General features: G+C 72.0%; 51 protein-coding genes (1 of these 51 cut by a window edge). 30 read left to right on the top strand and 21 right to left on the bottom strand.

Annotated elements, in window-relative coordinates:
* Positions 1-1,068 (top strand): DUF2264 domain-containing protein (locus tag ABZW11_RS22140; RefSeq protein WP_355419896.1); only part of this gene is annotated, 1,068 nt, incomplete at its 5' end.
* A 6-nt stretch (positions 1,069-1,074) separates the two neighbouring features.
* On the opposite strand, the gene ABZW11_RS22145 is transcribed toward ABZW11_RS22140, so the two are convergent.
* The 6 genes from ABZW11_RS22145 to ABZW11_RS22170 are packed head-to-tail and all read right to left on the bottom strand — an operon-like array spanning position 1,075 to position 6,193.
* Positions 1,075-1,269, bottom strand: a complete 195-nt coding sequence (locus ABZW11_RS22145; RefSeq protein ID WP_355419899.1) for a CsbD family protein — start codon at positions 1,267-1,269, stop codon at positions 1,075-1,077.
* A gap of 39 nt (positions 1,270-1,308) precedes the next feature.
* The gene (locus ABZW11_RS22150) at positions 1,309-2,397 is read right to left on the bottom strand and encodes a Gfo/Idh/MocA family oxidoreductase (RefSeq protein WP_355419902.1); all 1,089 of its coding nucleotides are present in this window, start codon (positions 2,395-2,397) and stop codon (positions 1,309-1,311) included.
* A complete protein-coding gene (locus ABZW11_RS22155; RefSeq protein ID WP_355419905.1) occupies positions 2,394-3,179 on the bottom strand; it encodes a ThuA domain-containing protein in 786 nt (261 codons plus the stop codon). Before ABZW11_RS22155 ends, ABZW11_RS22150 begins: the two co-directional genes overlap by 4 nt.
* A gap of 20 nt (positions 3,180-3,199) precedes the next feature.
* Positions 3,200-4,006 (bottom strand): carbohydrate ABC transporter permease, encoded by an 807-nt coding sequence (locus ABZW11_RS22160; protein ID WP_355419907.1) that lies wholly within the window; start codon positions 4,004-4,006, stop codon positions 3,200-3,202.
* A 52-nt stretch (positions 4,007-4,058) separates the two neighbouring features.
* Positions 4,059-5,000, bottom strand: a complete 942-nt coding sequence (locus ABZW11_RS22165; protein ID WP_355419910.1) for a sugar ABC transporter permease — start codon at positions 4,998-5,000, stop codon at positions 4,059-4,061.
* A 14-nt stretch (positions 5,001-5,014) separates the two neighbouring features.
* Positions 5,015-6,193: an extracellular solute-binding protein gene (locus ABZW11_RS22170; protein ID WP_355419913.1), complete on the bottom strand. Its 1,179-nt coding sequence runs from the start codon at positions 6,191-6,193 to the stop codon at positions 5,015-5,017.
* A gap of 298 nt (positions 6,194-6,491) precedes the next feature.
* Here ABZW11_RS22170 and ABZW11_RS22175 point away from each other — a divergent pair, with 298 nt between their 5' ends.
* From ABZW11_RS22175 to ABZW11_RS22185, 3 genes are all read left to right on the top strand, one after another.
* Entirely contained in the window at positions 6,492-7,499 is a 1,008-nt protein-coding gene (locus tag ABZW11_RS22175; RefSeq protein ID WP_355419916.1) for a LacI family DNA-binding transcriptional regulator, read from the top strand.
* Between the two features lie 125 nt (positions 7,500-7,624).
* Positions 7,625-8,992 carry a HAMP domain-containing sensor histidine kinase gene (locus ABZW11_RS22180; RefSeq protein ID WP_355419919.1) on the top strand — a complete coding sequence of 456 codons (1,368 nt, stop codon included), beginning with the start codon at positions 7,625-7,627 and terminating at the stop codon, positions 8,990-8,992.
* 101 nt (positions 8,993-9,093) lie between these two features.
* Entirely contained in the window at positions 9,094-9,375 is a 282-nt protein-coding gene (locus ABZW11_RS22185) for a hypothetical protein (RefSeq protein WP_355419922.1), read from the top strand.
* An 11-nt stretch (positions 9,376-9,386) separates the two neighbouring features.
* Here ABZW11_RS22185 and ABZW11_RS22190 read toward each other — a convergent pair whose 3' ends face one another.
* A complete protein-coding gene (locus ABZW11_RS22190; protein ID WP_355419925.1) occupies positions 9,387-9,743 on the bottom strand; it encodes an STAS domain-containing protein in 357 nt (118 codons plus the stop codon).
* Positions 9,744-9,904: 161 nt separating this feature from the next.
* Complete coding sequence (locus ABZW11_RS22195) at positions 9,905-10,807, bottom strand: hypothetical protein (RefSeq protein ID WP_355419928.1); 903 nt, start codon at positions 10,805-10,807, stop codon at positions 9,905-9,907.
* Positions 10,808-10,891: 84 nt separating this feature from the next.
* Here ABZW11_RS22195 and ABZW11_RS22200 point away from each other — a divergent pair, with 84 nt between their 5' ends.
* From ABZW11_RS22200 to ABZW11_RS22210, 3 genes are read left to right on the top strand one after another with little or no spacing between them, the layout of a single operon-like run.
* Positions 10,892-11,260 carry a MerR family transcriptional regulator gene (locus ABZW11_RS22200; RefSeq protein WP_355419931.1) on the top strand — a complete coding sequence of 123 codons (369 nt, stop codon included), beginning with the start codon at positions 10,892-10,894 and terminating at the stop codon, positions 11,258-11,260.
* The gene (locus tag ABZW11_RS22205) at positions 11,257-12,159 is read left to right on the top strand and encodes a patatin-like phospholipase family protein (RefSeq protein WP_355419934.1); all 903 of its coding nucleotides are present in this window, start codon (positions 11,257-11,259) and stop codon (positions 12,157-12,159) included. The genes ABZW11_RS22200 and ABZW11_RS22205 overlap by 4 nt, the downstream gene beginning before the upstream one ends.
* A 24-nt stretch (positions 12,160-12,183) precedes the next feature.
* A complete protein-coding gene (locus tag ABZW11_RS22210; protein ID WP_355419937.1) occupies positions 12,184-13,260 on the top strand; it encodes a 1-acyl-sn-glycerol-3-phosphate acyltransferase in 1,077 nt (358 codons plus the stop codon).
* 366 nt (positions 13,261-13,626) lie between these two features.
* Here the strand turns inward: ABZW11_RS22210 and ABZW11_RS22215 are convergent, their stop codons facing one another.
* A complete protein-coding gene (locus tag ABZW11_RS22215) occupies positions 13,627-15,111 on the bottom strand; it encodes a cobyric acid synthase (RefSeq protein ID WP_355419940.1) in 1,485 nt (494 codons plus the stop codon).
* 136 nt (positions 15,112-15,247) lie between these two features.
* Here ABZW11_RS22215 and ABZW11_RS22220 point away from each other — a divergent pair, with 136 nt between their 5' ends.
* Positions 15,248-16,624, top strand: a complete 1,377-nt coding sequence (locus ABZW11_RS22220) for an MFS transporter (protein ID WP_355419943.1) — start codon at positions 15,248-15,250, stop codon at positions 16,622-16,624.
* Between the two features lie 59 nt (positions 16,625-16,683).
* Here ABZW11_RS22220 and ABZW11_RS22225 read toward each other — a convergent pair whose 3' ends face one another.
* The gene (locus tag ABZW11_RS22225; RefSeq protein WP_355419946.1) at positions 16,684-17,013 is read right to left on the bottom strand and encodes an antitoxin; all 330 of its coding nucleotides are present in this window, start codon (positions 17,011-17,013) and stop codon (positions 16,684-16,686) included.
* 148 nt (positions 17,014-17,161) lie between these two features.
* Between ABZW11_RS22225 and ABZW11_RS22230 the strand changes: the two genes are divergently transcribed.
* The 3 genes from ABZW11_RS22230 to ABZW11_RS22240 are packed head-to-tail and all read left to right on the top strand — an operon-like array spanning position 17,162 to position 19,892.
* Positions 17,162-18,055, top strand: coding sequence for an ABC transporter ATP-binding protein (locus tag ABZW11_RS22230; RefSeq protein WP_355419949.1), 894 nt, complete (start codon positions 17,162-17,164; stop codon positions 18,053-18,055).
* The gene (locus ABZW11_RS22235) at positions 18,052-18,843 is read left to right on the top strand and encodes an ABC transporter permease subunit (RefSeq protein ID WP_355419952.1); all 792 of its coding nucleotides are present in this window, start codon (positions 18,052-18,054) and stop codon (positions 18,841-18,843) included. The genes ABZW11_RS22230 and ABZW11_RS22235 overlap by 4 nt, the downstream gene beginning before the upstream one ends.
* The gene (locus tag ABZW11_RS22240) at positions 18,843-19,892 is read left to right on the top strand and encodes a helix-turn-helix domain-containing protein (protein WP_355419955.1); all 1,050 of its coding nucleotides are present in this window, start codon (positions 18,843-18,845) and stop codon (positions 19,890-19,892) included. The genes ABZW11_RS22235 and ABZW11_RS22240 overlap by 1 nt, the downstream gene beginning before the upstream one ends.
* A gap of 110 nt (positions 19,893-20,002) precedes the next feature.
* On the opposite strand, the gene ABZW11_RS22245 is transcribed toward ABZW11_RS22240, so the two are convergent.
* The 4 genes from ABZW11_RS22245 to ABZW11_RS22260 form a co-directional block, all read right to left on the bottom strand.
* A complete protein-coding gene (locus tag ABZW11_RS22245; RefSeq protein WP_355419958.1) occupies positions 20,003-20,620 on the bottom strand; it encodes a LysE family translocator in 618 nt (205 codons plus the stop codon).
* A gap of 5 nt (positions 20,621-20,625) precedes the next feature.
* Entirely contained in the window at positions 20,626-21,573 is a 948-nt protein-coding gene (locus ABZW11_RS22250; protein ID WP_355419961.1) for a quinone oxidoreductase, read from the bottom strand.
* A 170-nt stretch (positions 21,574-21,743) separates the two neighbouring features.
* The gene (locus tag ABZW11_RS22255; RefSeq protein ID WP_355419963.1) at positions 21,744-22,700 is read right to left on the bottom strand and encodes a virginiamycin B lyase; all 957 of its coding nucleotides are present in this window, start codon (positions 22,698-22,700) and stop codon (positions 21,744-21,746) included.
* Positions 22,701-22,803: 103 nt separating this feature from the next.
* On the bottom strand, positions 22,804-24,564 hold the full coding sequence (locus ABZW11_RS22260) for an ABC-F family ATP-binding cassette domain-containing protein (protein ID WP_355420248.1): 1,761 nt from the start codon (positions 24,562-24,564) through the stop codon (positions 22,804-22,806).
* 49 nt (positions 24,565-24,613) lie between these two features.
* Between ABZW11_RS22260 and ABZW11_RS22265 the strand changes: the two genes are divergently transcribed.
* Entirely contained in the window at positions 24,614-25,210 is a 597-nt protein-coding gene (locus ABZW11_RS22265) for a TetR/AcrR family transcriptional regulator (RefSeq protein ID WP_355419966.1), read from the top strand.
* Positions 25,211-25,259: 49 nt separating this feature from the next.
* Here ABZW11_RS22265 and ABZW11_RS22270 read toward each other — a convergent pair whose 3' ends face one another.
* Entirely contained in the window at positions 25,260-26,891 is a 1,632-nt protein-coding gene (locus tag ABZW11_RS22270) for a serine/threonine-protein kinase (protein ID WP_355419969.1), read from the bottom strand.
* Positions 26,892-27,158: 267 nt separating this feature from the next.
* Here ABZW11_RS22270 and ABZW11_RS22275 point away from each other — a divergent pair, with 267 nt between their 5' ends.
* Complete coding sequence (locus ABZW11_RS22275) at positions 27,159-27,425, top strand: DUF6504 family protein (protein WP_355419972.1); 267 nt, start codon at positions 27,159-27,161, stop codon at positions 27,423-27,425.
* The gene (gene dnaE, locus ABZW11_RS22280; RefSeq protein WP_355419975.1) at positions 27,425-31,087 is read left to right on the top strand and encodes a DNA polymerase III subunit alpha; all 3,663 of its coding nucleotides are present in this window, start codon (positions 27,425-27,427) and stop codon (positions 31,085-31,087) included. Before ABZW11_RS22275 ends, dnaE begins: the two co-directional genes overlap by 1 nt.
* Before the next feature lie 14 nt (positions 31,088-31,101).
* On the opposite strand, the gene ABZW11_RS22285 is transcribed toward dnaE, so the two are convergent.
* Both ABZW11_RS22285 and ABZW11_RS22290 read right to left on the bottom strand, forming a co-directional pair.
* A complete protein-coding gene (locus tag ABZW11_RS22285) occupies positions 31,102-31,836 on the bottom strand; it encodes a DUF4328 domain-containing protein (protein ID WP_355419978.1) in 735 nt (244 codons plus the stop codon).
* 46 nt (positions 31,837-31,882) lie between these two features.
* Complete coding sequence (locus ABZW11_RS22290) at positions 31,883-32,533, bottom strand: response regulator transcription factor (RefSeq protein WP_345388176.1); 651 nt, start codon at positions 32,531-32,533, stop codon at positions 31,883-31,885.
* A gap of 107 nt (positions 32,534-32,640) precedes the next feature.
* Between ABZW11_RS22290 and ABZW11_RS22295 the strand changes: the two genes are divergently transcribed.
* Together ABZW11_RS22295 and ABZW11_RS22300 are read left to right on the top strand one after the other, a co-directional pair.
* The gene (locus tag ABZW11_RS22295) at positions 32,641-33,318 is read left to right on the top strand and encodes an ABC transporter ATP-binding protein (RefSeq protein ID WP_355419982.1); all 678 of its coding nucleotides are present in this window, start codon (positions 32,641-32,643) and stop codon (positions 33,316-33,318) included.
* Positions 33,315-35,252, top strand: coding sequence for an FtsX-like permease family protein (locus tag ABZW11_RS22300; protein WP_355419985.1), 1,938 nt, complete (start codon positions 33,315-33,317; stop codon positions 35,250-35,252). Before ABZW11_RS22295 ends, ABZW11_RS22300 begins: the two co-directional genes overlap by 4 nt.
* 3 nt (positions 35,253-35,255) lie before the next feature.
* Here the strand turns inward: ABZW11_RS22300 and ABZW11_RS22305 are convergent, their stop codons facing one another.
* A complete protein-coding gene (locus ABZW11_RS22305; RefSeq protein WP_355419988.1) occupies positions 35,256-36,257 on the bottom strand; it encodes an LLM class F420-dependent oxidoreductase in 1,002 nt (333 codons plus the stop codon).
* 88 nt (positions 36,258-36,345) lie between these two features.
* Between ABZW11_RS22305 and ABZW11_RS22310 the strand changes: the two genes are divergently transcribed.
* Positions 36,346-37,773 (top strand): sulfatase, encoded by a 1,428-nt coding sequence (locus ABZW11_RS22310; protein ID WP_355419991.1) that lies wholly within the window; start codon positions 36,346-36,348, stop codon positions 37,771-37,773.
* 5 nt (positions 37,774-37,778) lie between these two features.
* Here ABZW11_RS22310 and ABZW11_RS22315 read toward each other — a convergent pair whose 3' ends face one another.
* A complete protein-coding gene (locus tag ABZW11_RS22315) occupies positions 37,779-38,501 on the bottom strand; it encodes an FCD domain-containing protein (protein ID WP_355419993.1) in 723 nt (240 codons plus the stop codon).
* Between the two features lie 82 nt (positions 38,502-38,583).
* Between ABZW11_RS22315 and ABZW11_RS22320 the strand changes: the two genes are divergently transcribed.
* From ABZW11_RS22320 to ABZW11_RS22330, 3 genes are read left to right on the top strand one after another with little or no spacing between them, the layout of a single operon-like run.
* On the top strand, positions 38,584-39,315 hold the full coding sequence (locus ABZW11_RS22320; protein ID WP_355419996.1) for a (Fe-S)-binding protein: 732 nt from the start codon (positions 38,584-38,586) through the stop codon (positions 39,313-39,315).
* Positions 39,312-40,721 (top strand): lactate utilization protein B, encoded by a 1,410-nt coding sequence (locus ABZW11_RS22325; protein WP_355419999.1) that lies wholly within the window; start codon positions 39,312-39,314, stop codon positions 40,719-40,721. Before ABZW11_RS22320 ends, ABZW11_RS22325 begins: the two co-directional genes overlap by 4 nt.
* Positions 40,718-41,281, top strand: coding sequence for an LUD domain-containing protein (locus ABZW11_RS22330; RefSeq protein ID WP_355420002.1), 564 nt, complete (start codon positions 40,718-40,720; stop codon positions 41,279-41,281). The genes ABZW11_RS22325 and ABZW11_RS22330 overlap by 4 nt, the downstream gene beginning before the upstream one ends.
* A gap of 122 nt (positions 41,282-41,403) precedes the next feature.
* Here ABZW11_RS22330 and ABZW11_RS22335 read toward each other — a convergent pair whose 3' ends face one another.
* Positions 41,404-42,417 (bottom strand): Vms1/Ankzf1 family peptidyl-tRNA hydrolase, encoded by a 1,014-nt coding sequence (locus tag ABZW11_RS22335; RefSeq protein WP_355420005.1) that lies wholly within the window; start codon positions 42,415-42,417, stop codon positions 41,404-41,406.
* 3 nt (positions 42,418-42,420) lie between these two features.
* The gene (locus ABZW11_RS22340) at positions 42,421-42,825 is read right to left on the bottom strand and encodes a DUF2795 domain-containing protein (protein ID WP_355420008.1); all 405 of its coding nucleotides are present in this window, start codon (positions 42,823-42,825) and stop codon (positions 42,421-42,423) included.
* A 77-nt stretch (positions 42,826-42,902) separates the two neighbouring features.
* Between ABZW11_RS22340 and ABZW11_RS22345 the strand changes: the two genes are divergently transcribed.
* The 10 genes from ABZW11_RS22345 to ettA all read left to right on the top strand — a co-directional run.
* Positions 42,903-43,982 (top strand): GNAT family N-acetyltransferase, encoded by a 1,080-nt coding sequence (locus tag ABZW11_RS22345; RefSeq protein WP_355420011.1) that lies wholly within the window; start codon positions 42,903-42,905, stop codon positions 43,980-43,982.
* 79 nt (positions 43,983-44,061) lie between these two features.
* Positions 44,062-45,240 (top strand): precorrin-6y C5,15-methyltransferase (decarboxylating) subunit CbiE, encoded by a 1,179-nt coding sequence (cbiE, locus tag ABZW11_RS22350; RefSeq protein ID WP_355420251.1) that lies wholly within the window; start codon positions 44,062-44,064, stop codon positions 45,238-45,240.
* Positions 45,241-45,308: 68 nt separating this feature from the next.
* Positions 45,309-46,154, top strand: coding sequence for a sirohydrochlorin chelatase (locus tag ABZW11_RS22355; protein WP_355420014.1), 846 nt, complete (start codon positions 45,309-45,311; stop codon positions 46,152-46,154).
* A gap of 12 nt (positions 46,155-46,166) precedes the next feature.
* Positions 46,167-47,237: a nicotinate-nucleotide--dimethylbenzimidazole phosphoribosyltransferase gene (gene cobT / locus ABZW11_RS22360; protein ID WP_355420017.1), complete on the top strand. Its 1,071-nt coding sequence runs from the start codon at positions 46,167-46,169 to the stop codon at positions 47,235-47,237.
* A 246-nt stretch (positions 47,238-47,483) separates the two neighbouring features.
* Positions 47,484-48,716: a uroporphyrinogen-III C-methyltransferase gene (gene cobA / locus ABZW11_RS22365; RefSeq protein ID WP_355420020.1), complete on the top strand. Its 1,233-nt coding sequence runs from the start codon at positions 47,484-47,486 to the stop codon at positions 48,714-48,716.
* A 47-nt stretch (positions 48,717-48,763) separates the two neighbouring features.
* Positions 48,764-51,778, top strand: coding sequence for a dynamin family protein (locus ABZW11_RS22370; RefSeq protein ID WP_355420022.1), 3,015 nt, complete (start codon positions 48,764-48,766; stop codon positions 51,776-51,778).
* On the top strand, positions 51,775-53,397 hold the full coding sequence (locus ABZW11_RS22375) for a GTP-binding protein (RefSeq protein WP_355420025.1): 1,623 nt from the start codon (positions 51,775-51,777) through the stop codon (positions 53,395-53,397). Before ABZW11_RS22370 ends, ABZW11_RS22375 begins: the two co-directional genes overlap by 4 nt.
* Positions 53,398-53,741: 344 nt before the next feature.
* Positions 53,742-54,401, top strand: a complete 660-nt coding sequence (locus ABZW11_RS22380) for a single-stranded DNA-binding protein (RefSeq protein WP_355420028.1) — start codon at positions 53,742-53,744, stop codon at positions 54,399-54,401.
* Between the two features lie 654 nt (positions 54,402-55,055).
* A complete protein-coding gene (locus ABZW11_RS22385) occupies positions 55,056-56,405 on the top strand; it encodes a diguanylate cyclase (RefSeq protein ID WP_355420030.1) in 1,350 nt (449 codons plus the stop codon).
* Positions 56,406-56,614: 209 nt separating this feature from the next.
* Positions 56,615-57,112 carry the start of an energy-dependent translational throttle protein EttA gene (gene ettA, locus ABZW11_RS22390; RefSeq protein ID WP_355420033.1) on the top strand. It continues 1,167 nt past the right edge of the window, so the window shows 498 of its 1,665 coding nt (coding positions 1-498); the start codon lies at positions 56,615-56,617; its stop codon lies beyond the right edge, outside the window.

The raw sequence follows: 57,112 nt of genomic DNA on the forward strand, positions 1-57,112 counted from the left end.
CGCCGCGCATGGTGGCGATCCTGCGCAAGTACGGCCTGGAACGCGTTCTGGTCAACTCGGCCGCCGACTGGGGCGCCGCTGCCGCCGGGACGCACCCGCCGCGTGGCGAGCGGCGTGCTGCGGCACTTCGCCGAGCGCGGCGTGCCCGACGAGCGCGGCCTGCTCACCCTCGGCTGGTACGACCCCTTCAGACCGGTCGTGCAGCCCTACTCGGGCCCCGCGTCACCGTACTGGGCCAGCAAGGCGTTCATCGGCCTGCTGCTGCCGCCCGAGCACCCGGCGTGGACCGACCCGGAGGAGCCGGCCCCGATCGACCTGGCCGACCAGAGCGTGGCCATGCGGGGGCCAGGCTGGCTGCTGCGCGCGACGCGGGCGGACGGCGTGGTGCGCCTGCTCAACCACGGCAGCGACCGCGACCGCGTGCAGAGCGGGGACGGCGTCCCCGACCCCCACTACCTCCGCCTCGCCTACACCAGCCACACCGGGCCCGAGGCGAGCGGCGTGGACAACAACCTGGCCGTCATCGCACCCGGTGGCGCCACCTACCTGCGGCGGTCCATCGAGCCCCTCGCCGTCTCCGACGGCTTCGCCGCCTCGGCCCACCAGGACGGCGACGTCCGCGTGGTGACGGCCGTCGTGGCCGCGGGGGCGTCCGAGATCAGGATCCACCAGGTCACCGCGCCCGCCGGGCACCACGTACGTGACGGCGGCCACGCGCTGGCCGCCGAGACGCCGCCCGAGCTGCGGCAGGGCGACAGCGTGGCGTCGGCCAGGCGCGCGGACGGCCTGACCAGCGCCCTCCGCGCGCTGCACGGCTTCACCGGCACCGGCCTGGCCACGGCCGAGCACGCCAGCGCCTTCGGCCGGCACTCCGCCACGCCGTACGCGGTCACGACCGGCCACCCCGGCGGCACCGCCGTCTACGTCAGCCTCGTCCATCTGTCGGGCACCGGCGAGGAGCCGCCCGCGCCGTCGGTCGAGGTGACGGACGGCGCGGTCGTCCTGGGCCTGCAGGACGGCGAGACGGTCACCGTCCGACTCGGCCCCGTCCCCGCCCTCGCCCGGTGAGCCGCGTCACTTCTTGAAGGTGTCCTTCACCTTCTTGCCCGCGTCCTTGATCTTCTCGCCGGCCTGCTTCAGGCCGCCCTCGGTCTGGTCGGCGCGCCCCTCGGCGCGCAGCTCCTCGTCGTCGGTGACGTCGCCGACGTTCTCCTTCGCCCGTCCCTTGAGCTCCTGAGCCTTGTTGCGGAACTTGTCGTCGGTGCCCATGTCCGTGCCTTCCTGCTCGATTTCCGCGGGCCCTTGTCCTTACCGAGCGGGAAGGGCGGAAACGTGATCCCAGGACGCGAGCCGCGCGTGGATCTCCTCCCGCACCGGAAGGGTGAGCGCCTCGGCGTGGGCGCGGGCGAGCAGTTCCTCGATCGAGACCCGCTCGCCCGTCTCGGCCGCCCGCACCGCCGCCTCCACCATGGCCAGGCTGCCGATGTTGCGGGCGATCGCCCCGGAGGGCACCGTGCCGTCCCGCACCGCCGCGACGAACTCCACCAGCGCCCCCGCGATCTGCTCGTGCTCGCCGGGCGGCACGAGCAGGTCGGCGGCGGCCCCGTCGAGGCTGGAGCCGACCCGCTGCTCGCCGTCCCAGGTGGCGCTGCCGCCCGGACCGACGGCCCGCCACTCGCCGTTCCACGAGGTCTCCAGCCCGTCGGCGCACCAGCTTCCGTTGTAGAGGTAGCGGACGCCGCCCTCGAAGCAGAAGGTCGCGGTTGCGGAGGCGTCGCCGCGGTACCAGCTCCATGGCGGGTTCCAGCTCTCGCACGTCACCGACACGGGATCCGCGCCGAGCAGGTAGCGGGCCGCGTCGAAGGCGTGGATGGCCATGTCGACCAGCAGCGGCTGGTCCATCTCGTCGCGGAACCCGCCGAAGCGCGGCCCGCGGAAGAACGACGTGGTGAGCAGACCGGGCGGGCCGAGCCGGCCGATCAGCCGCCGGTACTCGGCCAGCGCCGCGTAGTAGCGGCGCGACTGACTGATCATCAGCAGCCGCCCCGACGCCTCGGACGCGGCGGCCTGCACCAGGGCCTCGGCCAGCGTCGGCGCGGCCGGTTTCTCGCACAGCACCGGCACCCCGGCGAACAGCGCCTCGACGCTGACCGCGGTGTGCGCGGCCGGGACGGTGACGTTGACGACCGCGTCCGGCTCGACCGCCGCGAGCAGCTCGCCGAGCGCGCCCGCGACCGGGGCCGCGCAGCCCGTCTCGCGCAGGGCCGCCCGCGCCCGCTCGACGTCGAGGTCGGCCACCCCGGCCAGCTCGACGTCGCCGGAGGCCGCCAGCGTGCGCAGCCAGGCCAGCCCCATGGCCCCCGCGCCCACCTGGACGACGCGCAGCGGCCGGCTCATCCGGCGTCCTTGTTGTGCATGGCCCCCCGGTAGCCGTGGCCGTTGAAGAAGTCGTCCCTGTCGTAGCGCAGCAGCGTCGGCAGCGCGCGACGGCCGGGGTCGCCGGCCGCCCACTCGACGCTGTTCGCGATGACCTGCAGCACGTCGGGATGGTGGTAGACGGGGTAGTCCTGGTCGCCGGGGCTGAAGTAGAAGATCTTGCCGTTGCCGCGCCGGAAGGTGCAGCCGCTGCGGAACACCTCGCCGCCGCTGAACGAGCTGATGAAGATGAGCTCGTCCGGGGTGGGGATGTCGAACTGCTCGCCGTACATCTCCTGGGCGGGGATCTCGATCGGGTGTGGCACGCCGCGCGCGATGGGGTGCGTCGGGTTCACCGTCCAGACCAGCTCGCGGTCGTTGTCGCTGCGCCAGCGCAGCGTGCAGGTGGTGCCCATCAGCTTGGTGAAGATCTTCGACCAGTGGCCGGAGTGCAGCACCACCAGGCCCATGCCGGACAGCACGTGCCGGTGCACCCGCTCGACCACCTCGTCGGCCACCTCGCCGTGCGCGGCGTGCCCCCACCAGGTGAGCACGTCGGTGCCGGCCAGCACCTCCTCGGTCAGTCCGTGCTCGGGGTCGTCGAGGGTGGCGGTGGCGACCTTCGCCCGCTCGCCCAGCCGGGCCTCGACGCCCCGCCTGATCGCGTTGTGCATGCCGTCGGGGTAGATCTCGGCCACGTGGGGTTCGGCCTGCTCGTGCCGGTTCTCGCCCCACACCAGGACGTTGAGGGTTCGAGCGGTCAAGGGGACGTCCTTTCCATAGGTCACTTGACGGCGCCGCTGACGGCGCCGGCCGCGATGTAGCGCTGAGCGAAGATCAGCAGCAACCCCGCCGGGACGGACGCCAGCACGGCCGTGGCCATGACGGCGGCCCAGTCCTGCGAGTTCGCGCTGATGTAGTCGTAGATGCCGAGCGTGATGGGCTTGACCTCGGGCGTGCTGGTCAGGGTGAGGGCGAACAGGAAGTCGCTCCACGCCGACAGGAAGGTGAACAGGGCCGCCGTGACGATCGCGTTCCTGCTGATCGGTACGACGATCGCGAGGAACGCCCGCAGGTTGCCCGCCCCGTCCACCATCGCCGCCTCCACGAGCGCCGGCGGGATCGACCCCATGAACGCCCTGATGAGCAGCACCGCGAAGGGGATGCCCGCCGCCGAGTTGGCCAGGATGAGGCCGAAGACGTTGTTGATCAGGAACAGCGAGTTGAACAGCGGATAGAGCGCGTTGGCGATGACCATCGCCGGGATCATCTGCGTGATCAGCAGCACGAGCAGGAACACCGTGCCCGCCTTGGTGCGGAAGCGGTACAGCCCGTACGCGGCGGGCGTCGCGATCGCCAGCGTCAGCACCACGGTCCCGAGCGCGATGACCAGGCTGGTGACGAAGTTGCGGCCCTGCTCGGTCACGGCGGTGGCGTAACCGGACAGATCGGGGTTGACGGGGAAGAAGTCGGCAGCGGCGGCGCCCGAGGCGGCCTGGAGGCTGGTGTTGACCATCCAGTAGACCGGGAAGATCATCACGGCGAGGAAGACGACGCCGAGCACCGTCATGGGCAGTTTCCGTGCGGTCACGTTTCGTGCGGTCAAGCTTCGTGCGGCGAAGGTGTGGTTCACGTGCGGCGCCTCACTCGTGCGGCTCGCGGCGCGAGATGAACAGGTAGATGAGGGCGAAGACCAGCGAGACCACGATGAGGACGTTGCTGATGGCGGCGCCCTGGCCGAAGTCGAACTCGACGAACGACTTGTTGTAGGCGTTCGTGGCCAGCGTCTGGGTGGAGTTGGCGGGGCCGCCGCCGGTCAGGCCGAGGATGATGTCCACGACCTTGAGCGTGTAGACCACGCCGAGCACGATGACGACGCTCACCACCGACCGGATGCTGGGCCAGGTGATGTGCCGGAAGGCGGTCCAGCCGGTGGCGCCGTCGAGCGCGCCCGCCTCGTACAGGTCCTTCGGGACCGCCTGCAGGCCGCTGTAGAGGATGGCGACGTTGAACGGGATGCCCAGCCAGATGTTCACCCCGATCACGCCGGCCAGCGCGAGCGTCGGATCGACCAGCCACGGCACGGCCGGGATCCCGAACAGGCCGAGGAACTGGTTGAGCGCGCCGCTCTCCTGGTCGAGCAGCCACTTCCAGACCGCGCTGGAGGCGATGAGCGGCAGCAGCCACGGCAGCAGCAGCAACGCGCGCAGGAAGCCGCTCAGCGGGAAGTTGCGCTTGAAGAACAGCGCCAGCGCCAGCCCGATCACGAACTGGAAGGTGATCGAGCCGACCGTGAACAGCGCGGTGTTCACCAGCGTGGTCGTGAACAGGTAGCTGGACAGGATCGTCACGTAGTTGGTGAGCCCGACCCAGGGCGCGTGCCCGCTGTAGAAGGTCGAGGTCGTGTACTCCTGGAAGCTCATGACGACGTTCTGGACGATCGGATAACCGAAGAACATCGCCACGAACGCCATCGCGGGCAGCGTGAACAACCACGGCGTGGCCCGCTTGAGCAGGCGCGCCCACAGCAGGTCGCGCCGGCCGCGCGCGGCGGCCGCGGAAAGGCTGAGATCGGCTGAGGTCACCACGCGACTCCTTGTCACTCGCCCTGCGCCTGGCGCAGGGCCTCGGCGGGCGCGGCCTTGCCGGTCAGCGCGATCTGCACGGCGTTGTAGATCTTGGTGGCCGCCTTCGGCCAGTCGGGGCCGAGGACCGCGGTACGCGAGCGCGCGGTCCGCACGGTGGTGACGAAGGTCGCGATCGCCGGGTCCTCGGCCGCGGCGCGATCGGCGACCCCAGGGTTCGTCGGGACGGTCTGCTTGACCTTCGCGGTCTCGCGCTGCAGCTCCGGCGAGACCAGACATTTCACGAACCGCCCCGCCCTGGCCATCCTCGCCTTGTCGCCGGTACGCGGAACCGTGAACAGCTCGCCGCCGAGCGGGGCGACCGTGGGCTGCGTGGCCAGCCGGGTCGGGATGGTGAACGTGCCCCAGTCGACCTCGTGCTGCTCCCTGAGCGTGGGGATCTGCCAGGGCCCGTTGACCACCATCGCGGCCTTGCCGGCCATGAACTGGTCGATGACGTCGTCCTGGCTCCAGATGATCGAGCTCCTCGACATCGAGCCGTCGTTCTGCAGATCGACGAGCAACCGCAGGGCCTGCACCGTCGGGGGAGTGGTGATGTCCTGCTCGGTGCCGCCGTTGCCCCACATGAACGGCAGGAACTGCCAGGAGCCCTCGTAGGTGTTGACGTTGCTCATCGCGAAGCCGTACCGGCCGGGGGCGGTCAGCCTTTTCGCGGTGGCGCGGAGTTCGTCCCAGGTTCTGGGCACTTTCGTGATGCCGGCCGCCCGGAACATCGCTTTGTTGTAGAAGATGCTGAGCGTGTTGACCGAGGGGGCCAGGCCGTACACTTTGCCGGCGTACGTGCCGGCCTTCACCACGGCCGGCGTCATTCCCTCGCCGTGCAGGCCGTAGTCGGACAGCGGGGTGAGCGCGCCCGACTCGGCGATCTGCTGCACGTCGGGGTTGTCGAGCATGAGCACGTCGGGCAGGGTGCGCGAGGAGCTCTGCTGGAGCACCTTCGGGATCAGTCCCGGGCCCGCGACGTGGTCGATCCTGATGTCGAGGCCGGTCTGACGCGCGCACGAGCGGTAGAGCGGGTCGTGCAGCTCGTCGTAGTAGTCCTGGATGACGAGGGGGCCGGTGGCTTGCGCGCCGGCGGCGGTCCCGCCGCACGCCGACAGGGTGAGAGGGATGAGAACCGCCGCGACAGTCACCTTGGGCGCCTTCCCGTGACGCTTTTGTGCTGTCTCCATGTGAGCTACTCCTAGGGGGTCGCCACGGAGTCGATGAAGGGTCGTTTACCGGGAGAAAGGGGCTGCGGGAAGTGATGCCGCCACTCGCGGGCGGCCAGGGCAATGATCGAAATAAAGCGCTTAACCGCGCTGGCTTGACCGATATGTTGCGCCTGTCCGACGGCGATGTCAACAACAAGTTAAGCGTTTTACGAAACGCGGGCGGGCGATATAGTCGCAGATGCTTCGCGCGGCCCTGACGAGTCGGGAGGCGGCATCCATGGTCACGATGCGCGACGTCGCCGAGCGGGCGAACGTCTCCATCGCCACGGTCTCGTTCGTCATCAACGGCACCAAGCGGGTCGCGCCCGAGACCCGCGCCCGCATCGAGGCGGCCATCCAGGAGCTCAACTACCGGCGCAACGTCGTCGCCCGCGCCCTGGCCAGCTCGCGCACCCGCATACTCGCGCTGCTCCACCCCGACCTCGAGTCCAAGCCCAACGCCACGGTGATCCAGTTCGTCATGGGCGCGGCGCACGGCGCCCGCGAGCGCGGCTACGACCTCGTGCTGTGGCCGGTCAACGACGACGAGCAGATGTCCCACCTGCTGGCCGGCGGGCTCGTGGACGGCGTGCTGCTGATGGAGGTGCAGATCCGCGACGCGCGGGTGGCGCGGCTGCTGGCCTCACGGGTGCCCTTCGCGCTGATCGGCCGCACCGAGGACGACGACCTCCCGTACGTCGACATCGACTTCGCCACCACCATCCATCAGGCCGTCGAGCACCTGCGCGGCCATGGCCACGAGCGCGTCGCGCTGGTCGCCCAGCAGACCGACGCCACCACAGAGCCCGGCCGCATCATGCGGGTCGAGTCCGCCTACCTCGACGCGATCGCGCCGCTCGGCCACCCGCCCGCCGTCATCAGGGTCGAGAGCACCTCCGCCGGAGGCCGGGCCGCCGCGCGCCGGCTGTACGACGACTTCCCCGAGGTCACCGCCGTCGTCCTGGTCAACGAGGGCGCCGCGGCGGGACTCGCCAAGGGCACGCGGGCGCTCGGCCGTCAGGTGCCAGGCGACCTGTCGATCATCTCGGCGGCGACCACGCGTGAGCTGGGCGAGATGATCGAGCCGTCGCTGACGGTCATGGCGGCGCCGGCCGCCGAGCTCGGCCGGATGGCCGCCGACGCGCTGATCGACCGGCTCGAAGGGACCGAGGAGGCGCCGCCGCGGGTGCTCATCCCGTGTGCTCTGGTGCCGGGGGAGTCGGTGGGGCCGCCGCCGGTCCGCTGACGTCGAGGCCCGCCTGCGGGCCGACCTCGAGTAGGGCGTTGCACCTTAAGCGCCTTTGTCAGGGAATCTCCCGAAGATCGCGGTCAAGGTCCTCCCTGTGATGGTGTGGCCTTCGGGGGAGACGCGTGGGCAGACTGTGGGGCCGGTCGTTGCGGACGCGGCTGGCGTTGTTCGCCAGTGTCACGATGTTGCTGCTGGACATCATCGTGAGCGCTTTCGTGCTGTTCGGAATCAGGGACCAGGTCGCCGAGGTCCGCGCCCACGAGCTGTCCACCAAGGCCGTCCGCGTGCTGATCCTGATCAAACGGAGGAGCCTGCCCCAGGTGCTCGACCAGGACGGCACCGACGGCATGCAGGTCCTCGACCACACCGGCCGGCCGGTCGCCTGGACGCCCAACCTGGCCGGCCAGCCACGCCTGACCACCGCGCTGCCACACCGCTCCCTGATCAACGACACGGAGACCGTGTGCGGCATTCCGGCCTTCGAGGGCGAATGCAAGATCACGATCACCGTGATCGCGTACCAGCCGGAGGGGGAGTGGCTGGTCTACGCCTTCGGCCCCGACGTGCCCTGGTACGTCAGCCCGGTCATCCTGATCTTCCAGATCGCCGTGTCGGCGGCGCTGGTCGCGCTGACCTGGTTCGGCGTGTCCCGCATCGTGGCCAAGACGCTGGCGCCCGTCGGCAGCATCACCAGGAAGCTCGCCGAGATCAGCGCGGGGGGCGGCGGCCTGCGGGTGCCCGTGCCGGAGAACGACGACGAGATAAGGGCGCTGGCCGAGACCAGCAACCAGACCCTGGAGCGCCTGGAGTCCGCGCTCGCGGGGCTTCACGATGCCATGGAGCGGCAGCGCAGGTTCGCCACCGACGCCTCCCACGACCTGCGCAGCCCGATCACGGCGATGCGGGCCCAGATGGAGGACGCCATGCTCCATCCCGAGGAGGCCGACTGGGAGGAGACCGGCACGAAGGTGCTGGCCAGCCTCGACCGGCTGCAGGCCATCGTAAGCGACCTGCTCACGCTCACCAAGCTCGACGCCGGAGCGCCCGACCAGCGCGAGCCGGTCGACCTCGCGGAGCTGGTCGCCACCGAGACCGCGCGGCCGCGCGCCAAGGAGTTCGTCACGACCCTGGAGACCGGCGTCGTCGTCATGGGCGACCGGCTGCAGCTGGCCCGCCTGCTGACCAACCTGCTCGACAACGCCGAGCGGCACGCCGAGCGGCGGGTCATCGTCACCGTGCGGCGGCAGGGCGACGACGCGGTGGTGGAGGTCGTGGACGACGGGGCCGGCGTCCCTCGCGAGCACCGCGAGTTCGTCTTCCAGCGCTTCGCCCGCCTCGACGCCGCCCGTAACCGCGACGCCGGCGGCACCGGACTCGGGCTGCCCATCGCCAGGGAGATCGCGACCGCCCACCTCGGCACGCTGTCCATCGAGGACTCCGACAGCGGCGCCCGTTTCGTGCTGCGCCTGCCGATCCTGGAGGAGGACTGAGCCCGCCGTGACGGGTGCGCAACCAGCGACATGACTGACTTGAGGAGGAACGGGGCACATGCAGTTCCGGACCAGGTTTGTGCCACCGGAGGGAGAGCCACATGGATCAGCCGGGTACCGGCAGCCGGAACGTCCACGACGGCGCGGATGCGGAGACCGGCCGCGTACGCTGCACGCCTCCTCCCGCAGCCGAGCTGTTCGAGATCGTGGTCCTGGACACCACCGGCGGCGATCCGCACTGGCACACCATCGGCTGGGGCGTGAACCGGGGGGACGCCGACACCATCGCGCAGTCGTACGTCACCCGTCCGGTGTGCCCGTACGAGGAGGCCCGGATCCGGCAGAACGGGCACCTGGTGGGGGTGCACCGCCGGCAGCCCTGACCCCCGTGCGGTCAGGGCCTGGCGTGGCCGGCGGCCAGGACGGCCGTCAGCGCCTGCTCCACGTCGTCGTGGAAGGTCACCGCCCGATCGGCGCCCGTGATCTCCAGCAGCCTGGCCGGCATCGGCTGCACCCCGGCCAGGTGCAGGCCGGCGCCATGGGCGCGGGCCAGCGCGCCGGCGGCGAGCAGCACCGCGAGGCCGGAGCTGTCGATGAAGGTCAGCTCGCGCATGTCCACGATCACGTGGTCGTCGAACCGGCGGCGCTGCCTGCCGATGAACTCCTCCAGCTCGGCGGAGGTGCGGATGTCGACCTGGCCGGCCACGGTGAACAGCGTGGCCCCTGAATAGTGGCGACAGGTGAGTTTCACGGGCTCTCCTGGCGTTGGTCGGCCGGTGGCTGGTTGTGCGCGGCAGGTTGTGCGGGCTGGTCGTGAGGGCTGGTGGCACGGGCTATCGCGGGGACGCCAACCGATGCTGCAACTTTATGCCCGCCGATCAGACACCTGAAAGATGATTCGTCAAAGGATCTTCAGGAAGGATCCTGGGCGGACCGGTCGTCCATCACGCCGTACGCCGTCGCGCGGAAGAGGAACGACGCCCACGACCGGTAGGGCCGCCAGGCGTCGGCCAGCCGCCGGTACGCGGACGGCGGCGCGTCCTCCGCCAGCCCGTACGCCTCCCGCAGGATCGCGAACAGCCGCGGCTCGTCACCGGGGAACGCGTCCGGCGCCCCCGCGCCCCTGATGAGGATCAGCCCCGCAGAGAACGGCCCCACGCCGGGCAGCGACCGCAGCTCCGCCAGCGCCTCCTCCGGGGCCGCCGAGCGCAGGTGCTCGGCGGTCAGCAGGCCGTCGAGCGCCGCCCTGGCCAGGCCGCGCAGCCACTCCTCCTTCTGCGCCGGCAGGCCGAGCCCGCCCGCGTCCAGCAGCGAGACCGGCGGCGGGAACGCGGCGAACGGCTCACCGCCCACCACCACCTCCGCGCCGTACCGTTGCGCGATGCGCTGCTTGATCGCCGACGCCACGACCATCGACGAGCGCTGCACGATCACCGCCCAGCAGGCCGCCTCCCACGGGCTCCAGAAGCACACGGGACGCAGACCGGGGCGCAGCCGGAGCAGGTCGCCCAGCACCGGGTCGGCCTCGCCGAGCTTGGCGAAGCCGGTGCCGTCGACGTCGAGCGAGAAGATCCGCGCCACCTCGCCCCTGATCGCCGGGCCCGCCGGGCGCGTGGTGGTGACCGACACGCCGCCGGGGACGCCCGTCACGCTCACGCCGATGGGCCGCCAGTCGGCCTCCGCGCAGTACGCGAAGCGCAGCGTCCGCCCGTCGGAGGGCAGCCTGCTCGTGGCCGGCCAGTCCTCCACGAAGCGCAGGGAGTCGGCGAACTCGAACGGGCCCTCGGCGGTCAGCGTGAATCCGTGCGTGGTCATGCCGCTGATGTTAGGCGGCGTCCGGCGCCTGGCGTACGGTGACATCCTGACGCTGACGTCAGCAGCACCTGAGGGGGAGATCGGATGCGGATCGGCGAGCTCGCCGCCCAGGCCGGGGTGAGCGTGCGCGCGCTGCGCTACTACGAGGAGCAGGGCCTGCTCTTCTCCGAGCGCACGCCCAGCGGGCAGCGCGTCTATCCGGACAGCGCGGTGGAGCGCGTCAGGCTGATCCGGCAGCTCTACGCGGCCGGGCTGGCCAGCAAGGCCATCGAGCCGATCATGCCGTGCGTGATGTCGGGCGAGGTCGTGCCGGAGCTGATCGAGCGGCTGCGGGCCGAGCGGGAGCGCATGGACGCCAAGATCAACGAGCTGGTCGAAGCTCGCGCCAAGCTCGACTCCATCCTCGCCGTCGCCGACGCCGTCGCCCACGAGGGCGGGAACTGCCCCCGATGACCCAGGAGGGCGCGGACGCTCCCGGCAGGGACGTTCCCGGCAGGGACGTTCCCGGCAGGGACGTTCCCGGCAGGGACGGGCGCGCGCCTGAGACCGCTTTCGTGCTCGGGGGCGGGGGTGTGCTCGGAGCCCACGAGGTGGGGATGCTGCGGGCGCTCGACGAGGCGGGCGTCCGCCCCGGACTGGTGGTGGGCACGTCCGTCGGCGCGCTCAACGGCGCGGTCATCGCCGCCGACCCGGCTCAGGCGGTCGCCAGGCTGACGGGTCTGTGGCGTTCCGACATCGTCCGTACGGCCTTCGCCGGCTCCTGGGCGGCCCGGCTGTCCACGCTCGCCAAGACGCGCACCCACCTGCACCCCAACGAGCCGCTGCGCGGCGTGCTGCGCGAGACCGTGCCGGCCGCCCGCATCGAGGAGCTGGCCGTGCCGTTCCAGTGCGTGGCCGCCTCGGTCGAGCGCGCCGCGGCCCACTGGTTCAGCTCGGGCCCGCTGGTGGACGCGGTGCTGGCCTCGTGCGCCGTACCGGGGCTGCTGCCGCCGGTGGTGATCGGCGGCGAGCACTTCTACGACGGCGGGCTCGTGCACAGCATCCCCATCGGCCGGGCCGTGCAGCTCGGCGCCAAGCGCGTCTACGTCCTGCACGTCGGCAGGATCGAGCGCCCGCTCAGCCCGCCGCGCAGGTTCTGGGAGGTGGGCATGGTGGCGTTCGAGATCGCCCGCAGGCACCGCTTCGCCGAGGACCTCGCCACGCTGCCGCCCGGCGTGGAGGTGCACGTGATGCCGTCGGGGGTGACCACGCCCGCCTCGCCGCTGCGCTACCGCGACGGCTCCCAGGTGGCGGCCTGCATCGACCGCGCCTACCAGGCGTCTTCCCGCTACCTGCGCGAAAGAGGAGGATGAGAGTACGCCCTTGAGGAGGCCGTCGTGCTTCCACCTCGCATCCTGCGCAGGGTCGTCCTGGCGCCCCTGGTCATCGTGGTCACCGTGTTCATGCTGGTGACGCTGCCGTTCTGGCTGGTCGTCACGGCCGCCGCCTCGCTGCGCCTGCCGCCGCCGCAGCGCAGGGGCGCGCGGTTCGTCTGGTTCGCGGTGGCGTGGCTGACGCTGGAGTCGGCGGTGCTCATCGCCTGCCTGTGGCTGTGGGTGGCGGGCGGCGCGAAACGGCAGGAGCGGCATTACGCGCTGATCGGCTGGTTCCTGACCCGCGTGTACGGCGCCGCCGAGCGCGTCTTCCTGCTCACCACCGACATCGAGGAGCCAGAGCCGACCCCCGAGGAGCAGGAGGCCCGGCTCTCCCGGCCGGTCATCGTCCTGTCCAGGCACGCGGGCCCCGGCGACTCCTTCCTGCTGATCCACCACCTGCTGGCCCGCTACCACCGCCGGCCCCGCATCGTCATGAAGGCCGCGCTCCAGTACGACCCGTCGCTCGACGTCGTCGTCAACCGGCTGCCGAACGCGTTCGTGCCCCGCAGCATCGACCAGAGCGGCGTCACCGCCGAGATCCACCGCCTCGCCGCCACGATGGGCGCCAGGGACGCGCTGGTGATCTTCCCCGAGGGCGGGAACTTCACGCCGCGCCGCCGCCGCCTCGCCATCCGGCGCCTTGAGGAGAAGGGCCTGACCGGCGAGGCCGGCCGGGCCCGCGACATGGATCACCTGCTCCCGCCCCGCCCGAACGGCGCCATCGCCGCCATCGAGGCCTGCCCGGCCGCCGACGTCATCTTCGTCGCGCACACCGGGCTCGATCAGCTCGTCACCGTGGGGGACGTCTGGCGCAAGCTTCCCGTCAGCGCGCACATCACCGCGAAGTGGTGGCGCGTACCGGCCGCCGACATTCCCCGGACCCGCGAGGAGCGCGTCCGCTGGCTGTACGACCACTGGGCGCTCATCGACGCCTGGATCACCGAGCAGCGCGGAAGCCGTCCAGGAGCCGGGCCACCGTCCGGCGGCGGAGGTCGTCCGGCCAGCCGCCCGCCGGCGCGCCGTGGGTGGCGGCGGTGAGCAGGGAATCCCATGCCCGAGCGGACCCCGCGAGACCACTGCGCCCGCTTCCAGCGCAACGTCCTGTCAGGAGCCGCGGCCCTGGACGCTGGGGTGCGTCACCGAGTACCAGCTGGTGGGCACCTTGCGGGGGAGCGACGTGCGCGCCCGGGCCGCGTTCGTGGTGGTGCTGCGCGCGAGGGACGGGCGGATCGTGCACTGGCGCGAATACCAGGACCGGGCCGCCATCGCCGAAGCCCTCACGTGACCCACCACCTCGCCGCCCTTGGGCATCGCTCGCCTCTGGCTGCTCCTCCCCGGGACTGCGCCTTTCAGCGGGCTGTGGCTCTGCCCGCAGGCCCGCCCCCACGTCCCGCGCCTCCCCCTCTAGGGGGCGCCGGGCGGGAGGGTGGGGAGTGTGGGGGAGGGGCCCTGCTCGATCAGGTGGAGGAGGGCGTCCGTGTCCAGGTGGTGGTCGATGAGGTCGCCGAGGGCGTCCAGGCGGGCCTCGCGGAGGCGGGCGAAGTCGGTGTCAGGGGCGGGGGTGAAGGCGCGGCCGGCGCGGTGGGCGACGTCGGTCAGGAAGGCGCGGCGGAAGCCGTCGTTCTCCAGGGCGCCGTGCCAGGTGGTGCCGAAGACGTTCGCCGAGCGGCAGCCGTCCAGGAAGGGCTCGCCGCCCTCGACGGTCGCGACGCCGTGGTGGATCTCGTACGCGCTCACCGCCTCCCCGTACGCGGACCCGACGGGCCTGCCGAGCCGCTTGTCCGCCCCGAACATGACCCGCACCGGCAGCAGCCCGAGCCCCTCGACCCGGCCCGCCCCCGACTCGACGTCGTCCACGATCTCCCGTCCGAGCATCTGGTACCCGCCGCAGATCCCCAGCACGGGCCCCGTCCGCGCGCGCAGGGCCGCAGCGAGCCCGCTCTCCCGCAGCCAGGCCAGGTCGGCGACGGTGGCACGGGAGCCGGGCAGTACGACGAGGTCGGCGTCGTCCAGCTCGCCGGCGGAGGTGGCGAAGCGCACCACCACGCCGGGCTCGGCGGCCAGCGCGTCCACGTCGGTGAAGTTGGAGATGCGCGGCAGCCGTACGACGGCGACCCGCAGCGTCTGCCGCCCGTACGCAGGCCGCACCGCCACCTGCCGCCCGTCGAGGGCGAGTGAGTCCTCGACGTCCAGCCAGAGCCCGTCCAGCCAGGGCAGCACCCCGTAGACCTCGCGGCCGGTGAGCCGCCTGATCATGTCGAGCCCGGGTTCGAGCAACTCCTTCGCGCCGCGGAACTTGTTGACCACGAACCCGGCCACGTGCGCCTGATCGGCGGCGTCCAGCAGGCCGACGGTGCCGTAGAAGGCGGCGAACACCCCGCCCCTGTCGATGTCGCCGACCACGATCACGGGCAGGTTCGCGGCCCTGGCCAGGCCCATGTTGGCGATGTCGCCGCGGCGCAGGTTGATCTCGGCCGGGCTGCCCGCGCCCTCGCACACCACCACGTCGTACTGCTTCCTGAGCCGCTCAAGCGCCTCCAGCGCGGTCGTGCGCAGCAGGCCCTTCAGCGCGCCGTACTCCATGGCGTCCACGTCCGCGACCGGGCGGCCCATGAGCACGACCTGGCTGCGGCGGTCGCTGCCCGGTTTGAGGAGGATCGGGTTCATGTCGGCGGCCGGTTCGAGGCCGGCGGCCTGCGCCTGCACGGCCTGCGCGCGGCCGATCTCGGCGCCGTCGGCGGTGACGTACGAGTTGAGCGACATGTTCTGCGCCTTGAAGGGCGCGACGCGCACGCCATGGCGGGCCAGCCAGCGGCAGATCCCGGCCGTGACCACGCTCTTGCCCGCGTCCGATGTGGTGCCCGCCACCAGGAGTGCGCCGTTGACCATGGCCACACCGTATCGAAGCCGCAGATCACGAAATTTCCCGGAAACCGACCATTTACGAATGCTGTGACTTCTGTCACTCTGGCTAGAACGTCGCACTAGAACTGGATTCTAGAGTCACCTACGCGAAAGGGTGGGCATGGTCGGGACGTTCGGCTCGCCACGGACGGGCACCATCGACGCGCGATCCCGCGCGCCATTCGGCTGGGCACCCCTGGTGGTGCTGTTCATCGTCGGACTAGTGGACAGGATGGAGGCCAACCTGCTGTCGGGCGTGCTCCCGGTCATCCAGCGGGAATGGCACTTCAGCGACACCGCGGCCGGCTCCATCCCGACCGCCGCCGCCCTGGCCGCCGCCGTGGTGGCCCTGCCCGCCGGCTACCTCGCCGACCGGTTCAGCCGGACCCGGATCATCGCGGTCGTCGTCTTCTGCTGGGCGCTCGCCACGCTGGGCTCCGGCATCGCGACCGGGTTCGCCATGTTCTACCTGATGCGGGTACTGCTGGCCGCGGCCGAGAACATCGACAACCCGGCCGCCGGCAGCCTGCTCGCCGACTACTACCCGCCCGCCAGCCGGGCCAAGGCGTACGGGCTGACCCGCGTCACCACGTACCTCGGCGGTGTCGGCACCCTGGTCGGCGCCCAGCTCGCCGCCGCGTTCTCGTGGCGTACGGCGTTCCTCATCATGGTCGTGCCAGGCGTGCTCACGGCGCTGCTGGTCTGGTTCCTGCGCGAGCCGCGCCGCGGCGAGCTGGACCGGATGGTCGCGAGCGGTGCGATCCCCCCGCAGCCGTCCATGGCCGGTGCCGGTGGTGAGGCCGTCCCGCCCGGCCCGCCCGCGCCTGCCGCGCCCGCCGGGGCGGAGGTCAAGCCGCCGTTCCTCACACAGGTGCGCGGCGTCATGGTCATCCCGACGCTGCTGTTCGTCTGCGTCGGGCTCGCGCTGCTCAGCCTCGGGCTGGCCGGGATCTTCTTCTGGCTGCCCACGTTCATGGTGCGCACCCTCGGCGCGGACGTCGCCACCGCCGGCTCGCTCAGCGGCCTGCTCACCATCGCCGGCACGCTGACCGGCACGCTGGTCGGCTCCTGGCTGGGCAGGAAGTGGCACGGCACGATCAAGGGCGGGCGCCTGCTCGCGGGCGGCGGCGGCATCACGGCCGGCTCGGTGGTCCTGGCCGGCGCGCTGTCCATGGACTCGGTCGGCGCGCTGGCCGGCCTGATGCTGGTGGCCAGCTCGCTCATGTCGATCGCGATCCCCAACATGACCGCCTGCCTGGCCGACGTGGTGCCGGCCGCCGCGCGCGGGCTCGGCTTCGCCGTCCTGCAACTCTTCCTGACCGTCGGTACGGCCTTCGGCTCGCTGGTCGTCGGCATCGTCTCCGACGGGACAGGGTCGCTGCTGACCGGCATGTACGTCCTGATCGCCCCCATGGTCGTGGGCGGCCTGCTCACGCTGGGCGCCAGGGCGTCGTTCGAACGGGACGCGGCGAAGGTCCTGGAGGACGCCCGCCGCTGACCCGTCCGCCTCGCGGGATGCGGCGGGGGCCTTTGGGCGCCCGCCGCCGGCCCGTCCGGTCAGCCCTGAGGCGGCATGCGCCGCTCCTGCTCCTCCTGGGTCGGGGGCGGCTGCTGCCCGGCCTGCTGACCCGGCTGTCCTGGCTGCTGTCCTGTCGGCTGGCCGGTCGGCTGTCCTGTCGGCTGGCCGGTCGGCTGGCCGGTCTGGTCCTGCCCGCCGCCGTAACGGCGCTGGACGGTGTCTGCGCCTCTGCTGATGTGCTCGTCGTACTTGTGGCCGGTGCGCTCCTTGGCGTACCGCTCGGCGCGGTCGATGATCTGGTCGGCCTGCTTGGAGTGTCCCCTGGCCAGGTTCTCTGCCTTCTTCAGCCACTCTCCGATGCGGCTCATGACCTTTTCCCCGTTTCTTCCGGTTACGCTCGCCCCCTACCCCGCCAACCTGGGATGATGTCTTTGCCGGAATCCGGCAGCTAATTCGTCCCCAGACTGCCGGACCTCCCCCATGACGCGGAGCCCCCCGCGGCGCGACGATGCGGGCATGACAGCAGTGGTGCAGGCCGAGGGGCTGACCAAGTATTACGGCGCCCGCCGCGGCCTGGAGGACCTCACGCTCGACATCCAGCCGGGGGAGATCTTCGGCTATCTCGGGCCCAACGGCGCGGGAAAGACCACGACCCTCCGGCTCCTGCTCGACGTCATCAGGCCCACCCGGGGCGCCGTGAGCGTGCTCGGCGGCCACCCGCGCGAGCCCGCCGTCCGCGCCAGAATGGGCTACCTGCCCGGTGACCTGGTGCTGGAGGGCCGCGACCGGGCCGCCGACTACCTGCGCTTCCTCGCCGGAGTCCGCGGCGGCGTGCCCGCCTCCCGCATCGAGGCCCTGGCCGAGCGCTTCGACGCCGACCTGTCGGTGCCCATGCGCAAGCTCTCCAAGGGCAACAAGCAGAAGATCGGGCTCATCCAGGCGTTCATGCACGAACCCGAGCTCGTCCTCCTCGACGAGCCGACCGTGGGGCTCGACCCGCTCGTGCAGCAGGAGTTCCTGGCGCTGGTCCGTGAAGTGCGGGCATCGGGGCGTACCGTGTTCATGTCCTCCCACGTGCTGGCCGAGGTCGAGAGCGTCTCCGACCGGGTCGGCATCGTGCGCGGCGGGCGGCTGGTGGCCGTCGAGAACGTCGCCGTGCTACGCGAGAAGGCGGTGCGCCGCGTCGAGCTGCACTTCGCCGCGCCCGTCCCGCGTGACGCCTTCGAGGGCCTGCCCGGCGTACGCGACCTGCGGGTGGAGGGCGCCGCCGTGCGGTGCACGATCGACGGGCGTCCCGACGCCCTGGTCAAGGCCGCCGCCCGGTTCACCGTCGTGCACCTCGTCAGCGCCGAACCCGACCTCGAAGAGATCTTCCTGACCTACTACAGCGACGAGGAGGCGGTCCGATGATCGCCAGAAGCCTGCGCGAGCACCGCCGCCCGCTCCTGTGGTGGACGCTCGGCATCAGCGCCTTCATCGCCCTGTACGTCGCCGTCTACGGCGCCGTCCGCGCGAGCCCGGACACGTACGGGCCGGCCATGCTGAACAAGTTCCCCGGCCCGCTCCGCGACCTCATGGGCGGTATGCCGGACATCACCTCTGGCGCCGGTTACCTCCAGACCGTCGTCTACCAGCTCTTCGTCCCCATGCTGTTCATCGCCTGCGCGACGCTGCTCGCCAACCGGGCGCTGGCCGGGCCCGAGGAGGCCGGCACGCTCGAACTCGTCGTCACCCTGCCGGTGGACCGGCGGCGGCTGGTGCTCGACAGGTTCCTCGCGCTGGTCGTCGCGCTCGTGGTGGTGGCCCTGGTGACGCTGCTGGTCGCGGTCGCGATGAGTGCGCTCGTACGGACCGGGGTGCCCTTCGACCGCATCCTGGCCGCGCAGGCCGGCGTCCTGCTGCTCGCCCTGTTCTTCGGCGCCTTGGCCCTGGCCGTCGGAGCCGTCGCCGGGCGCCGGGCCGCCGCCTCGTCCGCCGTCGGCGTGTGGGCCGTCCTCGGCTACGCGGTCGTCACCGTGGGCCGCTCATGGGACGCCGTCGCCTGGCTGCGGTGGCTCTCGCCGTTCCACTACTACGCCGACGGCCGGCCGCTCTATGAGGGGCTGCCCGTCACCGACTACCTTGTCCTCGCGGGGGCGACGGCCGTGCTCGCACTCACCGCGGTGCTCGCCTTCGACAGGCGCGACGTAGGAGTCTGATGCCGCCCACGGACCCACCCCCGGCCGCGCCCACCGACCTGGTCGACGGGCTGCTCGACGGGCTGCTCGACGGGCACCGGCGGCGGTTGGCCGAGCACGCGGCCACCGGACGGGCCTTCGACCGGCGCGCCCTCGACGCCTACCGCGCCGCCGGCAGCCAGGCCGCCCAGGCGGGCCTACCGCTGCGGCTCCTCGTCGACCGCGCGCTCGCCGCGGGAGAGGGCGTGCCCGGCGTGCTGCCCGCGCTGCGCAGGGCCGTCTCCGCGCTCATGGAGGGGTACGAGCAGGCCCAGCTCACCGCCATCCGCGAGGAGGAGAGCGCGCGCAGGGAGTTCGTGGACGACCTGCTCCAGGGCCGGGCCGAGCGGCTCGCGGAACGGGCCGAGCACTTCGGGCTGCGGCTGGCCGAGTCGTACGTGGTCGCCGTGGCGCGCGGGCTGCGCGACGGCGACCAGGACCGCATCGAACGCGACCTCGTCGCCCGCTTCGGCTCCCACAACGTGCTGGTGTCCGTACGCGACGGTCTGCTCGTGTGCGTCGCCCCCGCCACGCTGGGGGCCGCCGTCGGCGAGTTCGTCCACCACGTACGCAACCGCTTCCCGCCCGGCTGGCGCGTCGGCGTCGGCCGCCCCAAACGCGGCCCCGGCGGAGTCGTGACCTCCTACCGCGAGGCCGCCCAGGCCCTCGAACTGGCCGACGGGCTCGGCCTCACCACCGACGTCGTCAAGGCCGCCGACCTGCTGGTCTTCCCCGTCCTGCTGCGCGACAGAGGCGCCATAGAAGACCTGGTGACCAGCGTGCTCAACCCGCTGCTCGACGCCAGGGGCGGACCCGAGCCGCTCCTGGAGACCCTGGAGGCCGTCTTCGCCTCCCACGGCAACCAGACGGCCGCCGCGCGGCGGTTACGGGTGAGCCCGCGGGCGGTGACGTACCGGCTGGAACGCATCCGCCGCCTGACCGGCTTCTCCCCGGACGACCCGACACAACGCTTCACCCTGGAGACAGCCGTCCTCGGCGCCCGCCTGCTGAACTGGCCGGCCGCTTTCTAGCCACACCGCCCGCGCATCGATCGTGGTCAGCCGCTTGGGCATGCTCATTCATCGGCGATCAGCGCTTGTGCGTCGCATCCGGCCGGCTGACACACGCGCGCCTCGGCGGCTCATTCGCTGACGGCCAGGCGTACTCCGAACCCCACGATCACCACTCCGGTCATCCGATCGAGGACCCGCCGCACCCGAGCCGACCGCAGGACCCCACTCATCAACGACGCGAACCCGATCAACCCGGCACTCCACACGAGCCCCTCGACCACGTGCACCCCGGCCAGCACCAGCCCCATGACCGCGTGCGGCGCCCCGTCCGGGATGAACTGGGGCAGCATCGCCACGTAAAAGGCCCCCACCTTGGGATTGAGCAGGTTCGTCAGCAGCCCCCGCCGCAACCCCTTCCAGAACCGCACCTCCTGCCCCTCCACCACCTCATGCCCGGCGTGCCGCTTCAGCAGCATGCGCAACCCCATCCACACCAGGTACGCCGCCCCCGCCCACCGCAGCACGTCATAGGCCACCTGCGAGGCCGCCAGCAACGCCGACAGCCCCGCGGCGGTGAGCACCCCCCACACCAGCGTGCCGAGCTGGATGCCCAGCGTCACCCCCAAGGCCGGACGCCGCCCGGCCAGCAGGGACGTCCGCAGAATCAACGCCGTGTCGAGCCCGGGCGTCACCGTGAGCAGCGCGACCACGGCGGCGAACGACCAGATGGAGGTGGCGATGTCCATGAAGGTCAGGGTATGAGGAGCAGCTTCCCTGTGGTCCGCCGCCCCGCCAGGTCCTCATGAGCCTGCCGGGCGTCGGCCAGCGGGTAGCGGTGGGAGACGTTGATCCGCACCTGGCCCGCGCCGATCCAGCCGAACAGGTCGGAGGCGCGCTGCAGCAGCTCGGCCCGCTCCGCCACGTAGTGCACGAGGGTGGGCCTGGTCAGGAAGAGCGAGCCCTGCTTGTTGAGCACCTGCGGGTCGAGCGGCGGCACCGGGCCGCTGGCGGCGCCGTACAGGGCCATGAGCCCGCGCGGACGCAGCGCCTCAAGCCCGCCGTCGAACGTGGCCTTGCCGACGCCGTCGTACACCACGTCGATCGTGCCCCGCAGAGCCTGCGCGAAGTCGTCGTAGCGCAGCACCTCGTCCGCGCCCGCCTCCCGCGCCAGCTTCTCCTTCTCGTCGGTGGAGACCGTCGTGTACACCTTGGCGCCCTTGAGCTTGGCCAGCTGGATGAGCAGCTGCCCCATGCCGCCGGCCCCCGCGTGCACGAGCACCCGGTCACCCTCTTCGACCTCGTACGTGGAGTGCGTCAGATAGTGGGCCGTCATGCCCTGGAGCATCGCCGCCGCCGCCAGCTCGGCCGACACGCTGTCCGGCACCGGCACCAGCCGGTCGGCCGGCACCACGGCCTTCTCGGCGTAACTCCCCAGCACACTCGCCCACGCCACGGTGTCACCCACCGCGACGCCCTCTACTCCCGGGCCGACCGCGGACACCGTCCCGGCCCCTTCAGACCCGATGGAGGCGGGCAGATCGAGCGGATAAGCACCCGACCGGTGGTAGATGTCGATGAAGTTCACCCCGCTGGCGGCCACATCCACGACCACCTCACCGTCCCCGGGCACCGGATCGGGACGCTCGACATACTCAAGAACCTCTGGCCCGCCTTGAGCGGACACGATGATCGCACGCATGCCCCTAGTCAACTCCGCCCCACCCATCGCCCGCCACCCACCCCCAGCCCCCCACTCCTCCAGCCGGTCTGTCGCCCCCGCGGCCCCGACACTCCGATGGGGGTGTTCGGGGTCGCGCGGGGGTTGTGGCATGGCTGGTGCCCGTTACGGTGACTTCCGCTTGAGGGCCGTCACATGTGGCGGGCCAGGGCGCCGGCCTCCAGCGCCACCCAGATCGCTCCGTCCGGGCCCACGGTCAGACCGTGAGGCTCCGCCTTTCGCTCGGGCTTCGGTGCGTCGTCCCCGGGTTCGGCGTTCGGCCCCTGGGAGTTGTCCCCCTGCTCCGTGTTCGGTGCCTCGGTCCCGTGCCCGGCCGCCGGCTGCGGGACCGCTGGGAGAGGGTGTTCTTCGATCTCGCCGTCCACGGTGATGCGGCCCAGGCGGCCGGTGCCCCACTCCGTGAACCACAGGGCGTTGTCGGGGCCGGTGATGATGGCGTGGGGGCGGGCGGCGCGGTCGGGGAGGGGGTATTCGGTGATCTTGCCCTGGACGTCGATCCGGCCTATCTGGCCTGCGCCGATCTCGACGAACCACAGGGCGTCGTCGGGGCCGCGGGTGATGCCGACCGGGGCCGCGTTCTCCGTGGGGAGTTCGTGAACGGTCACCTCGCCCGACAGCGAGATGCGGCCGATGGCGTTGCCCTGGTTGATGGTGAACCAGAGCGCGTCGTCCGGGCCCGCCACGATGAACGACGGCATGCCGCCCTTCACCGGAACGTCGTAGGAGGTCATCGTGCCGTCGGTGGCGATGCGGCCGATCCTGTCGGTCGACATCTGGGTGAGCCACATCGCGCCGTCGGGGCCGGCGGCCAGCCCGTACGGCGAGTCGACCGTGTAGGCGGTGCGCCGCCCGTCGGCGGTGATGCGGCTGACCCGGCCGCCCTTCCACTCGCTGAACCACACGGCGTTGTCGTGGCCGCGCACGATCATCGTGGGCAGCCCGTCGGCCGGGTCGAGCTGGTGGATCTCGGGCTTCTCGCCCGGCACCAGCCGCCCGACACGCCCCTCGTGAACGAGCGTGAACCACAGGGCGCCGTCGGACGCGGTGGCCAGGCCGTAAGGCGAGCCGGAGTCGATGATGGTCAACATGGCAGTCCCCCCGATGGTCGTGGTCAAAAGTCGCGCTCCTGCGAGCTCCATCCAGGTCGCGGTCCATGGATGCGACCGCGTGCTGGCTCGATCTCGGTAGCGGTCATAGGATGCGTCCTCCCGCGAGCTCGATCTCCCTGCCGCGGAAGCGCCGGTTGAGTGCCCGGTCATGGGAGACCATGACGAGGGTGCCGCGGTAGCCGTCGAGTGCGCGTTCGAGCTCTTCTGCCAGCACCGGCGACAGGTGGTTGGTGGGTTCGTCGAGAAGCAGCAGGTCGTGTTCGCGGGCCAGCAGCTTGGCCAGCGCGAGCCGCCGCTGCTGGCCGACCGACAGGTCGCCCACCCGCTGGTCGAGGGTGTGCGGCCGGAACAGGCCGGTCGCCAGCAGCGCCGCCCTGCGGTCGTCGGGATGACCCTCGCCGTACGCCTCCAGCACCGGCAGCGACGGGTCGAAGCTCACCTCCTGCGGCAGGTGACCGACCCGACACCGGGCCCGTTCGGCCAGGACGTTCAGCAACGTGGACTTGCCCGCGCCGTTGCCGCCCCTGACCAGGACCCGGTCACCGGCCCTGATGGTGAGCGTGTCCACCCGCAGCCGATCACCCACCCGAACGTCCCGCACCTCCACCAGCACGGCACCCGTGGCAGGAGCACCCGCCTCCAACGGCGCTGCGCCCGCGGCCGGCGCCGCCCTCTCTCCATCGGCCCGCTGCGGGCCGGTGGCTGGGGAGAGGGCTCCGTTGCCGGACCGCTGCGCCGGTGCGGCTGGTTCCGTGCGGGTGACGTCGTCGGTGGGTGGGGGGAGGGGGTCGGAGGTGAAGGTGGCGTGGAAGTGCAGGGGCGCGGGCGGGCGGGGGACCGGGTCGGCTTCCAGGCGGCGCAGACGCTCGTGGGCGTTGCGGACCCTGCTGGCGACCGAGCTCTGCACGCGCCCCGCGTTGCGGTCGTAGGCCATCTTGTTGTTGTCGCGCATCACGCGGCCCGCCGCGACCCGGTGGGCGGTGGTGGCGGCGTGTTCGCGGACCTGGCGGACCTCGGCGCACCAGGCCGCGTACGCCTGCTCCCACCGCGCCCTGGCCGCCGCCTTGGCCGCCAGGAAACCGGTGTAGCCGCCGCCGAACCGGCTCACCGAGCCCTGCTCGACCTCGATGATCGCGGTGGCCACCCGGTCGAGGAAGACGCGGTCGTGGGAGACGGCGGCCACCGCGCCCTTGTGCTCGCGCAGCCGGTCTTCGAGCCAGGTCAGGGCCGGCTCGTCGAGGTGGTTGGTCGGCTCGTCGAGCAGCAGCACGCGGGGGGCGGCGGCCAGCACGCAGGCCAGGCCGAGCCGCGCCTGCTCGCCGCCGGACAGGCTGCCGAGCGTGCGGTCGTGGCCCACGTGCGCCAGCCCGAGGCCGTGGAAGGCCCGCTCGACGCGCGCGTCGGCCTCGTAGCCGCCGCGCAGCTCGTAGGCGGTGCACAGCTCGCCGTATTCGTCCATGACCTGCTGCGTCGCCTCCTCCGACAGCGCCGACTCCAGCTCGCGCATCCTGCGCTCCATGGCACGCAGGTCGGCCAGCGCGGCGTCGACGGCATCGCGGACCGTGCCGCCGGACGGCAGGCCGAGCGTCTCGGCGAGCGTCTGGCCGACGTAGCCGAGGTCGGCGCTCGCCCGCACCTCGCCCCGCACCTCGCCCTCGTCGGGCCGCTCGGCTCCGGCCAGCAGGCGCAGCAAGGTGGACTTGCCCGAGCCGTTCTCGCCGACGATGCCGACGCGCTCGCCGATGCGTACGGACATGGACACGTCGCTGAGGACGGCGCGTCCGTCGTAGGACTTGAAAACCCCGCGAAGACTGATCAGGATGGAACTCCAATCGCAACTGATGTTGCTTTAGGATGGCACAAGATCAGAGCTAACGCAACTGGAGTAGTTTTTGGAGCGCAAAGAGCCCGTCAGACGTCCGGGTGGGCGCAGCGCCCGCGTGCGCGACGCCGTACGCCAGGCGACCCTCGCCGAGCTGGCCGAACATGGCTACGCGGGCCTGACCGTGGAGCGGGTCGCAGAGCGGTCAGGCGTGCACAAGACGACCGTTTACCGGCGGTGGGGCGGCGTCGAGGGGCTGATCTCCGACGCGCTCGAACTCGCCGCCGACGAGCCGTGGCCCATCCCCGACACAGGGTCGATCGAGGGTGATCTGCGGGGGATCGTCCAGCTCGTACGGGTCGGCTTCCAGGACTCCGAGCTGGGCCCCGTGTCGTCCGCCTTCGTGGCCGCCGCCGTGCAGAACGAGGCCGCCGCCCGTTCGCTGCACGAGTTCTTCGTCTCGCGCCACGAGCAGTCGGCCTCTGTCGTCCGCCGGGCGGTCCAGCGCGGCGAGCTGCCCGAGGTCGTCGATCCCCGGGAGGTGATCAGGGTGGCGGTCGCGCCCGTCTACTACCGGCTGTTCATCGCCCACGAGCCGGTCACAGAACGCGACGCCGACCGCGCCGCCGACGCCGCCCTCGCCGCCGCCCGCGCCGGCGTCCTCTAAGCCGGCGTCCTTCGAGCGGAGCGCCGTGCGGGCGTCCTTTGCGTGGCGGTTACGGCTCCAGGCGGCCGCGTAGCTCGAAGTCGTCCCAGGTCGTGCGCACCACCGACCTGTCGTCCTTCGGTGTGCGCGCGAACAGCCCGAGCGAGCCGTTGCCGATCCCGTTGGGGTCCTCCGCCTCCTGGACGAGCTCGTCGTTCACCCACATCGACAGCCGCACGGTCGTGCCGCTCTGCTCGCACGCCACCGTGATCCGCGCCTTGCCGGGCAGCGCGTCCACCTTCACGGGCTGGGCGATCATGCCGCCCGAGCCGTCGACGATGCGGCGGATGCGGGCGTTGCCCTTGGTGTCGAGGGTGAACTCGTAGTAGTTGTCGCCGTCTTCTGAGTTGTGGCAGTAGAGGCCGTACTCGCCGGTGCCGACGCTCTTGGTGACGTCGGCGGTGACGGCCATGACCACCGACTGGGGCAGCATCGGCGTCGGGCTCGCCGTCGGGCCGGGCGTCGCGGTCGGCGTGTAGAACAGGTAGGGCACGGGCGCCCTGGCCCACCGCTCCTCGTAGTCGGGCTCGGCGTCCATCCCGTACGTGCCGTCGGTCCGGTAGCCGACGCTGCCCGCGGACTGCGGGTCGTACGAGCCGGTCCAGCCGCCCGTCGTCTGCGTGAAGTCCTCCTGGTAGAGCAGCCCCAGGTCCTTGGGCGGCCCGCTCGGGACGAACAGCGCCCAGGCGCCCACCCCGGCCGCCAGGACGACCGCCGCGGCCGCGGCCACCGCCGCGTACAGCCTGCCCCGCCGCGCCCGCGCGCCGCCCGGCGCCGAGGCGAGCGTGTAGGGGGCGGTGGACTGCTGCCAGGCCACCTGTACGGTGTGCGCCGCCTGCTCGGGCGCCGCGGAACGGCCCACCAGGTGGTCGAGGAGCTGCTGCGCGGTCGGGCGCCGGGACGGGTCCTTGTTCAGGGCCGCGGCGACCAGCTCGCGCAGGCCGGGGTCGATGGCATCGAGGTTGGGCTCGGTGTTGAGCACCTGGTAGACCATGGCCGGCAGCGTGTCGCCGCCGAACGGGGCGCGTCCGCTCGCCGCGAACGCCACCAGGCAGCCCCACGAGAACACGTCGCAGGCGGGGGAGATCGGGTCGCCGCGCAGCACCTCGGGCGCCATGTAGCGGGGCGTGCCGATGACCTCGCCGGTGCTGGTGACGCCGCCGATCGTGTCGAGCGCCCGCGCGATGCCGAAGTCGATCACGCGCGGCCCCACGGAGGACAGCAGCACGTTGGACGGCTTGAGGTCGCGGTGCACGACCCCGGCCGCGTGGATCGCGGTGAGCGCGGTGGCCACGCTGACGGCCAGCGCGTCGAGGCTGGAGCCGCGCAGCGGGCCGGACTGGCGTACGGCCTCGTCGAGGTTGGGGCCGGGGACGTATTCGGTGACGACGTAGAGCTGGTTGCCTTCGAGTGCGGCGTCGAGAACGGCGGCCGTACAGAATCGTCGCACCCGCTGCGCCGCGTCCGCCTCCCTGCGGAACCGCATGCGGAACTGCTCGTGCTGGCTGAGCTCCGGGTTGATCACCTTGACGGCGACCCGTTGCCCAGCGGGATCCTCGGCGAGGTGGACCGTGCCCATCCCACCCCGCCCCAGCACGCTTAGCAGCCTGTAGCGCCCGATGTGGGAGGTTTCACCGCTCACGCCGCGCAAGCTTACCGACACCTGCGGCATCGCCGCAGATCTCGGCCCCGACACGCGTACATGAGATGCCTTTTCAGCGCATGACGGCCTTCACGGGGTGACGCAGGCGCGCCTTCGGCATCCGCGACTCGATCGGTGCGAACCCGCTCGCCCGGCAGGCGGGCGACTTGCGTTTCGGGTCGGGAGAACATATGTTCGAGTCATAAGCGCCCGTCTTCCCCCGGGTGGCTCAGCACAGGCACCACCAGAGCCGCGGGGAGACGCGTCTTGAGCAGACTCTATGGCGATCCGATAGAGGTGTGGACCCGAGACGGGGAGCCCACCCAGTTCGTCTGGCGTGACCGGCTCTATCTCGTCCGCCGCGTGCTCGACCACTGGGTGGTCGCGCGCGAATGGTGGAAGACCGGCGAGGGCGACCCGGGTGAGCGCCGGTTCTGGCGGGTCGAGGCCGGCCCGGGCCGCGAGGTGGGCTCCTACGAGCTGCGTTACGACACCGCCGGCAACGGCTGGCTGCTGCTGAGGGCGTGGGACTGATGGCGCCCCCGTTCCCGCATCTCAACGTGAGCTCCGCCTACTCGATGCGCTACGGCACGGCGTTCCCGCGCGCGCTGGTGAGCAGGGCCGCCGACTACGGCATGGACATCCTGGCGCTGACCGACCGCGACGGCCTCTACGGCGCGATCAAGCACGTGCAGGCATGCGCCGAGGCCGGCATCGCGCCCGTCGTCGGGGTCAACCTGGCCCTCGACGCGCCGGCCGGGGCGTTCACCCTGGTGCCCGGCATCCGCACGCCGCGCCCGCGCACCGGCCCCGCAGCGGAGGACCGCGTCACGGTGCTGGCCCGCGGCAAGGGCTGGTCGCGGCTGGCCCGCCTGGTCACCGCCGCCCACTACGCGGGCGAGCGAGGCGCGCCGAAGGTGACCCGCGAGCTGATCGCCGAGTGGGCCGGCAGCCCTGGCACGCCCGGATTCGGCGCGGAAGACGGCCTCGTGGTGCTGCTCGGCCCCCGCTCCGACGTGGGCCGCGCGGTCGCGGAACGGCGCGACGAGCACGCGAGGACGCTGCTCGGCCTGTGGCGCGCCGCCCTGCCCGGCGTGGTGGTCGAGCTGGTCGACCAGTACGGCTTCCGCGACGCCACGACGGCCGTGCGCATGCTCGGCCTGGCCGAGTCGATGGACGTGCCGGCCGTGCTGACCAACGCCGTACGCTACCTCGACCCCGCCGACCACCAGGTGGGCGACGTGCTCGACGCGGCCCGCCAGCTCGTCCCGCTGCACCCGCGCCACCTCGACCGCACCACCTCCCACGCCTACCTCAAGGGCACCAAGGAGATGCTGCAGGTGGCGGCCAAGGTGTGCGCGGGCGACCAGGAGCGGATGGTCCACCTGCTGCGCACCACCAGGCGGCTGGCGGAGGCGTGCGCGATGGACCCGCTCGACCTGCTGGCGCTGCGCAACGACCCGCCCGCGCTGCACCTGCCCGAGATCGGCCGCGACCCGGTGCCGCTGCTGCGCAACCGGGTCGAGGACGGCCTGTACAGGCGCGGGCTCGACCGTTCGGCCGAGGCCAGGCGGCGGCTGGACGACGAGCTGGCCATCATCGAGCGCAAGCGCCTGTCGGGCTACTTCATCGCGGTGGCCGGCATCACCGACATGATCCGCGGCATGGGCATCCGCTGCGCCATCCGCGGCTCGGGCGCGGGCAGCCTGGTCAACTACCTCATCGGCATCGGCGAGGTGAACCCGCTCGACCACGGCCTGCTCATGGAGCGCTTCCTGTCGGAGGGCCGCATCGGGTTGCCCGACATCGACGTCGACGTCGAGTCGGCCCGCCGCCTCGACTGCTACCAGGCCATCTTCGAGCGTTACGGCGAGTCCAGGGTGGCCTGCGTGTCCATGATGGAGACCTACCGCGCCCGCAGCGCCATCCGCGACGTCGCCGGCGCCATGGGCCTGCCGCCCCACGAGATCGACGCCATCGCCAAGGCGTTCCCGCACATCAGGGCCAAGCAGATCACCGCGTCCCTGCACGACCTGCCCGAGCTGCGCGAGAGCCGGCTCGGTGACGCGGGGCTCGACCGGGTGTTCCGGCTGGCGGAGAAGCTCGACGGGCTGCCCAGGCACATCGCGCTGCACCCGTGCGGCGTGCTGATCGGCAACGCGGGGCTGCGCGACCGCACGCCGGTGGAGCGCAGCCTGCTGGAGTTCCCGATGTCGCAGTTCGACAAGGAGGACGTGGAGGAGGCGGGGCTGCTCAAGCTCGACGTGCTGGGCGTGCGGATGCAGTCGGCCCTGGCGTACGCGCTGAGCGAGATCAAGCGGGTGGATGGCATCGAGGTGAAGCTGGACGCCCAGCACGGCGACGAGCAGCCCGGCGTCCAGTACGTCCCCCACGACGACCAGGAGACGTACGACATGATCTGCGCCTCCCGCACCCTGGGCTGCTTCCAGATCGAGTCGCCCGGCCAGCGCGAGCTGGTCGCCAAGCTGGAGCCGCGCAGGATGCACGACCTGATCGTGGACATCTCGCTGTTCCGGCCGGGCCCGGTCAACTCCGACATGGTCACCCCCTACCTCGAGGCCAGGGGCGGCTGGCGGCAGCCGTACTACCCGCACGAGCGGCTGCGCGAGGCGCTGAAGGAGACCCACGGGGTGGTGGTGTTCCACGAGCAGGTGCTGAAGATCATCTCGGTGATGACCGGGCGCGACCTGTCCTACGCCGAGAAGCTGCGCCGCACGCTCGACACGCCGGAGGGCCGCGCGCGGGTGCGCCGTGCGTTCGTGCCGCTGGCCAGGGCCAACGGGTTCGGCGACGCGGCCGTGGAGCGGGCCTGGCAGGTGCTCGACGCGTTCGGCTCGTTCGGGTTCTGCAAGGCGCACGCGGCGGCGTTCGCGCTGCCCACCTACCAGTCGGCCTGGCTCAAGCGGCACCACACGGCGGCGTTCTTCGCCGGGGTGCTCACCCACGAGCCCGGCATGTACCCGCCGCGCGTCATCATCGACGAGGCCAGGCAGTGCGGGGTGCGGATCCTGCCGCTCGACGTCAACAAGTCGGGCAAGGACTGGCAGGTCGAGCGGCTCGGGCCGCGGGTGCGGGTGCGGGTGCGGCCGTCAGAGCTCGAGGGCGGCTCGCGGGCGCGCAGGGAGTTCAGGATCGGCGACATCGGCAAGGGGTACGCGCTGCGCGTGCCGTTCTCGGCCATCAAGGGCGTGAGCGAGGCGGAGGTCGAGCGGATGGTGGCGGGGCAGCCGTACACGTCGCTGGCCGACTTCTGGGACCGCGCCAGGCCGTCGCGGCCCACGATCGAGCGCATCGTCCAGGTCGGCGGCCTCGACGCGCTGCACGACCTGCACCCGGGCGGCCCGCGCTGGCGGCCGGGCGAGCTGACCCGCCGCGACCTGATCGCCCAGGTGGGCGTGCTCGACCGGGCCTCGGCCCACGGCGTGCAGGCGGGCCCGCGCAAGTCCCGGCGCTACAGCTCCCACATGGCTCAGCGAAGGGACGTGTCGCCTCCCCAGAACGCGGCTCCTCCGGCGGTGCAGCTTCCGCTCGGGTTCGGCGAGAGGCTGCCGCCGGGGGAGCTGCCCGAGATGACCGAGACCGAGATGGTCGAGGCCGAGCTGGACATCCTCGGCATCGACGTCAGCCGGCACGTCATCAGCTTCCACCAGGAGCTGCTCGACGCGCTCGGAGTGGTACGTTCCAGCGACCTGCTCCGCCAGCGCAACGGGGCGGAGATCCTGGTGGCCGGGGTCAAGGTGGCCACCCAGACGCCGGCCATCCGCTCGGGCCAGCGGATCATCTTCACCACGCTCGACGACTCGACGGGGCCGATCGACCTGACGTTCTTCGAGTCGGTGCAGGGCCGGTGCGCCTCGATCGTGTTCGGCTCGTGGCTGATGCTGGCCAGGGGAGTGGTCAGGCGCACGGGGGCGCGGGCGGTGACCATGCGGGCGGTCGACTGCTGGAACCTGGCCGACCTCGACGCGCTCTGGCGCTCGCAGGGCATCGAGGCGGTGCGCGCCCTCATCGACCGGGCTCCCGAGGAGGCGGCGGGCGTCGGCGGCCGGCCGATCGAGTACGCCAACGGCTTCCGTCTGTCGCCCTACTCCGACCTCGCCCCCGCCGTCACCACGAACCCGCCGCGGCGGCTGTGGCACGCCAGCCCCGGCAGCTCGGGCCCGACGGCGGCGTGACCGCTCAGGACCGCTCAGCCGGTCTGCGGCTGCGTCTGAGGCGGCGCCTGAACAGGCGGCTGCACCGGAGTCTGTACGGGCGCCTGCGGCTGCAGGGTGCCCGGCTCCAGGGTCCACGTCGTCCGCGCGGCCCGCTGCAGCCCGGCCAGCTCGCGCACCGTGGCGGCGCACAGCACCGCCGCCACCGCCGCGCAGGCCAGCTCGGGCACGCCCACGCCGGTCAGATCGACGTCCGACGAGCCGAGCGGCAGCCGGATCGTCACCATCGCCAGCGTGGCCAGCCAGCTCAGCCACCACGCGGCCAGCAGGACCAGCCACCTGCCCCGGCGGCCGGCCGGCGGGCGGGCGGCCCGCCACACCTGGTCGACCAGCACCACGGGCGCGACCAGGTTGACCAGCGGGATCAGCCAGGCCGCCGCCACCGGGCCGGTCGCGGCCGAGCGGTCGTTGGCCCGCCTGGCACGTACCAACCAGGTCACGTACGCGGCGGCGGCGGCGATCGTGGTGCCCGCCACCAGCATCATCAGCACCGCGAACAGGGTCACCGCCCCCACCACCGCCTCGGCCTCGGCCCCCTGGGGCCGGCCGCCGAACGCGGCGAGCTGCACGGCGAGGTCGCGGCCGCGGGTCAGCTCGAAGATCACGAGGGCGGCGAGGGAGAGGACCTGGGCGGTCAACGTCACGTAGACGGCGGCGGCTCTGGCGGGTGATGCCTGGGTGTAGCGCACGTTGTTCTCCCCCCGGGCCATGCGCTGAGGTTCTGATTCACTTGTATCCCGGGAGCCCCGCTGTTAATCAGCTCACCACGCCGGATTCCCACGCCCATGCCGCGATTCCGACCCTGTTGCGCACGCCGAGCTTGGCCTGGATGCTCCCGAGGTGCGTCTTCACCGTCGACAGCGACACGAACAGCTCGGCGGCCACCTCCTTGTTCGTCCGTCCCCTGGCCACCAGACGCACGACGTCCAGTTCGCGGTCGGTCAGCGGGTCGGCGGCCGGCAGCGGGGCGGGCGTGCGGGGCTGCGACAGGTGCTGCAGCAGCCGTACGGTCACCGAGGGCGACACCAGCGCGTCGCCCACCGAGGCGGCCCTGACGGCCTCGACGAGCAGCGTGGGGCCGCTGTCCTTGAGCAGGAAGCCGGTGGCGCCGGAGCGCAGGGCGCCGTAGACGTACTCGTCCAGGTCGAACGTGGTGACGATGACGACCCGCAGCGGGTTCTCCACGCCGGGCCCGGCCAGCGCCCTGGTCACCTCCAGCCCGTCCAGCTTGGGCATCCTGATGTCGAGCAGGCAGACGTCCGGGCGCAGCCGCCTGGCCTCGGCCACCGCCTCCGCCCCGTCGGCGACGGCGGCCACGACCTCCATGTCCGGTTGCGCGTCCAGGATCATTTGGAAGCCGGTTCTTACCAGTTGCTGATCGTCGGCGATGAGTACCCGAATAGTCACCCGACAACTCTATGGAGCGGCCGGCAGGAGGATCGGCCGTTCGGCCGATGACGGACCGACCGCACGGCCGATCCGCCGGTCCCTTCCTTCCCGGAAGGCTGGCCGCCATGAACGACGTACTTGTTGGACGAGCCCTGACCAAGCGGTTCGGGCAGACGACGGCGCTGGGTGGCGTGGACATCACCGTACCGGCCGGCGAAGCGGTGGCGATCATGGGACCGAGCGGGTCCGGCAAGTCGACCCTGCTGCACTGCCTGGCCGGCATCATGAAGCCGGACGACGGCGAGGTGCACCTGCTCGGCCGGCGCATCGACACGCTCGGCGAGCGCAGGCGCAGCGCGCTGCGGCGCACCCGCTTCGGCTTCGTCTTCCAGTTCGGCCAGCTGCTGCCCGAGCTGCCCGCCGACGAGAACGTGGCGCTGCCGCTCATGCTGGGCGGGGTGCCGCGGACGCAGGCCGTACGCCAGGCCCGCGAGTGGTTCTGGCCGCTCGGGCTGAACGGCATGGAGACCAGGCGGCCGGGCGAGCTGTCGGGCGGCCAGGCGCAGCGGGTGGCCATCGCCAGGGCCCTGGTGACCAAGCCGGCGGTGGTCTTCGCCGACGAGCCCACGGGGGCGCTCGACCAGCAGACCGGCCAGGAGACCATGCGGCTGCTGGTGGAGGCGACCAAGCACAACGGCGCCTGCCTGATCGTCGTCACCCACGACCCCAACGTGGCCTCCTGGTGCGACCGCACGGTCGAGGTCCGCGACGGCCGCCTGCCGGCGAGCGGGGCGATGGCGTGAACCTCGACCTCACCTGGCGGCTCATCAAGGGCGGCGGGCGCAAGGGGATGCTCGGCACCTGGCTGACGTTCGGGGCGGTGGCCGTGGCGACGGCGCTGCTGCTGTTCGCGGTGGCCGCCAACTTCGCCTTCCAGGCCAGGGCCGAGCGCGGCGCCTGGCGCAACCCGGTGCCCGCCACCACGGGCGCGGTCGCCGTCGAGGCGCAGCGCTTCGACTTCGTCCGCGACCAGAAGATCACCGTCATCGACCTGGCCGCGCTCAAGGGGGCGGACCCCGGACCGCCGCCCGGCCTGCCGCGCTTCCCCGCGCCCGGCGAGGTGTGGCTGTCGCCCGCGCTCGCCGAGCTGGCCGGCGAGCTGCCCGCGGCCGAGCTGGCCGCGCGCTATCCGAAGCGCGCGGGCGTCCTCGGCGACGAGGCCCTGGTGTACCCGGGCGAGCTGGTCGCGGTCTTCGGCCAGGCACCGGACGCGCCCGCGATGACCGCTCCCCGCCTCGACGACTGGGTCATGTCCAGGCCGCCGGTCAAGGTCGCGAGCCTGGCCGGGGAGCCGAGCGAGGACGCGGTCGCCTACCAGTGGCTCTCCGCCATCGCCGGGGTGCTCATGGTGGTGCCGCTGCTGGTGTTCGGCGGGGCGGCGGCGCGGCTCACGGTCGCGAGACGTGACCGGCGGCTGGCCGCGCTGCGGCTGGTCGGCGCCACACCCGGCCAGGTCGTCGCGATGACCGTGACAGAAGCGGTGCTCGTCGCGCTGGCCGGCGCGCTCGCCGGAGCCGTCGTCTACGCGCTGTCCGTGCCGCTGCTGACGCGCATCGAGATGCAGGGCGGCCCGTGGTTCGCCGGCGACCTGCTGCCTGGCCCGCTGCTCCTCACCGGGGCGCTGGTCGCGGTGCCGCTGCTGGTCGGCCTGTCGGCGGTGGCCGGGCTGCGGCGGGTCGTGGTGAGCCCGCTCGGCGTGGCCAAGCGGGAGACGCCGCCCGCCATGCGGATCTTCCGGGTGCTCGCCCTGCTCGCCGCCCTCGCCGTCTTCCCTCTGCTGAGCAGGGAGACCAGCGTCACCATCATCGCGATCGCGCTCGCCCTGGCGTTCCTCTGCCTCAACCTGGCGGGCCCCTGGGTGGTCGGCGTCATCGGCCGTATCGCGGCCAAGAGCGCGCGCGGCCCGGCCGCGCTGCTGGCCGCCCGGCGGCTCGTGGACGACCCGCGCTCGGCCTGGCGCACGGTGAGCGGCGTGGCGCTGACCGGGTTCGTGGCGGGTTTCCTCGGCCTGCTCAGCCCGGGGGCGTTCGAGGAGGTCACAGGGCCGCCCCAGCTCAGCGTGAGCGTCACCGAGGGCAAGCCCGCCGAGGTGGCCGGGCAGGCCCGCGACCGGCTCAAGGAGGCCGGCGTGACCGCCACCGTCGAGTCGCGGGACAAGGCCGTGGTCGCCGCGCTGGGCGGCTCGGCCGACGCCGCGACGCTGGACAGGGCGCGTACGGCGCTGGCCGACCTCGTGCCCGGGCACACGCCCACCACCCAGGAGGAGGGCCGGCGCTTCGGCTCGGAGATCCTCGCCGACATCAGGGTCGGCACGATCGTGGTGCTGTCGGTGTCGTTCCTGGTGGCCATCACCAGCTCGGGGATCACCGCCATGTCGTCGGTGCTGGACCGGCGGCAGACGTACGGGCTGCTGCGCCTGGCCGGCACGCCGCTGGAGGTGCTCGACAAGGCGCGCAGGTCCGAGACGCTCATCCCGCTGACCGTGATGGGCGGCGGCGCGATCCTGACCGGCGTGTTCTGCGGGCTGCCGTTCATGCTCGGCGAGCCCAACGTGACCGGCGCGCTGACCCTCGCGGTCTGCGTCGTCGCGGGCTTCGCCGGGGTGATCGGGGCGGGCGCGCTGAGCCGGCCGCTGCTGCGCTCGGTCACCACCGACCCCGCGCCGCGCCCCGACTAGCCGTTAGCCGAGCACGAGGTCGCGGACGAGCTTCAGCGAGGGCTCGTCCCGCACCCCCATCACCAGCAGGCTGGTGACCGGGCTGCGGTGCCACAGCTCCAGGCGTTCCTTGATCCGGCCGGGCGGGCCGACGAGCGAGATGCCGTCGGCCAGTTCGTCCGGGATCGCACGGAACGCCTCGTCCCTGCGTCCTGCCAGGTAGAGCGACTGGATGTGCTCGGCGGCCTCGGCGTAGCCCATGCGGCCGATGATGTCGGCGTGGAAGTTGCGCTGCTTGGCGCCCATGCCGCCGATGTAGAGGGTCAGCATGGTCTTGACGCCGTCGAGCGCGGCCCGCACGTCGTCGGAGATCACCACCAGCACCATGGCGGCCACGTCGAAGTCGGCGGGGGCGCCCGCGAGCGCGTCGCCGTACATCTGCTCGATCTTCTCGGGGAACGCGAACAGCGGCAGCCAGCCCTGGGCCACCTCGGCGGCCAAGGCCACGTTCCTGGGCCCTTCCGCGCCGAGATAGACGGGGACGTCCTCGCGCAGCGGGTGCGTGATGAGCTTGAGCGGCTTGCCGAGGCCGCCGGGCAGCGGCAGCGGGTAGTGCGGGCCCTCGCTGGTCACCGGCTCCTCGCGGCGCCACACCTTGCGCATGATCTCGACGTACTCGCGGGTCCTCGCCAGCGGCTTGGCGAACGGCTGACCGTACCAGCCCTCCACGACCTGCGGACCCGACGCGCCCACGCCCAGCAGCAGCCGGCCGCCGGTGAGGTGGTCGAGGGTCATCGCGGTCATCGCCGTCGTGACCGGCGGCCTGGCCGAGATCTGCGCGATCGAGGTGCCGAGCTTGATGCGGCTGGTACGCGCGCCGTACCAGGCGAGGGGGGTGAACACGTCGCTGCCGTACGCCTCGGCGGTCCACACCGAGTCGTAGCCGAGCCGTTCGGCCGCCAGCACCGATTCGGTCGCGTCGTCGGCGCCGCGCTGCCAGTAGCCGAGGTTCAGGCCGAGCTTCATTTCAAGGACCACCTCCGGAATTAAGTTCTATTACTGCCGTGGCGGCCTCAACGTGTCAATGGCGGATCCTCCGGGGTAGTCACATTCTGTGCTCAAGGCCCTGTCGCGACTCGTCTGCCTGCTGCTCCTGCTGCCGGCGGCCGAGCCCACCGTGGCCCAGAGCCAGTCGCGGCCCAACATCGTCGTCATCATGGCCGACGACCTCGAGACCGGCACGCTCCACCACTTCCCGAACATCACCGAGCAGCTCGTGGCCCAGGGCGCCTCGTTCGACCGCCACTTCGTGACCAACTCCTGGTGCTGCCCGTCCCGATCGTCGATCCTGCGCTCCCAGCACGTCCACAGCCACGGCGTGCTGACCAACACCGCTCCCGAGGGCGGCTTCCACCGCTTCCACGAGCTGGGCCTGGAACGCTCCACCCTCGGCACCTGGATGCAGCAGGCCGGCTACCGCACGGCGCTGATGGGCAAGTTCCTCAACCACTATCCGGGGAACTCGGCGCCCGAGACGTACGTGCCGCCCGGCTGGAACGACTGGCGGGTTCCCGTACGCGCCCTCTACGAGGAGTACGGCTACCGGCTCAACGAGAACGGCGCGCTGCGCGACTACGGCTGGGCTGAGCAGGACTACCTGTCCGACGTGCTCGCCGGTCATGCCCGCTCCTTCATCACGGCCTCCGACCAGCCGTTCTTCCTCTACCTGAACCCGGTGGGCCCGCACAACCCGGCCAACCCGGCCTTCCGGCACGCCGAGGCATTCCCGATGGAGGTCGCGCCGCGCACGCCGTCGTACGACCAGGACGACATCAGCGCCGAGCCGCTGTGGATGCAGATGCAGCCGCCGCTGTCGCCGCGCGCGGAGGCCGCCATCGACGAGCGGCACCGCGCCAGGCTGCGCTCGATGCTCGGCGTGGACGACCTGGTCGGCTCGGTGCTGCGGGCGCTGCAGGAGTCGGGCAAGCTCGACGACACCTATGTCTTCTTCACCTCCGACAACGGCTTCCACCTCGGCACTCACCGGCTCAAGCACGGCAAGACCACGCCGTTCGACGAGGCGATCAGGGTGCCGCTCGTCGTCAGAGGGCCGGGCGTCGCGCCCGGCTCGACGGTCGCGCACATGAGCGCCACGATCGACCTCGCGCCGACCGTCGCCGAGCTGGGCGGCGCCACCGTGCCGGACTTCGCCGAGGGGCGCTCGCTGGCGCCGCTGCTGCGCGGGCAGCCGCCGCCGGAGTGGCGCAGACAGGTGCTCGTGGAGTTCGTCCGCCCGGCCAACCGCATGTCGGCGGCCCAGACGCCGGTGCCCGCCTACCAGGCGCTGCGCACCGAGCAGTACACGTACGTGCGGTACGAGACGGGGGAGCGGCAGCTCTACGACCTCGAGGCCGACCCCTACCAGCTCGACAACCTCGCCATGTCCGCCGACCTGTCGCTGCTGGCCCGGCTGGACGAGCGGCTGTCGGCGATGGCCGCGTGCTCGGGGGCGACCTGCCGGCAGGCCGACCGGGTGGAGTGAGCCGGTCAGCGGAAGAGCGTGGGGTAGGCGTGCGCCAGATGCTCGGAGACCGCCCTGGCCGCCTCCTCCGGGTCGCCGCCGTCGATGGCCTCGAGGATGCGTACGTGGTCGGCGCGCAGCACCGAGGTGTCGCCCAGCCGGCGTACCGCCTCCACCGAGTACTTGCGCATCGAGTCGCGCAGCGACCGCATGATGGCGGCGACCAGCCTGTTGCCCGAGGCGTCCGCGATCGCGCAGTGGAAGGCCGTGTCGTGCTCGACGAACTCCTCCGGCGACCCGGCCGCGTCCATCCCGGCCACCGCCGCCGCCAGCTCCGTGGTGGCGGCACCCCCTGTGGCGGCGCGGGTGGCGGCGCGGGTGGCGGCGCGGGCGGCGGCCCATTGCTCGATCATGTGCCGGGTGTCGATGACCTCGCGCATCTCCAGGCCGGTCAGGCCGAGGTGGAGGCGCAGCAGGTCGCTCAGCGCCGAGTCGGGGCGCGAGGTGAGCACCGCGCCCGCGTCGGGTCCCCGTCCCGCCTGGGACGAGACCACGCCGAGGGTCTCCAGCACGCGCATCGCCTCCCGTACGGAGGAGCGGCTGACGCCGAGTTGCTCGGCGAGGTGCCGCTCGGCGGGCAGCCGGTCGCCCACGGTGAGGCCGTCCTCGGCGATGCGCCGCTCGATCTGAGCGAGTACGTCCTCGAACGTCCGCGTCCGCTTGACGGGACGCCAGCCGGTTCCGTCCAACAGCCCTCCCTGGCCGGACATGATGGCTTCGAGTATGGTCTGACCATATTGTGGTCGGACCATACCTCTCGAAAGGAGAGTCGTGCGAGTCGCCCTGTTCATTACGTGCGTGAACGACACGCTCTTCCCCGGCACCGGCAAGGCGGTCGTGTCGCTCCTGCGCAGGCTCGGCTGCGAGGTGGACTTTCCCGCCGCCCAGACCTGCTGCGGGCAGATGCACGTCAACACCGGATATCGGACGGAGGGCGTACGGCTGGCGCGGCACTTCACGGAGGTCTTCGCCGGGTACGACGCCGTGGTGGCGCCGTCGGGGTCGTGCGCGGCCATGGTGCGCGAGCAGTACCCGAAGCTGGCCAGGCCGGGCAGCCGGGGCGCGGCGGCGATCGAGGAGGTCGCGCCCAAGGTGTACGAGCTGTCGGAGTTCCTGATCGACGTCCTGAAGGTTGACGACGTCGGCGCATATTTCCCGCACCGGGTGACATATCACCCGACGTGCCACTCGCTGCGCGGCCTCCGCCTGGGCGACCGTCCCCTGCGGCTGCTGCGGAACGTGCGCGGCCTCGAACTCGTCCCGCTGCCCGGCGCCGAGGAGTGCTGCGGCTTCGGCGGCACGTTCGCCGTGAAGAACCCGGCGATCTCCGCCGCGATGGGCGCCGACAAGACCCGCAACATCCTGGACACCGGCGCCGAGGTGCTGTGCGCGGCCGACAACTCCTGCCTGATGCACATCGGCGGCACGCTGGGCCGGCAGCGGGCGGGCGTCAGGGCCATGCATCTGGCCGAGATCCTCGCGTCCACGGAGGAGGCCCGATGAGCGCGACATTCCTCGGGATGCCAGGAAATTTCCCGAAAAACTCGGAGAAGGCTGTCCAGAACTCGCAGCTGCGCTTCAACCTCCGCAAGGCCACCCACACCATTCGCGGCAAGCGCGCCTCCGTCGTCGGCGAGCTGCCCGACTGGCAGGAGCTGCGCGCCGCCGGCAAGGCCATCAAGGACCACACGCTGCGCAACCTCGACCGCTACCTGCTCCAGCTGGAGGACGCGGTCACCACGGCGGGCGGCGCCGTCCACTGGGCGAGGGACGCCGCCGAGGCCAACCGCATCGTCACCGAGCTGGTCAAGGCCACCGGCGAGCGCGAGGTGGTCAAGGTCAAGTCGATGGCCACCCAGGAGATCGGCCTCAACGAGGCGCTCGCCCAGCACGGCATCACCGCGTACGAGACCGACCTCGCCGAGCTGATCGTGCAGCTCGGCGACGACTTCCCGAGCCACATCCTGGTCCCCGCCATCCACCGCAACCGCTCGGAGATCCGGGAGATCTTCCTCGACAAGATGCCCGGCGTCTCGGCCGACCTCACCGACGACCCGCCCGCGCTGACCGAGGCGGCCCGGCTGCACCTGCGCGAACGCTTCCTCAGGAGCAAGGTCGCGATCTCCGGCGCCAACTTCATGGTGGCCGAGAGCGGCACCCTCGTCGTGCTGGAGTCGGAGGGCAACGGCCGCATGTGCCTGTCGCTGCCCGAGACCCTCATCAGCGTCGTCGGGATCGAGAAGCTGCTGCCGTCCTGGCGGGATCTGGAGGTGTTCCTCCAGCTTCTGCCGCGCAGCTCCACCGGTGAGCGGATGAACCCGTACACGAGCATGTGGACCGGCGCCGTCGAAGGCCAGGACTTCCACCTGGTGCTGCTCGACAACGGCCGCACCGACGTGCTCGCCGACGAGGTGGGCCGCCAGGCGCTGCGCTGCATCCGCTGCTCGGCCTGCCTGAACGTCTGCCCCGTGTACGAGCGGGCCGGCGGCCACGCGTACGGCTCGGTCTATCCAGGGCCGATCGGCGCGATCCTCACCCCGCAGCTCAGAGGCATGAGCTCGGAGCTGGACGCCTCGCTGCCGTACGCCTCCAGCCTGTGCGGCGCCTGCTACGAGGTGTGCCCGGTCGCCATCGACATCCCCGAGGTCCTGGTGGACCTGCGCGCCAAGGCGCCGCACGCGGCGGCCGAGAAGGCCGGCATGAAGGTGGCCGGCTGGGTGCTCGACGACCACGAACGCCTGGCCAAGGCGCAGCGCGCGGCCTCCCGGCTGCGCAAGGTGGTGCCGAGACGGCTGCCGGGGCCGCTGTCGGCGTGGACCGACACCAGGGACGTGCCGGAGATCCCCGAGGAGCCGTTCAGGGACTGGTGGAAGCGGACCGGCGGCGGCGCGAGCGAGGAGGCGGAATGAGCGCGCGTGAGGAGATCCTGGCCAGGATCGGCAGAGCCGTGGCGGGTGCGCCCGATGTCGAGATCCCGCGCGGCTACCGCGTGCGGCGGGAGGTGGACGCGTCCGAGCTGGTACGCCTGTTCGCCGAGCGGGTGGACGACTACCGCGCGATCGTGCACGTGGTGGCGGCGGCCGACGTATCGGCCACCGTCGACGCGTGCCTCGGCGAGCGCAAGATGATCGTCCCCGACGGCTTCGACCGGGAGGGCGGCTGGCCCGACCTGCGGACCGCCGACGGCGTGATCACCGGCTGCGCGGTCGCCGTGGCCGAGACCGGCACCATCGTCCTCGACCACGGGCCCGGCCAGGGCACACGGGCGCAGACGCTGGTGCCCGACTACCACCTGTGCGTGGTGCGGGCCGACCAGATCGTCCCCGGCGTGCCCGAGGCGATCGCCAGGCTCGACCCGTCGCGGCCCCTCACCTGGATCAGCGGCCCTTCGGCGACCAGCGACATCGAGCTGAACCGGGTCGAGGGCGTCCACGGCCCTCGTACCCTCGAAGTGGTCATCAGCACCTGAGGCCCTCGGCCAAGGGCCGCCGCTCCTGGCCGGTGGCGATGGGCCGTCACGGCGTCCTGGCCTGTGGCGAGGCGTCGTGGCGGCGTCCTGGCCTGTGGCGAGGCGTCGTGGCGGCGTTTCGGTCAGTAGCGCAGGACCGCGGCGACGTCCTTGACGTCGTCGGTGAACCACACCTCGGCGTCCGTCATCGCGGCCGCCCTGACCAGCGCGGAGTCGGCGCGCTCGCGCACCGGCTCGGCCACCCCCCAGTGGCGCAGCTCGTGGGGATCGGTGCCCACCTGCGTGCCGCCCTCGCCGACCCAGACGGGCGCGGACAGCTCGCCGGGCATCAGCACGGCGTGCACGCGGCCCTCGCGCAGCGCCTGCGAGACGCGCGCGGGCCCGGTGGGCGCGGCCGACTCCTGGTGGCGTTCGAGCAGCTCGGCGCAGCGGCGGGCGAGCCACTCGTCGAGCGCGCGCTCCACGTCCTGCTCGAACTGCCCGTGGTCGTCGCGGCTCCCGTGCTCGACGATCGTGACGCGGTCGGCCGACTGGGTGCCGAGGTGGCGCAGCAGGTACGAGCGCGACTTCGGCTGCCCGGCCACCAGGACCAGCTCCGCGCCGATCCGGCGTACCTGCTCATCGACCTCGTGCGCGACCGCGACCGCGTTCTTCTCCCAGGTGTCCTCGACGGCCTGCTCGTAGCGGCGCTGCGACCAGCCGCCCTGCGACGTCTTCTGCAAAGGCCAGGACTCGGCCTCCACCGTCGTCCTGCGCGGCGCGCCGCCGCCGTACACGGTCACCTCGGCCCCCGCGTGGTCCACGATGACCCGGATGTGCGGCACGTTCTCGCCGCGCCGCATCAGCATCGGCGTGACGTGCGGCAGCGGCGAGCAGGTGGCCAGCTCGTCGGGCGGCTGCGCCAGCGACTCCGCCAGCACCACCGTGCCGTCCGTCGCGAACAGCGCCCGCCCGGCGGCGGCCTGCAGCGCCTCCTCTTCGAGTGCGTCGATGGTGGCGTCGTCCACCTGGTGGTCGAGCCGGTCGCGGACGCTGCGCCAGTGGGCCTTGCGCTCCGCGACGGTGAGCGCTCCCATGTAGACCGACGCGTACGGTCCGCGCCGGTCGTACAGGGGGCGGATGAAGTCGAGCCGCACGGTTCAGAACCTCCGCTGCTCCACGCCGAGACCGAGGGCCTTGGCGACGTCGGACATGTTCGTGTAGTCGCGATCGGGCAGCGACTCCACCATGTCGATCACGGGATCGGGAGCGCCTTCACGGCGGGCCCTGGCCAGCAGCTCCTCCTTCGAGGCCGGCCAATGGGTGTCGCTCAGCCACTTCGCCAGGTTGCTGCGGACGTCCACGTCACGCTGCGTCATGCCCTCCGAGACGCCGGGCGCGTGACCGGGCGGGTACGACGACGACTCCTCTCCGGCGGACGGCATGGCCTCGGGCTCCTTCCACTCCTCGGCGTGCGTCGTGCCGCCGCCGCGCATCATGCCCTCGGTCTCGTGCTTCTGCTCCTCGTCCAGGCGGGGTCCGTGCTTGTCGCTCCCACGTTCCATGCTTCTCTCACTCCTCTCTGATGCGCCCCTACCCCCGCTTTCGTGGGCAAACATCGCGGCTGTGTACCCTGCCCAGCGTGTTCGACCCCGATGTGCGCATCGCCACGGCCCGGCTGACGCTGCGGGCGTTCGGCCCAGAGGACGCGCCCAGGATCCGCTCGATCGTCAAGTCCGGCGTACGGTTCCTGCCGCCCGGCGCGCCCGCCAAGGCCAGCGGCGTCGAGCAGTGGCTGCGGCAGGGCGTGCACGAGCTGCGCCGCAGCGGCCAGGGCATCCACCTCGCGATGGCCGACGGCGAGGGCCTCATCGTGGGCGCGATCAGCCTGTTCAAGACCTCATGGAGTACGGGGACGACCGAGGTCGGCTACGGCGTGCACCCCCTCTACCGGGGCCGCGGCTTCGCCACCGAGGCGGTGCGCGGGCTGGCGAAGTGGGCGTTCGGAACCGTCGGGCTGCGCCGCATCGACCTGACCGCGAACCTGGACAACCACGCCTCGCTCAGCGTCGCCCGCAAAGCGGGCTTCACCTGGGAGGGCGTCATCCGCGAAGCCGTGCTGGACGACGACGGCACGCACGACCTCGTCGTCTTCGGCCTGCTGCGCACCGACAGCCCGGCCCCCGGCGCCACGCTGCCGAAGGCGGACCTGCTCACCGAACGGCTCCGGCTGCGCCCTCAGGAGCCGCGCGACGCGCCGTACCTGGCGGCCACCGGCGCCGACCCGCTCACCCAGGAGCACACGGGCGTGCCGCACGGCTACACCGAGGAGCAGGCGCGCGCCTACATCGCCCACACCGAGCGCCAGCGCATCCGCGGCATCGGCGTCGCATGGACCGCCGAGGAGACGGACACCGGCAGGTACGCGGTCAACCTCGACCTGCGCGACCTCGACTGGCACAACAGGACCGCCGAGGTCGGCTACATGACCGCGCCCTGGGCCAGGGGCAACGGCTACGCGGCGGAAGCCGTGCTGGCCGTCGCCCGCTGGCTGTTCGAGCGGCACGGCTTCGCCCGGCTCCAGCTGCGCGCCGCCACCGCCAACACCGCCTCTCAGCGGGTCGCCGAGAAGGCCGGCTTCGTCCGCGAGGGCGTCGCGCGCTCGTCGCTGGCGGGGGAGGACCTGGTCGTCTACAGCCTCATCCCGTCTGATCTGGCCTGAGGGCACGGCGGACTGACCCCGTCACCCTTTGTGAAACCCCTCCGCAGCCGTCACCCTTGAGGTGAGGACGGTGAGGCGCATGATCACGGTGGTCGGCTGGGACGGTTCCGGGCTGTCGGCCAGGGCGGTGACCAGGCTGCACGAGGCGGGGCTCGTCGTGGGCCCCGACGCGATCATCGGGCAGCTCAAGCTGAACGCGGCGACCGCGCGGGACACGTCGCTGCTGGAGACCATCGACGACCATCTCGAACACGGTGAGGGCCCCGCGGTCGTGCTCGCCCAGGGCGACCCCGGCTTCTTCGGCGTCGTCCGCGAGCTGCGGGCACACGGGCTTGAACCGGACGTCCTGCCCGCCACGTCGCTCGTCGGCACGGCCTTCGCCCGCGCCGGGCTGCACTGGGACGACGCCCTGGTCGTGGCGCCGTCCGGGCCCGCGCAGCTGGCCAGGGTGGTCAACGCCTGCCGCGCCCACCCCAAGGTCGCGCTGCTCGTCGCGCCCGGCGTCGGCCCCGCCGAGATCGCCAGGGAGCTGGCGCCCACCACACCGCGCGCGCTCATCGTCTGCGAGGACCTCGGCGGCCCCGACGAGCGCGTCACCCACAGCCGCATGGGCGAGGCCACCACCCGGCCGTGGAAGGACCCCGACGTGGTGCTCGTCGTCGATCCGCTGCACCGGCCGGGCGGGCGGGGCTGGGTGGCGGGCGCGCAGCCGGGGCCGGAGGAGTGGGCGCTGGCGTTCGGCGACGACGGGATCCCGCCCGAGGTGCGGGCGTACGTGCTGGCCAAGCTGGGGCCGCGGCTCGGCGACCTGGTCTGGGACGTCGGCGCCGGCGTCGGCCAGATCGCCGTCGAATGCGCCAGGCTCGGCGCGGCCGTCGTGGCCGTCGAACGCGACGAGGCCCGCTGCGCCGCGCTGCGCGCCAACGTACTCGAACATGGGGTGAAAGTGGCGCTGGCCAGGGGACAGGCGCCGCCCGCGCTGGAGCCGCTGCCCGACCCCGACGCCGTCTACGTGGGCGGCGGCGGGCTCGACGTGATCGACGCCTGCGCCGCGCGGCGGCCGCGCGCGCTGGTCTGCGCGCTGCGCAAGGTCGAGCAGGTGCCCGCCGTGCTCGACCGGCTGCGCGAGCAGGGCTACCGCGGCGAGGGCACGCAGATCCTGGCCTCCAGGCTGAGCGTCGACCCCGGCGGCGCACACCGCCTGACCGCCGCCGACCCCGTCTTCGTGGTGCACGCCAGGCCCGCGCACACAGGGTGACCTGTTCCCTACCGGCGCGCATCGGTTATCCTCGCGTGACTTTGTCTACCGCACCGGAGATTCCCTCAATGAAGCCGCCGCTCCTGCTGATCGGGCAGGGCTCACAGGACGACGCCTACGCCGCCGAGTTCGGCAGGTTCGTACACCGCCTGCGCTGCCGCCTCGACCAGACGGGCGCCGACGTCTCGGGCGGCTACCTCGAGCGGGCCACGCCCCGGCTGAGCGACTCGGTCGCCTCCCTCGTCGCGCGGGGGCACCACCGGCTGGTCGCGCTGCCGCTGAGCCTCAGCAGGGTGGGCGAGGAGTTCCCGGCCGCGATGGCGCTGGAGCAGCAGCGCCACCCCACGCTCATGTACGACTACGGCCGCCCGCTCGGTCCCGACCCGCGCGTGCTCGCGCTGCTGGCCGAACGGCTCAACGAGGCCGCCACCGAGATCTCCCGTCCGCGCTCGCTGGAACTCGCCGGTGCCAGGCCCCGGCTGCGCGCGGTCGACGCCTGGCCGTCCGAAGACCTCCACGCCCACGTCGAGCCGGGCGAGACCGCCGTCGTCCTGGTCGGCGAGGGCTCCACCGACGCCACCGCCAACGCGGAGATCCACCGCGTCTCCCGGCTGTTCTGGGAGACCCACGCCTACGACTTCATGACCGTCGAGACCGCGTTCGTCTCCGTCACGCCGCCCGGCGTGCCCGGCGGGCTCGAACGCTGCCGCAGGCTCGGCGCCAAACGCGTCATCGTGGTGCCGTATCTGCTGTTCGCGGGCGGGCTGCTGGAGCGCGTGTGGGCGCAGGCGCTGGCGTACGGCGCCGGGCACCCCGATCTCGACATCCGCTGCGCCGAGGTGATCGGCGACTGCGAGATCCTCGCCGACGTCGTCATCGACCGCTACGAAGAAGCGCTCCAACTCGTCCCGTAAGTGGAGGTTTTCGTGCTCGCCGAGACGCTCGCCGCGATCCGCCCCGCCGACCCGCGGGCGCTCGCCGACGCCCGCGCCCACCAGGACCGCCTCACCAAGCCCCGCGGCTCGCTCGGCGCGCTGGAAGAGGTCTCGATCCGCCTCGCGGGCGCGGCCGGCGTCAGCCCGCCGCCCATGCCCGAGCCGGCCGCCCTGGCCATCTTCGCCGCCGACCACGGCGTGCACGCGCGCGGCGTCAGCCCGTGGCCGCAGGAGGTGACCGTGCAGATGGTCGCCAACTTCCTCGCCGGCGGCGCGGTCGCCAACGCCTTCGCGGCGCAGGCGGGCGCGTCCGTGACCGTGGTGGACGTCGGCGTCGCCGCCGACCTGCCCGACGCGCCGGGGCTCATCAAGCGCAAGATCGCGTACGGCACCGCCGACCTGTCCGCGGGCCCTGCCATGACCGTCGACCAGGCCGTCAGAGGCCTGGAGGCGGGCATCCAGGTCGCCAGGGACCTCGTGGACTCCGGCGCGCGCTGCCTCATCACCGGCGACATGGGCATCGCCAACACCACCGCCTCCGCCGCCCTCGTCTCCGCCTTCACCGGCAGGGACCCGGCCGAGGTGACCGGGCGGGGCACCGGCATCGACGACGAGACGTACGAGCTGAAGGTCGGCATCGTCCGCCAGGCCATGCGCTCCCACGCCCTGGCCGACGTCGCCTCCTCGCCCAGCGAGGCGCTGCGCGCGCTCGCGGCCGTCGGCGGGTTCGAGCACGCGGCCATCGCGGGGTTCGTCCTCGCCGGGGCCGCCGCCCGCGTGCCGGTGATACTCGACGGCGTCATCTCCGGGGCCGCCGCGCTGGTCGCCGCGGCGCTCGACCCCGCCGTCACCGACCACTGCGTGGCCGGCCACCGCTCCGCCGAGCCCGGCCACGGCGCCGCGCTCGACCACCTCGGGCTGCGCCCGATCATGGACCTGGAGCTGCGGCTCGGCGAGGGCACGGGCGGCCTGCTGGCGCATCCGACGGTGTGCGCGGCGGTGCGGGTGCTGCACGAGGTGGCCACGTTCGACTCGGCCGGGGTGACCGAGAAGCCCGTGTGACATGCCGTACGGCGACCAGGGCTCGCCGCTCTTCAGCGCGCCCGCAGGCGTGCGTCCCAGGGCGGTGGCCTGTGGGATCGGGTTATCCTTGGTGCCTGACAGCGATGGCCGGACGCCGTGGTGACGATGAGGGCGGGCCTCGCGCGGTCGCTTTCCACGCTCGTTGACGTGTGCGCAGCAAATGACACAGGCGAAGCCGGTAGGTTTACCTCTAAACACAACCTTCGCGAACGGGAGATTCCCCCCATGGGTCCCTACCTCCTCGGCCTGCGGCTTTCCGGCCGCCGGGTGCTCGTCGTGGGCGGCGGCCGCGTCGCCCAGCGCCGGGTGCCCGCGCTGCTAGAGGCCGGTGCGGAGGTCACGGTCGTCTCGCCGTCCGTCACGCCGGCGCTCGACGACCTGATCGCCGCGGGAAGGGTCACGTGGCACGCCCGGCCCTACGAGGTCGGCGACTGCGACGGGGCCTGGCTCGTACAGGCGTGCTCCGACGACAGGTCGGTCAACACGGCGGTCGCCGCCGAGGCGGAGGCCAAGCGCGTGTGGTGCGTGCGCGCCGACGACAAAGACGCCTCCGCCGCCTGGACCCCTGCCACCGGGCGGGTCGACGAGATCGGCGTGGCCGTCACCGCCGGCGGCGACCCGCGCAGGGCCGCCGGCATCCGCGACGCCATCGTCGGCGCGCTGCGCGACGGCACCGTCGACGCCCGGCGCAACCGCACCAAACCCGTCGGCGTCGCCCTCGTCGGCGGCGGCCCCGGCGACCCCGGCCTCATCACCGTGCGCGGGCGCCAGCTGCTCGCCCAGGCCGACGTCGTGGTCGCCGACCGCCTCGCGCCGCGCGCGCTGCTCGACGAGCTGGCCCCCGACGTCGAGCTCATCGACGCCGCCAAGGTCCCCTACGGCCGTTCGCTGCCCCAGGAGACCATCAACGAGCTGCTCATCGACCGGGCCAGGCAGGGCAAGTTCGTGGTCAGGCTCAAGGGCGGCGACTCGTTCGTGTTCGGGCGGGGCGGCGAAGAGCTCATCGCCTGCGCCGAGGCCGGCATCCCGGTGCTCATCGTGCCCGGCCTCACCAGCGCCGTCGCCGTGCCGGCCGCGGCCGGCGTGCCCGTCACCCACCGCGGGGTGAGCCAGGAGTTCCACGTGATCTCCGTGCACGTGGCGCCCGACGACCCCGCCTCCACCGTCGACTGGCCCGCCCTGGCGCGTTCCCACGGCACTCTGGTGCTGTTGATGGCCGTCGAACGCCTGCCAAAAGTCGCAGAAGCGCTCATCCGTGACGGACGTTCTCCAGAGACTCCCGTAATGGTGGTGCAGGACGGTACCCTTCCGACCCAGCGGGCGGTCACCGCTTCGCTTTCCACCGTGGCCGACCGCGTGTCCGCGGCTGGGATCCGGCCGCCGGCGATCGTCATCGTCGGTGACGTCGTGAGGGTCGGCCAGGAGGTCGAGATGGTTCGAGCGGAGCGCTTGCCGTGAACACGGCCATGGATGACGGGCGGCCGGAGCCGCCCGGGGAGCAGACGATGAGCTTCCGCCCGGTAACCGACGACGCCCTCCCGGAGACCTCCGGAGAGGGCACGGCGGACCCCGCCCCCGCGGACGACCACCCGCGCCGCGCCAAGAAGACCAAGCCCCGCAACACCCTGCAGGAGGCCCAGAGCGACGATGTGGCCGAGCCCGCCGCTCCCGCCGAGCCCGAGGCGGTCGACACTGGCGAGGCCGACGCCTCATCCGGCACCACAGACGCCGAAACGCCTGACGAGGCCGACGCGCCCGAACCCAGCGAGCCCGAAGCGGCCGCCGGCGGCGACGTCGAGACAGCCGAAGCCGGAGAGACCGGCCCGACCGGAGTCGCCGAGTCCGAGCCGCCCGAGACTGCGGAAACGGCCGCCCCCGGCGACGCTGAAACTGCTGCCCAGGGCCAGGCCGAGGCGAGTGTCGTCAGCGCAGCCTCCGGTGAGCGGGCGGATGCCGTTGCGTCGCATTCTGGTGAGCGGGCGGATGCCGATGCCTCTGCGTCCGAGGAGCAGGGCGGGCGTCGGCCTTCGCTCTTCGAGAAGCCTTCGTCCCCCAGACCTTCCCTGTTCGAGAAGCCGGCCGTGTTGCGGAGCCCTCCTGCCACCGACGGCCCCTCCGGTGAGTTTCCGGCGCCTGGCCGGGCGTCACCCGCAGAAGGCTCGGCGGCCGATGACGGGACCTCGTGGGCGTTCCGTCCGGCGCGCAAGGTCGAGCAGCAGCCCGAGCAGCCTTCGGGGCGCACGTCGATGTTCGAGAAGCCGGCCGTCCTCCGAGAGCCCGCGCCCGGTGAAAGGCCGTCCTTCGCCTCCACCGACGGGCCTTCGTACCCGTCCACGGACGCGCCGTCCTATCCGTCCAGCGATGGGCCGTCCCGTCGGTCCACGGACGAACCGTCTCTCCCGTCGCTCGACTGGCCATCGTTCCCGTCCATCGACGTGCCGGCCACGTCCTCTGAGCCTTCCTCGGGCCGTCCCTCGCTCTTCGAGAAGCCGGCCGTGCTGCGGCAGCCACCCGTGGGCAAGCAGCCGTCCCCGTCGGCCGGCGTTGGTGACGTACAGGCTGTTCAGCAGCCCGATGAGCCGGTGAGTGCGGACGAAGCCGGAAAGCCGGAAACCTCCGAGTCCGCCGCGTCCGAGCCGCAGTCCCAGAGCGAGCAGACCTCCGACGAGCAGCCGAAGGACGGCGAGCAGGCCGCCTCCGGCGAGCCCTCGGACGACGGCGAGACCGCCCACGACGGCGGGACCGCCCACGACGGCGAGCAGGCTGAGGCCGAGGACGCCCAGGCCCAGGACGCCCAGGCCCAGGACGCCCAGGAGGATGGGGGCGAGGCCGGGTGGCCGGAGGTGTCGCCGCCCGGGCCCGGTGAGCGGGTGGAGGAGTTGCCGCCCGAGACGGTCGAGGCGCTCACGACGGCCCTGAACGCCCTCCGCGAGAGCATCGCCGACGTACGCTTCTGCGACGACCTGCCAGGGTCGGCCGAGGCGCGGCAGGCGCAGGCGGCCCTGCTGGCCCAGCTGGAGAACTACGTCGTCCCGAGGATCAGGACGAGCACGGCCCCGGCCCTGATCGTGGTGGCCGGTTCGACGGGCGCGGGCAAGTCCACGCTGGTCAACAGCCTGGCCGAGAAGAACGTCTCACGCACGGGCATACGCCGCCCGACCACCGGCACACCCGTGCTGGTCTGCCACCCGGAGGACCACAAGTGGTTCGCGGAGGGCGAGCTGCTGGGCGGCCTTGAACGGCTCGACAAGCCGAGCCCCGAGGCGGGCCTGGACAGCGTGGTCATCGCCCCGACGGAGAAGCTGCCGCAGGGCGTGGCGCTGCTCGACACCCCCGACATCGACTCGGTGGTCGAGGAGCACCACGAGATCGCCCGCCGCATGCTCGACACCGCCGACCTGTGGATCTTCGTGACGACGGCCGCCCGCTACGCCGACGCGCCGGCCTGGAACGTGCTGCGCCTGGCCAAGGAGCGCGGCGCCCGGCTGGCGATCGTCCTGTCCCGGGTGCCCGACAAGTCCGCCGACGTGGTGCTCAAGCATTTCGTCCGCATGCTGACCGAGTACGGTCTGGGCGACATCGAACGGTTCGTCATCCACGAGTCGAAGGTCTCCGACGGCAGGCTGCCCGACAGCGAGGTCACGGAGCTGCGGCTGTGGCTGGCGGAGCTGTCGGTCGACGAGGCCAGGCGGGCGGCGGCCGTACGCGAGACCCTGAACGGCGTGCTCAACAGCTTCCGCACCCGCGTGCCCGCGCTGGCCAAGCACCTGGAGGCGGGGGCCGCGATCAGGGCGGAGCTGCGCGGCGATGTCGAGGCGGCGTTCCTGAGCGCGTTGAGCGACATCGACAAGGCGTCCAAGAACGGCTCGCTGCTGCACGGCGAGGTGCTGGCCCGCTGGCAGGACTTCGCCGGCTCCGGCGACCTGATGCGCGCGCTGCACCTGCGCAGGCGCGGCAGGGCGGCCAGGCAGGCGCCCGAGCGGGTGCTGGCGTTCAAGGCGGCGATCAGGTCGGGGCTCGAGTCGGTGATCGTCGCCGCGGCCAACCGCGCCTCGAAGGAGGTGGCGGCACGCTGGCGGCACCGCTCGGAGCTGGGGGCCAAGCTCGGGGAGGACCTCGACAAGCCGTCGGACGACCTCGTACGCCACACCGGCCGGGCGATCGCGTCCTGGCAGGACCACCTGGGCGAGCTCGTACGCACGGAGGGTGTGGCCAAGCGCTCGGTGTCGAAGATCGTCTCGTTCGACCCCGAGTCGCTCGCCCTGATCTTCATGGTGGCCATGTTCAGCGGGGGCAACGGCGAGGGTGTGCCGCACCGGCTGGTCAACGCCCTGCTCGGCGCCGAGTCTCTGCGCGGCATCGGCACCAAGGCATTCAGTGATCTCCGGGCCAGGATCGGCATGCTCTTCGACGAGGAAGCCATGCGTTACGTGAAGGCGCTCGACTCCGCCGGCATTCCGGACGACTCCGTCGCAACCCGCCTCTACCAGGCTACGTACAACCTCGAGGTCGCTCGATGACCACCACGACCACCAGGCCGGGGCTGGCCCCGAGACTGTCCGCGCTCGCCACAGTGGTGGAGCTGGGCCAGGGACGGCTCGACCAGAAGCTGCTCGACGAGGCCGGTGCGCTGCTGCTGCGCGCCGGCGACCGGCTCAAGCTGTCGTCCGAGCACACCGTCGTCGCCCTCGCGGGCGGCACGGGCAGCGGCAAGTCGTCGCTGTTCAACGCCATCTCGGGGCTGGAGCTGTCGCCCACCGGCGTACGCCGGCCCACCACCGCCCGCACCCACGCCTGCGTGTGGGGGCTCGACGGTTCGGGGCCGCTGCTCGACTGGCTGCAGATCCAGTGGCGCCACCGCTTCTCCCGGGCGAGCGCGCTCGACAAGGGCGACAGCCAGCTGCACGGGCTGATCCTGCTCGACCTGCCCGACCACGACTCGATCAGGGCGCTCACCGACACCGAGGCCGACCGGCTGATCGGGCTGGCCGACCTGGTGGTGTGGGTGCTCGACCCGCAGAAGTACGCCGACGCGTCCACGCACCGGCGCTACGTCACCGAGCTGGCCGGGCACGACGCGGTCACCGTGTTCGCGCTCAACCAGGCCGACCGGCTGACCACGGAAGAGCTGGCCGAGCTGGTCATCGACCTCAACGACCTGCTGCGTAAGGAAGGCGTCGAGCATCCCAGCGTCGTACCGACCTCCGCCGTCACCGGCCGCGGCGTCGAGAGCCTCAAGAGCGTGATCGCCACCGCGGTCGCCCGGCGCAGGGCCGCCATCCAGAAGCTCGAAGCCGACCTGCGGCGGCTGGAGCAGAAGCTCAGCCAGGCCCTGCCGATGGGCGAGGCCCTGTCGGTGCCGTCCGCGGTCGACGAGGCCCGCCGCATGGGGCTCACCGACGCGCTGTGCGACGCGGTGGGCGTGCCGGCCGTGGGTGAGGCCATGGAGAACATGTACGCCGAACGGTCGAACCGGTACGTCGGGTGGCCGTACCCGCGGTGGGCGGGGAAGTTCCGTGCCGATCCGCTGAAGAGCCTCAAGCTCGACGACGTGGCGGAGGAGATCCGCGGCATCAGCACCACGTCGGTCACCGCGCAGTCGGCCGAGGTGGCGAACGCGGTGCAGGCGCTGGCCGACGGGCTGTCCGGCGGCATGCATCCGGTGTGGCGCACGGCCGTGTACAAGGCGGCTCGTGGCCGGTCCAGGGGGCTGCCGCAGGCGCTCACCGAGGATCTCGCCGAGGTGGCGCCGCAGCTCGATCGCGTACCGGCGTGGTGGTGGGTGCTCAAGGTCTGGCAGTACCTGCTGGTGCTGGCGTTCGTGGCCGGGCTCGCCTGGCTCGCCGTCGGGCTGCTCATGCCCGGTCAGCTGCCGGATGCCCTGGAGCTCCTGGGTGACAGTGCGACGTTGCCGTGGGTGGGGCTGATGACGGCGTCCGTCCTGGGGTTGGGGGCTTTGTCCGGCATCGCCTCCCGGAACTTCGTCGAGCTGGGCGCTTCGCGGGAGCGGGAGCGTCTCGAACGGGAGATGCGCCGGCGGGTCGCGGCCGTGTCGGCGACCATGGTCGTAGAGCCGGTGGAGGAAGAGCTGAAACGGCACCACGCCTTTTACACGGCCATGCGGGACTTGTCCGTCTGAGGGGTGTCGGGGGCTGCCCGCGTTCGTACGAGCGGGCAGCCTTTTCCATGCGACAGCTCTTACATCATCACCACCGCTGCACCACGGCTGCTTTGCGTGTGGAGGCACCACCATCGTTGCTCTGCGTGTGGAGGCACCACCATCGCTGCTCAGCCTCAGAGACCCCGCCACCATTGACCGGCGCCTGCGGTGTCGCCATCGCGAACGGGCCCCCTTATCCACAGGCGGCGCCCGTTTCGGCTTCTCCTCCACAGAACCTCGTTCGGGCGTCCCTGGCCCCACCCTCCCGCGGCACCGTATTGCCCAGGTCGCGGGCAGCGGGCCCGCCGCATGGGAGGCATGGGATGAACGACATCTACATCACGCTCACCGGTAACGTCGCAGCCGAGCCCAGGCAGTACAGCTTCGACGAGGGCACCAAGGTCACCTCACTGAAGGTCCTCACCTCACACCGCTACTTCGACAGGAAGACCGGCCAGTGGACGGACGGCGAGAAGGTCTGCTTCACGGTCCGCTGCTGGCGTGCGCTCGGGGAGAACGTCGCGGCGTCCATACGCGCGGGGCAGCCGGTGGTGGTGTCGGGCAAGCTCCGCATCCGTGAGTTCGGCACCGAGGGCGACCGCCGCTTCATGCCCGAGATCGAGGCCAGCGCCGTGGGCCACGACCTGCGGTGGGGCACGGGAGTGTTCACCAAGCCCGAGCGCAGCGGCACCGGCTCGATGAGCAAGGAGATGCGCGACAAGCTCGACGAGGAGACCCGCGACTGGGCCATGGGCACCCGCCCCGGCCGCACCCCCATGCCCGACTTCACCGCCGCGAACTCGGAGCAGTCGCAGCCACCGGCTCAGGACACCCGGTCGGGCAACGCCCTCGTCCGCACCCTGGGCCCGAACGACGACACAGTCCGCATCCTGACCGCCACCACCACCGCAAACGACCCCGAGGCGACGGCAGCGACGGAGGAACAGGACCACCCGGCAGCAGAAGAACGCGCCGCCGCCTGACAGGCAACCTTGCCCCGTGCCGCATAGGCCAGCGCCGCATCGGCCTTGACCGCCGTGCGGCACGGGACATCGCCGCACGTACCGGCATCCGCGCTCACCCTCCACGCCCACCGGGCGGCGGGCGCGCTTACTCTGCACGCCCACCGGGCGGCGGGCGCGCTCACCGCTCAGCGTCCCTGGCCGCAGCCGACATCGTCTGAGGTCGCCACCAGCCCCACTGCCGCCGAGGTGGCGCGCACGCGCCACGCGCAAGCAGGAAAGGGGAACGGGCGAGAGGCCGGGGGAGAGGGCGGACGGGCGCAAGGGGAGTCGGACGGGGAGGGAGGAAGGGAGGGGTGGGGAGCCGGGTGCGTGCCGTTGGGGCGGTGTGACCGGGCTGGTAGTGAGGCGGGAGGGGGAGGGGGGCACCGGCCGGAATTTCGCGAACGCCCCCGAGGGACGGCCGATGGTGTGTTGCCCGCCTCAGTGGGCTAGAGCACCTGTCATGTCCAGGTCACGCCCCGCACCATGGTTGCTCCTTTCCAGCGCGGATGTCCGTCATGGCCCGCTCACGAATTGAGCAGGTGTGGTCATTGCCAAACGTATCGGTTCCCATCGCACATCGCACACTCCGCAATTATTGTGTTACACATCGTTAGTCTGAGAGGAGACGAGATGGCGGTGACCAGTCACGCCTCGATCAAGCCTCGCGACGGAGTGTCAACATTGACCGACCGCTGGCCATTGCTCGGGCAACGTCGCCCGCTGGTCGGCTACTTGTGCGCGATCGTCGCTCTTGATCTCGTCGCGATCGTCATGCTCTCGGCGTTCTCCGTCTTCCAGTGGCGGGACGCGCTGACGTTCGCCGCTCTCATGGCGTGCGGCGCCGTCTGCATCGAAGCGACCAGGCGGCTCGGCATGCCCGCCGGAGTGTCGCGCGACCTGCTGTCGGCGTGGTGGCTGCCGGTGGCGCTGCTCCTTCCGCCGGTGTACGCGCTCTTCGCCCCCATCGTGCTGCAGATCCTGCTCCAGGTGCGGGTACGCGCCACCGTCCTTTACCGCCGGGTGTTCAGTTCGGCCGCCATCGGAATCGCCGGGTGCACGGCGTCCCTGGGGTTCCACTGGTTCGTTCCCGACTCGTCGGTGCTGGCCCAGGGGAGTGGGGCGCCGATCATGTTCGCGGTGGCCGCCGCCGTGCTCTTCGCGGTGCTCAACATCGCGCTCATCGCCATCGCCGCCCACACCGCCGACCCCGACATGACCTGGCGCGAGGTGCTGTGGGACCGGGAGAGCGTGCTGCTGGACATCGTCGAGCTGTGCCTGGGCGTCACGGTCTCGATCGCGTGCGGGCTCAACATGGCTCTGCTGCTGCTCGCGCTTCCGCCCGTGGTGCTGTTGCAGCGCAGCCTCCTGCACGCGCAGCTCCAGGCCGCCGCCCGTACGGACGCCAAGACCGGGCTGCTCAACGCGGCCGCCTGGCAGCGCGAGGCCGACACCGAGATCGTACGAGCGCGGCGCACCGGCGAGTCCCTGGCGCTCCTCATCATCGACATCGATCACTTCAAGCGCGTCAACGACGCGCACGGCCACCTCGTCGGCGATGAGGTGCTGGTCGGGGTGGCGTCCATGCTGCGCAGCCAGTTGCGCGACTACGACGTGGTGGGCCGGTTCGGCGGCGAGGAGTTCGTGGTGCTGCTGCCCGGCGCCGACATCGGGGAGGCCCGCCGCGTCGCCGAACGTTTGCGCGTGCACATCAGCCACATGGCCGTCCCCGTCGAGGACACCCTGGTCAAGGTCACGGTCTCGACGGGTGTGGCGTTGATGAGCGTGCACGGTGACGATCTGATCGACCTGCTGACGGCCGCCGACCTGGCGCTCTACCGGGCCAAGGAGCTGGGCCGCGACCGCGTCTGCATCCCCGCCGTCCCGTCCCCGCCACCCCACCCCCTCCCTACGGACACCACCCCACTCCCCGACCCCACTCCCGCGCCGAACCAGGACCCCGACCCCGACCCCACCCCCTGACCAGGCCACCCGGCCTTTCCCTGGCCCCACATCCGCACGCCCGTTCCCGTCCGTCCGGCATCCGCATGCCCGTTCCTCTTTGTGCGGCATCCGCACGTCGTTTCCCCTTGCATGTCGGGGGTGGTAGCCCGGGGCTTGGGGTGGTGGTCGATCGGGTTGGAGAGTGGGAGCGGCGGAAGCCCGGGTTGGGAGCCCCTAAGCTAGATGGCATGCCGGAGTACATCTACACGCTGCAGCGCGTGCGCAAGGCGCACGGCGACAAGGTTGTCCTTGACGACGTCACGCTGTCGTTCCTGCCCGGAGCCAAGATCGGTGTCCTGGGGCCGAACGGCACCGGAAAGTCGACGCTGCTCCGGATGATGGCCGGCCTGGAGCAGCCGTCCAACGGTGAGGCCAAGCTGATGCCGGGCTTCACGGTCGGCATGCTCCAGCAGGAGCCGCCGCTCAATGAGGAGAAGACCGTCCTCGGCAACGTGCAGGAGGGTGTCGCCGAGACGATGGCGATGCTCCAGCGCTACAACGAGATCGCCGAGCAGATGGCCACCGACTACAGCGACGAGCTGCTGGAGGAGATGGGCAAGCTCCAGGAGCAGCTCGAGCACCGCAACGCGTGGGACCTCGACAGCCAGCTCGAGCAGGCGATGGACGCGCTGCGCTGCCCGCCGCCCGACGCCGACGTCTCGAAGCTCTCCGGTGGTGAGCGCCGC

Origin of the sequence: Nonomuraea sp. NPDC004580 (assembly GCF_040609855.1) — a bacterium.
In the GTDB taxonomy this organism is placed as follows: domain Bacteria; phylum Actinomycetota; class Actinomycetes; order Streptosporangiales; family Streptosporangiaceae; genus Nonomuraea; species Nonomuraea salmonea.

Coding starts and splice junctions, on each gene's coding strand:
- ABZW11_RS22285 (WP_355419978.1), bottom strand. CDS start 31,836: ATGGCCCGGGGGGAGAACAACGTGCGCTACACCCAGGCATCACCCGCC.
- dnaE (WP_355419975.1), top strand. CDS start 27,425: ATGGCGCCCCCGTTCCCGCATCTCAACGTGAGCTCCGCCTACTCGATG.
- ABZW11_RS22145 (WP_355419899.1), bottom strand. CDS start 1,269: ATGGGCACCGACGACAAGTTCCGCAACAAGGCTCAGGAGCTCAAGGGA.
- ABZW11_RS22230 (WP_355419949.1), top strand. CDS start 17,162: ATGACAGCAGTGGTGCAGGCCGAGGGGCTGACCAAGTATTACGGCGCC.
- cbiE (WP_355420251.1), top strand. CDS start 44,062: ATGATCACGGTGGTCGGCTGGGACGGTTCCGGGCTGTCGGCCAGGGCG.
- ABZW11_RS22355 (WP_355420014.1), top strand. CDS start 45,309: ATGAAGCCGCCGCTCCTGCTGATCGGGCAGGGCTCACAGGACGACGCC.
- ABZW11_RS22235 (WP_355419952.1), top strand. CDS start 18,052: ATGATCGCCAGAAGCCTGCGCGAGCACCGCCGCCCGCTCCTGTGGTGG.
- ABZW11_RS22295 (WP_355419982.1), top strand. CDS start 32,641: ATGAACGACGTACTTGTTGGACGAGCCCTGACCAAGCGGTTCGGGCAG.
- ABZW11_RS22375 (WP_355420025.1), top strand. CDS start 51,775: ATGACCACCACGACCACCAGGCCGGGGCTGGCCCCGAGACTGTCCGCG.
- ABZW11_RS22305 (WP_355419988.1), bottom strand. CDS start 36,257: ATGAAGCTCGGCCTGAACCTCGGCTACTGGCAGCGCGGCGCCGACGAC.
- ABZW11_RS22195 (WP_355419928.1), bottom strand. CDS start 10,807: ATGACCACGCACGGATTCACGCTGACCGCCGAGGGCCCGTTCGAGTTC.
- ABZW11_RS22240 (WP_355419955.1), top strand. CDS start 18,843: ATGCCGCCCACGGACCCACCCCCGGCCGCGCCCACCGACCTGGTCGAC.
- ABZW11_RS22245 (WP_355419958.1), bottom strand. CDS start 20,620: ATGGACATCGCCACCTCCATCTGGTCGTTCGCCGCCGTGGTCGCGCTG.
- ABZW11_RS22175 (WP_355419916.1), top strand. CDS start 6,492: ATGGTCACGATGCGCGACGTCGCCGAGCGGGCGAACGTCTCCATCGCC.
- ABZW11_RS22325 (WP_355419999.1), top strand. CDS start 39,312: ATGAGCGCGACATTCCTCGGGATGCCAGGAAATTTCCCGAAAAACTCG.
- ABZW11_RS22200 (WP_355419931.1), top strand. CDS start 10,892: ATGCGGATCGGCGAGCTCGCCGCCCAGGCCGGGGTGAGCGTGCGCGCG.
- ABZW11_RS22215 (WP_355419940.1), bottom strand. CDS start 15,111: ATGGTCAACGGCGCACTCCTGGTGGCGGGCACCACATCGGACGCGGGC.
- ABZW11_RS22225 (WP_355419946.1), bottom strand. CDS start 17,013: ATGAGCCGCATCGGAGAGTGGCTGAAGAAGGCAGAGAACCTGGCCAGG.
- ABZW11_RS22340 (WP_355420008.1), bottom strand. CDS start 42,825: ATGGAACGTGGGAGCGACAAGCACGGACCCCGCCTGGACGAGGAGCAG.
- ABZW11_RS22370 (WP_355420022.1), top strand. CDS start 48,764: ATGAGCTTCCGCCCGGTAACCGACGACGCCCTCCCGGAGACCTCCGGA.
- ABZW11_RS22150 (WP_355419902.1), bottom strand. CDS start 2,397: ATGAGCCGGCCGCTGCGCGTCGTCCAGGTGGGCGCGGGGGCCATGGGG.
- cobA (WP_355420020.1), top strand. CDS start 47,484: ATGGGTCCCTACCTCCTCGGCCTGCGGCTTTCCGGCCGCCGGGTGCTC.
- ABZW11_RS22330 (WP_355420002.1), top strand. CDS start 40,718: ATGAGCGCGCGTGAGGAGATCCTGGCCAGGATCGGCAGAGCCGTGGCG.
- ABZW11_RS22250 (WP_355419961.1), bottom strand. CDS start 21,573: ATGCGTGCGATCATCGTGTCCGCTCAAGGCGGGCCAGAGGTTCTTGAG.
- ABZW11_RS22185 (WP_355419922.1), top strand. CDS start 9,094: ATGGATCAGCCGGGTACCGGCAGCCGGAACGTCCACGACGGCGCGGAT.
- ABZW11_RS22380 (WP_355420028.1), top strand. CDS start 53,742: ATGAACGACATCTACATCACGCTCACCGGTAACGTCGCAGCCGAGCCC.
- ABZW11_RS22220 (WP_355419943.1), top strand. CDS start 15,248: ATGGTCGGGACGTTCGGCTCGCCACGGACGGGCACCATCGACGCGCGA.
- ABZW11_RS22205 (WP_355419934.1), top strand. CDS start 11,257: ATGACCCAGGAGGGCGCGGACGCTCCCGGCAGGGACGTTCCCGGCAGG.
- ABZW11_RS22255 (WP_355419963.1), bottom strand. CDS start 22,700: ATGTTGACCATCATCGACTCCGGCTCGCCTTACGGCCTGGCCACCGCG.
- ABZW11_RS22385 (WP_355420030.1), top strand. CDS start 55,056: ATGGCGGTGACCAGTCACGCCTCGATCAAGCCTCGCGACGGAGTGTCA.